Source organism: Vibrio sp. STUT-A11 (assembly GCF_026000435.1).
Taxonomy (GTDB): Bacteria; Pseudomonadota; Gammaproteobacteria; order Enterobacterales; family Vibrionaceae; genus Vibrio.
Map to the genome: position 1 here is coordinate 1,093,749 of NZ_AP026763.1, position 57,671 is coordinate 1,151,419.

Here is a 57,671-nt window from a genome sequence, read left to right on the forward strand (position 1 = left end):
GGATCGAACCGTTAGCGTACGGAAGGGCACAAGTTACCAGCATTTTTCTTGAAGAAAGAGGTCTTGGATCGTTTGCCATACTTAATATTCGCTTTTCTTGATAGGTATAAAGATTTTTGATGGATAATACTACCCCATGAGCTCACTAACTCCAAGGTGTCAAACTGCGGAATGCCTTAGTTTTTTTGGGGTTCTGATTACGCTAGGTCGGTGGTAGCATGGGACTCAAAAGGAGGGCGTATGCATCAGTTCACTTCAAAACAAGATTTTTGTGATTGGTTTAATCAATTTCAACACCCACTGCTGGTGGATAATTGGTCAGATATTAGTGGTGTCGTAACGATAACAGCACAAGGTGGTGTTGATATTACTTTGCCATTTGCAAGTAATGATCTTAAAACGTCGCTACACCAATGGGTTACGCAGCAGCAAAGCTCCGGCGCTGTGCCTGAGTTTGCGTTTCAAATTGAATTGAGCGTTAAGGCTCTGGAAACGCATGTGACCAATAGTGTTAAAGGGGTAAAAAACATTATTGCGGTCAGCTCGGCGAAGGGCGGCGTAGGTAAGTCAACCACTGCTGTTAACTTAGCGTTGGCTATCGCGCAATCTGGTGCAAAAGTTGGTCTGCTGGATGCGGACATCTATGGCCCTTCGGTCCCTATGATGCTTGGCCAGGAAGATGCTAAACCAGAAGTCCGTGATTCAAAATGGATGGAGCCTATTTTGGCTCATGGGATCTATACTCATTCTATTGGTTATCTGGTGGACAAGTCTGAAGCGGCGATTTGGCGTGGTCCTATGGCTTCGAAAGCGTTGTCTCAATTGCTTACCGAGACCGACTGGCCTGAGTTGGACTACTTGGTTATCGACATGCCGCCAGGTACCGGGGATATACAGCTTACGTTGTCACAGCAAATTCCAGTAACAGGAACAGTATTGGTGACGACACCACAAGACCTGGCATTGGCTGATGCACGTAAAGGTGCAGCAATGTTTAACAAAGTGAATGTGCCAGTTGTGGGTGTGGTAGAAAATATGAGTTATCACATCTGTAGCCAATGTGGTGCGACTGAGCATATCTTTGGAATGGGTGGGGCTGAGAAAATGTGTCAGGAGTTTGGTTTAGCGCTGTTAGGTCAAATCCCATTGCATATCTCGATGCGAGAAGACATTGATGCTGGGGTCCCAACGGTGGCGAGAAGACCAGACAGTGAGCATGCTGGCTATTATAAACAGCTAGCAGATCGTGTATGCAGCACGATGTATTGGCAGGGCAAAGCCAAGCCAGATGCAATCAGTTTTACAATGGTGAATTAATTCTTAACTAAGTTTGTTAAGTTTTGTGGTTGAAAGTTGCGCATTTTAACGTTTGCCCGGAGGTTAATCCTTCGGGTCGTTAGAAACTTACAACTAAACTCCAATTCCAGCTAGTAACTAAGAGGTGAACTCCCTATAATCACGCGGTTTACCTTTTTATGTCACTAGAAATCATCATCGGGTGCAAATTAATGTCTGATAATAATCATTGCGTCATCGTAGGTATTGCTGGCGCTTCTGCTTCTGGAAAAAGTCTGATCGCGAGCACCATTTACAATGAGCTTCGCGAAAAAGTAGGCGATCATCAAATCGGTGTCATCACGGAAGATTGCTACTACAACGACCAAAGCCACCTAAGCATGGAAGATCGAGTAAAGACTAACTACGACCACCCGAGTGCGTTAGACCACGATCTGCTGTGTGAGCACCTCGAAAAGTTAGTTCGCGGTGAAGCAGTAGAAGTACCTGAGTACAGCTACACTGAGCACACCAGAACAAGTCACACTACTACATTGACGCCTAAAAAGGTCATTATTCTAGAAGGCATTCTTCTTCTTACTGATCCTCGATTACGTGACCTAATGCATGCGACCGTATTTATGGATACGCCGTTAGATATCTGTCTGCTTCGTCGTGTTAAGCGCGATGTTGAAGAGCGTGGTCGAACAATGGAATCCGTTCTGAAGCAATATCAACAGACAGTGCGTCCGATGTTCATGCAGTTTATCGAACCTTCTAAGCAATATGCGGATATCATTGTTCCTCGTGGTGGTAAAAACCGCATCGCGATTGACGTACTTAAAGCTCATATTGCAAGACTTTTGAAAGCATAAGCCTCTAAACAGCTATATCGCTTTATTTTTGTAAAAAGAAGTGGCACCTTAGGTGTTACTTCTTTTTTTTGTTTTTAAATTAATCAGTTGCACTACAATAAAGGATAAATTAACGCTTTCATGGAACTGTCAGCGATAGAACAAATCAACTATTATGAATTAAAAAACACACGAGCAAGGATAAACAAATGAAGAAACTGCTCTTAATTATTGCAATACCAGTTGTGCTAGTTGTTGGGGCGATTCTCGCTTTAACTATTTTTGTAAACCCTAATCAATTTAAGCCCCTTATCGTTGAACAAGCCCAAAAGCAAACGGGATTGGAGTTAGTGATAGAAGGGGACCTAAGCTGGCAATTTTTCCCGTCCATTGGTCTTGAGCTAGGTCGTACCGAACTAAGAAACCCACAAGGCTTCAGTCAGCCAAATCTGTTCAAAGTGGATACCGTGAGCGTAGATGTGTCGGTTACTCCGTTGTTCAGCAAGCAGTTGGAAATTGGTAATGTCACACTTGATGGCGCCGAGTTTTATCTTGAAACCAAGCAGGATGGCAGCAAAAACATTGATGCACTGACAAAAGCGCAACAGTCGCAACAAACGGATAATGCTGCATCGGAACAGAGCACAGAAACTCAGCAGTCAGGTTCTGATTGGGCGATCAACCTTGCTGGTGTAACGGTCTCTAATGGCTCTTTAGAGATTCAGGATAAGCAAGCCGACAGTTACACTAAGCTGTATGATATTTCTCTCAACCTTTCTGAATTTGCTTTTGACAATTGGACGACAGCAGATTTCGCTATAAAAGGTGAGATGAATGACCAGAAGTTCACCGCGCAAGGTCAGGCGGACTTTAAGCTAGCTAAAGGTCTCGCTAGTTATGAGCTAAAGGAAATCAAGTTTGATGCCACTTACGCCGATCCAAGCAACAATATTGAATCGGCTAATATCACTTTGGATACTTTTGCATTTGATACCGTTAATAACCTTAGCTATGCCCTGAAAGGCAGTGCTGCAGATATGAAGTTGGACATGCAAGGCGCCGCTCAACTCAGTGTCGACAACGCGATCAGCAAAGTACAATTAGACAAGTTATCACTTAAATCGACATTCGAAGGCGATACTCTGCCTCAATCACCAATGAAGGTGGATATGCTGTCTGATTTGTCTTTTGATCTGAACAAGAACCACTTGAGTTTTGTGTTGCAGAAGCTCACAGCAAATGCTATCGAACTAGACGGCAAAGCGGATGTGACGTTGAGCGATATCCCGAAAGTGCGTTTTGCGCTGCATAGTCCAAATATTGATTTGGATGAATTCCTAGGGCTCAACCAACAATCTGGTGACAAATCGGCATCAACTAGCGAAACCAGCCAAACAAGCCCTGAAGTAGAACCTGATTTGTCGGCACTGAAGACACTGGATGTAAAAGGTGACATCACGATAGACAACTTCAAAGCGGCAAATGCAAAAATGGAGGCCGTGAAAGCAAGCTTTGCAGTCAACCGTGGCGTTGCTGAACTGACGTCATTCAGCTCAAAACTTTATCAAGGTTCAATTAACGCGAAAGCACAATTGGATGCTCGTCAAACACCAGCGACATACATTGCGACGAGTACGATTAAAGGGGTTAAAGTACAGCCGTTATTAGTGGATGTTGCAGACAACGATAAGTTGGAAGGTACCGGTAATATTGATATCAACGTCAAAGGTAGCAGTCTGACACCGACGGGTATTAAAACGAACCTAGTAGGTACGGTGGCGATTAACTTTGCCGATGGTGCGGTGCATGGCATCAACGTGGCGCAATTAATCCGGGAAAACTACGCAAAATTCAAAGGTCAGGCGGTTGAAGGCACTAAGGAAGTGAAGAAGACTGACTTCAGTGCGATGACAGCGACGTTGAAGCTAAACAAAGGCGTTGTATCAACGGATGATATGAAAGCACAGTCACCGCTGCTTCGTGTACGTGGTAATGGTAAAGCCAATTACCTAAACGAAACGGTCGACTTCACTATCAGCACTTCTATTGTTGGTACGCTAGAAGGGCAAGGTGGTAAGAATATCGATGAGCTGAAAGACATTACCATTCCAATCAATGTGTCTGGTAAATGGGCAGACCCTAAATTCAAACTGGTATTCGATGATGTGCTGAAACAAAAAGCACAAAAAGAAATTGACCGTGGTGTAGAGAAACTGACGGACAAGATCAAAGACGAAAAGACTAAAGAAGCAGTAGACAGTCTGATCAAAGATCTTTTTAATTAAGTTAAGTAAATGAAGGTCCTAGGCTCCTGAGTTCTGGGGCCTAGGAAAAGATTATTGGATTACGGAACGCTTCGCTCACAGAATACGGAGTACAGATAGTGACTCTGTATTCTGTATTCTGTAATCCGGATTCCAGACCAACAAACACCAATGCTAATAAAGAGATACGGAGCCACGAGAGGGCTCCCCTAGGACCTTTCAGTACTCCGTAATCCGTATTCCAAGCCCACAAACACATAAGCGAACCAAGAAATACAAAAGTCTCCGGTGAGATCATCTAGGACCTAGGACCTTCTTTTACCAATCGACACCTTTCAAGGCTTTTACGCCAGACTCAAAAGCGTGTTTTACGTTTTTCACTTCAGATACGGTGTCGGCCATTTCAATCAAAGTACGATGCGCACCGCGTCCTGTTATGACGACGGACTGCATTTTAGGGCGATTGTTGAGTGCTTCCACAACCTCATCTAAATCTATGTAGCCGTAACTAACCATGTAAGTCAGTTCGTCAAACAGAACGACATCGAGCGATTCATCTTGCAGCATACGCTTACACTCTTGCCAGACCAATTGCGCCGCTTCAGTGTCTGCCGCTTTGTTTTGAGTCTCCCAGGTAAAGCCTGTCGCCATAACTTGAAACTCAACACCTAATTTCTCAAGCAGGTTACGTTCGCCGTTATCCCAAGTGCCTTTAATAAACTGAGCTACTGCGCAATTCAAACCATGCCCTACAGCACGAGCAACAGTGCCAAAGCCAGACGTTGATTTACCCTTGCCATTTCCGGTAATAATAAGGAGCAAGCCTTTTTCTTCCTGGGCGGCCGCGATTTTAGCGTCTACCTGTTCTTTCACTTTCTGTTGGCGAGCCTTGTGACGGGCTTCTTTATTTTCTTCGATAGACATATCAGTACCTCAATTCCTTTTATTACACCCAAGGTTCGGTGTTAACTTGGGTTAGTCGTATTATGTCGCTATGATAGATCAACAAGTGACTCAGAAAAACCACCGATAATTCAGGGAATAAAATGAAGAAAATACTCGTTGTTTGTATGGGAAATATTTGTCGTTCACCGACCGGAGAGGCGGTAATGAGAGCAAAAGCAAACGAGCTTGGTCTTCCGGTAGAAGTTGACTCGGCAGGGACCATTGGTTACCACACAGGAAATTCACCAGACACGCGCGCGATGGTGGCAGGTAAACAGCGAGGCTACTCGTTTAAAGGCATGAAAGCACGTCAGGTTAAAAGTGAAGACTTCGAATACTTTGATATGGTATTGGCGGCAGACAAAGCCAATTTAGCCGATCTTCTGGATATTTGTCCTGTTGAGCTCCGACATAAACTCTCTTTGTTTCTTAGTCACTCTGATTCCAGTTATGACGAAATTCCTGACCCATACTACGGTGGGGACGATGGCTTCGAGTTGGTACTGGATCTAATTGAAGAGGCGTCAGAAGTCATTTTGAAGAAGTTGTGAATGCTGGGCAGCCAGCCAAATAAAAAGGGATGAGTTCGACTCATCCCTTTTGCTATTTATTTTTCAATGCTATTAGCCAGCTAACAAGTCGGTTGCAACTTTGTAGCTAGGGTCTTCTTTAACATTGATTTCTACCAGACTGCCCGCTTTATCGAGAAGTTTACGGCAATCCGGGCTTAAGTGGCGCAGATGAAGTGTCTTGCCAAGCACCGCGTAGCGTTCTGCCAGCGTTTCAATCGCTTCTATTGCCGAGTGGTCAGTCACTCGTGAGTCAGCAAAGTCGACAATAATATCTTTCGGGTCGTCTTGCGCGTTGAACAGTTCAAGGAAGTTCGCAGCAGAACCAAAGAAGATAGGGCCATGGATTTTGTATTCTTTTGAACCTTCTTCATTCAGGCATGTGTCAGCGTAGATGTGTTTAGCATGCTGCCAGGCAAACATCAGGGCAGAAGCGATAACACCGACGCCTACAGCAACAGCCAGATCGGTAAGTACGGTCACAACAGTAACCAATACGATAACGAAGAAGTCCTGTTTTGGTACGCGGCGCGCCAGTTTAAATGTCGCCCATTCGAATGTACCGATGACAACCATAAACATCACACCAACAAGTGCAGCGAGAGGAATCATCTCGATCAACGAAGATGCGAACAGAATAAACATCAACAACGCAACTGCGGCAACGATACCAGATAGACGACCACGACCACCTGAGTTAACGTTGATCATCGATTGACCAATCATCGCACAACCACCCATCGCACCGAATACGGAACAAGTCATGTTAGCCATACCTTGGCCAATACATTCACGGTTAGATTGGCCGCGTGTGTTTGTCATTTCATCCAATACCGTCAGCGTCAACAATGACTCGATCAGACCGATTGCAGCCAAAATAATCGCGTAAGGCAGGATGATTTGCAGAGTTTCGAGCGTGAATGGCACCATTGGAATAGAGAATGTTGGTAGAGAGCCTGCTAGAGTTGCAGCTTCATCACCAGACATGGTACGCAAGAAATCAACAACAGTACGGGTTTCAAGATCTAAACCAACCACAAGCGCGGTAACCGTTACGATAGCGACCAGCGAAGATGGTACAGCCGTAGTGATTTTAGGTAAGAAATGAATGATCGCCATTGTCAGTGCAACCAAACCAAGCATGAGCATCATCTGCTCTTGTGGTAACCAAGTCAAAATGCCGTTGATGTCAGGCGCTTTAAATTGGCCTAGCTGAGCCAGGAAGATAACGATAGCTAAGCCGTTTACGAAGCCGATCATCACTGGGTGCGGAACGATTCGGATAAACTTACCTAACTTGAACAGACCAGCGGCAACCTGAAGAATACCCGCGAGCATAATCGCTGCGAATAGGTATTGGACACCATGGCTGGCAACAAGAGATACCATTACAACGGCCATTGCGCCTGTTGCACCGGAAATCATACCTGGACGACCACCAAAGATAGAAGTGATCAAACCAACGATAAATGCAGCGTAAAGACCAACCATTGGGTCTACACCAGCAACGAATGCGAATGCGACAGCTTCAGGAACCAATGCCAATGCAACAGTTAAACCTGAGAGCACATCATTTTTTACAGAGTGCTTTGAAAATTGCGGAAATTCGAACATGTTTGTATTAAGTTCTCGTTGAGATGAGTTTATCCCGACACATATTCTTATTTGCACAAGCCACTGAGAGGTGGGTTTGTCATCCGCTCACTCAGTGTAAATCGGAGTAGTAAAGGAGTGGCATTAGAATGGTGTCGAAAACTTTAGTCGGCGAATGCTACCGAAAAGTGTGATTAAGTTCAAGAATGACACGTATATTGACCCACAATTGTGATCAATCATTGATATTAAATTGAACAATGAAAGTTGATTCGGCGGAAAATAAAAAAGGCTGCCATTTGGCAGCCTTTTTATTTGCTTTTCAGCTAATTACTAACTCAAACTAGTTGAAGTTTGGTTTAGTCATCGCTGCAGAAGCTCGGTTTTTCGCTACTTGACTACCTGCGCCTTTTGGCTGGTAGCGATCAGCTTTAAATGGTGCCGCAGCAACTTCAATTTCACGCAGCTCTTGAGGGCCCGGTGCTTTTGTCATTGGTGCACTTGCGTTTGGCTTAGCGACTGCTTTGGTCACATCCACGACAATCTCCTGAACTTCAGCAGGAGCTGGTGTTTTCACCTCTTCTACCGTTTCAGTGGTTTCAGCAACAGCTTCAACTACTGGTTCTACAGGTTGTTCTGTTGTTGTCGTTTCTGCTACTGGTTCAGTTACTTCAACAACTGGTGCCTTTTCTTCAACGATTGGTGTCGCAGGTGCTTTCTCAACAACAGCAGGTTCACTAACCATTGGTTCAATAACAGGCGCTTCAACTTTAACCGCTTCTTGAGCTTTAGGCTCTGCAACGACTGGCAGTTCACGACGAACAATCACTTTACCCATTGCCATTTCAGGGCAAGCGAAACCACCTTGCATTGTCGGTACTGCAGCGGCTACTGCTTCTTCCTTAACTCGCTCTTCCTTCTTCGGCGCTGGTTTTGGAACGTAACGCGGCATCACTTTACCCATCGCCATTTCTGGAGATGCAACACCACCTTTACGCAGGCGGAATGGGTTAGGGCGACGATCGCGACCGCGGCGACGACGTTGACCACTTGCACGAAGGTGACGCGGTGAACGACGATTACGACGCTGTTTTGACTCGGCTTGCTTGCCTTCTTGCTGAGTTTCTACTGCCTCTACTACTGGTTTCTCTGCTGGTGCTTCAACAGACTCAGTAGCTTTAACTAGTGTTTCTTCAGCTTGTTCAGCAGCCTGCTGATCTTTAACGCGAACCGATTTGTTTAGTTTACGACGTTGGCGACGTTCTTTAACTTTTTCTGTTTTAGCGTTAGCGTTTGGTTTCGCTTTGCTGCTTTCAGGTTTTGTTTCAGAACGAGCTTCGGCTGCAAGTTGAAGGCCTTTTTCCGCTACTTTTGCATTCGGTTTTTGCTCTTGAGCATTTTCTGCTTGTTGAGCTCTAGGCTTACGCTTCTGGTTACGGTTTTGCTGTTTATTGCCAGTTGCTTGTTGCTGCTGAGTATTATTCTGCTCAGTAGCTTGCTCGTCGCGAGGCTTACGACGGCGACGGTTATCGCGGTTATCTCGATTATCTCGATTGTCGCGGTTATCACGTTGATTACTACGACGGCGATCGTTGCGATCTCGCTTATTACGCTTGTTGTCGCGACTAGGTTTTTTCTCTTCTTGTTGTTTCGGCTCTTCTTTTACTTCTTGAGAACCGCCGAATAAGAAGCTACCAAGCGCTTTGAATAAACGGCTAAACAGACCAGGCGAAGCTTCTTTCTTCACTTCCTCGCTTTCCTTCTTCTTCGCCACTGGTGCTGGTTTAGAAGCTGGAGCAGGTGCAGATTGTGAAGGTGCAGCAAAGCCCTTAAGTACTGGTTCTTCTAGTCGCTTAGGTTTAACGTCTGTTTCTACTGGTTCTTTACCTTCCGCTTCTTTCAACGCTTCCAGTTTCTTAGGAAGTAGGTAAGAAATCAGATCAAACTCTTCGCCTTCACGGACACGAATAACTTCGAAGTGCGGTGTTTCCATATCAGAGTTAGGAACAACCGTAATTTTCACTTCTTGAATGCGTTCGATATGGTTAACCGAGCGACGTTTTTCGTTCAATAGGTAAGAAGCGATTGGTACTGGAACGACAGCCAATACTTGCGCAGTATTGTCTTTCAGTGCTTCCTCTTCGATTAAACGAAGAACAGAAAGTGCCAGAGATTCGTTGTCACGTACAACACCTGTACCACTACAACGTGGACAAATGTGGTGGCTCGCTTCTGCAAGAGAAGGGCTCAAACGTTGACGAGACATCTCCAACAAACCGAAACGAGAGATACGGCCAATTTGTACGCGAGCACGGTCTAAACGAACGGCCTCACGCAGACGGTTTTCGACTTCACGCTGGTGGCGAACAGGTGTCATATCGATAAAGTCGATAACCACCAGACCACCCAGGTCACGTAGGCGTAGCTGACGAGCGATCTCATCGGCTGCTTCTAAGTTAGTATTCAGTGCCGTCTCTTCGATATCACCGCCCTTAGTTGCGCGAGCAGAGTTGATATCGATAGAAGTCAATGCTTCTGTTGGGTCGATAACAATTGAACCACCAGATGGCAGGCGGACTTCACGCTGGAAAGCAGATTCAATCTGGCTTTCGATTTGGTAGTGGCTGAACAGTGGCACTTCGCCGTCGTATTTCTTAACGCGGTTAATAAAATCAGGGCGAACCAATTGAATGTGCGCTTTTGCACGCTCATAAATGGTGTTGCTATCGATGAGGATTTCACCAATATCACGACGTAAATAGTCACGGATTGCACGAACAATAACGTTACTTTCCTGGTGGATCAGGAATGGAGCAGGGTTAGAGTCTGCTGCACCTTTGATCGCTCCCCAATGGTTTAGTAGTACGTTCAAATCCCATTCAAGTTCTTCTGCACTCTTACCAACACCTGCGGTACGCACGATCAGACCCATGCCTTGTGGCAGTTCTAATGTACTTAATGCCGCTTTTAGTTGAGTACGCTCGTCACCTTCGATACGGCGAGAGATACCGCCAGCACGAGGGTTATTAGGCATAAGAACAAGGTAGCTACCTGCTAGAGAAATGAAAGTAGTCAGAGCGGCGCCCTTGCTACCACGTTCCTCTTTTTCCACTTGTACAATTACTTCCTGGCCTTCTGTCAGCACTTCTTTAATGCTTGGACGGCCTTGGTAGGTGTAACCTTCTGGGAAATATTCGCGGGCAATTTCTTTGAGAGGGAGGAAACCGTGACGCTCAGCACCGTAATCAACAAATGCGGCTTCTAAGCTTGGTTCAATACGTGTGATACGTCCTTTGTAGATATTCGCTTTTTTTGATTCATGTCCTGGACTCTCGATATCAAGATCGAAAAGTCGCTGGCCATCAACCAGAGCGACACGCAACTCTTCTTTTTGAGTTGCGTTAATTAACATTCTTTTCATTGAAAATTCTCGTTGTCTTTTCTTTTATATCTTTCTTGTAGACTTGCCACTGTTTTTTCGCTTTTTCACGGTGCCTGATCCCATGACTTATATTTTGCAGCCTCCCGGCTGGAAGGGGATGCTCTGGGGCACTTCAGTTATCACAAATCTCTTCAGGTTTCTGTCGGAAACGAAGACTTGTGACCCGCTATTTGGGCGGTAGGTACTCAACGTGAATATGCGAGGAGTAGGGTGGCAAGTGTGTTGAATTCGAAGTGTCTTACGCCAATTGCAGCACCTGACTTTCAACGTTCTACTCACATTGCTTTAGGAGTAATGAATGGTAGTGAATAAAATGTAACCAAACCTTCCTTAGCAGCTGTGAACTATAGCAGTGCGCGTCGCTATCAGCAATCTGCTTTGGTACAAACGATAGAAAAATTGCCACAAAATTCAAATTTCGTAATTTATAACTGGCTGTTTCCTAAACAATTGAATCGTGTAAAGTGATGAAGACACAGAACAAACCTGAATCTTGATAGAGACTTTTAATAATTTAAACAAAAGCTTGGGCGATTTCAGACCAGTCTGCACTGGCAAGTGTTTCTTTTGCAGAAAGAATAATGTGAAGTCACGAGTATTTGCGTTTACAATAGCGCGCATGAGCGAAATAAGAACTAAAGTCCAGTTTGTCGACATCGATGAAGACATGGCGGGTCAGCGCATAGATAACTTTTTGCGCAACCAATTAAAAGACATTCCGAAAAGTATGATTTATAGAATCGTACGAAAGGGAGAGGTACGCGTTAATAAAAAGCGTATTAAAGCAGAGTACAAACTCAAAGCGGGCGATCTGGTGCGTATTCCTCCCGTTACTATGGAGAAGAAAGAAGACGACGTAGCGCCGAGCACGAAACTTAATCGCGTTGCTGAGCTTGAAGATATGATCATTTTTGAAGATGACCATATGCTTATTCTCAACAAACCTTCAGGGACCGCGGTTCATGGTGGTAGTGGTTTGAAGTTTGGTGCCATTGAAGCACTTCGTGCCTTACGCCCAGACGCTCGATTTTTAGAGCTCGTGCATCGTATTGACCGCGATACTTCAGGCATCCTACTTGTGGCTAAAAAGCGTTCTGCGCTTCGTCATCTGCAAGCACAGTTCCGAGCTAAAACAGTGAAGAAGTTTTACTTCGCACTGGTGATGGGGCAGTGGAAAAGCAGTTGTAAAGTGGTTAACGCACCGCTGCTGAAAAATGAAGTAAACAGTATTGTTCGTGTTAACCCAAACGGTAAGCCATCCGAGACACGCTTTAAGATTTTGGAGAAGTTTGAACAGGCGACCTTGATTCAAGCAAGCCCGATCACCGGGCGTACACACCAAATTCGTGTCCATACCCAGTACACCGGGCACCCGATCGCTTGGGATGACCGTTATGGTGACCGCCGTTTTGATGCTTACACAGGTCAATATGGTTTGGATCGGTTGTTCCTTCATGCGGCGAATATTAAGTTCCAACATCCTTCAAATGATGAATGGATGGAAATTAACGCGAAGATGGAACCTAAATTAGAGAAAGTGCTCGCTGGTTTAAGAAAAGCATAGTTTGTACGTACCCGTTTCATTCCGAGGAGCCAAAGCGACATCAGGAATCTACTCACTTTGAGCTCGTCGCCGACATCAGCACCCACAGCGCTAACTTAATCGGAAAGTAGATCCTGAATCACGCTCCTTCGTCGTTGTCTAGGATGACTGATTGATTTGAACACGTCGTTCGCGCTAAGAGAACGACGTTAAGTACAGCCTTTTGTCCTTATATTAAAGGACATCAAGCCCTTGAACACGCAACATATCAATCAAGTCAATGAGCGGCAGGCCAACGAGCGTATTCGGGTCTTTACCGACCAGCTTATTAAATAAGCAAATCCCCATGCCTTCACTTTTGAAACTGCCTGCACAGTAAAATGGCTCTTCTCTGTCTACATATCGTTCTATTTGTTCACGAGTTAAATCCCGGAAGTGAACTTCGAAAGTATCGTAACCAACCTCGGTATGGTTAGTCGCAGTATTATGTACGGCAAGGCCGGTATAAAAAGTAATCACGTTTCCACTTTGCGCAAGTAACTGTCCGATGGCATTTTCACGATTGAGTGGCTTGCCAACGATCTTATCGTTAATCACACAAACTTGATCGCTACCGACGATTAGGCTTGGTTGATCTGTTGTACAAGACGTCGCTTTATTCGCGGCTAACCGCATCACAAGTTCTACAGGTTTTTCGTCGTCTAACGGTGTTTCATCGCAATCAGGTGACAGGCAAATAAACGGTACTGAGAGTTTTTCCATCAGTTGTCGGCGAAAAGGGGAGGTTGAGGCTAAAACCAGTTGGTAATTTTTCATTTTGAATTACAATTTGCAGGAGCATTTCCAATAGGATAATCGATTAAAAATGATTCTGGCTAATGCTCTGTATGTTAAGCGTAAAAAAGTGCAACTTTTTTGCCTTTTTCTTTGACTAATTTAAATTTGGAAGATAAGATTCGCGCCCTATGCAAAAGGTAAAAATACCGCGAACGGTTGATCCGGCGAAAGCGGCACAGAAACGATTGGATTACGATGGCATCATCCAAGCTAGTCTTTTCAAACGCTTAGTGGAAGCAACTGAAGGCGTAAAACGCGACGCAGAAGTCTCATTGTCATTTGAGATAGATGAACAGCGACTTGTTGTTATCTCTGGTAAAGCTAACATCGAAGTCGAATTAGAATGTCAGCGTTGTAACGAGGTATTCACACATCAGTGTGAAGTTGAATTCCTTTACACTCCTTACTACGGTGAGAAGACAGAAGAGGAAGCACCGGAAATTTATGATTTGGTAGATCTAAATGAGTACGGTGAATTAGACCTTATACAACTGGTTGAAGATGAGTTCATCTTAGCATTACCTCAAATTGCGATGCACGATGAAGCAGATTGTAGCGTTGATTCAAATAACATGGTTTTTGGTGAGCTTCCTGAAGAAGTTGAGGAAGAGAAACCGAATCCATTCGACGTTTTGAAAAGCTTGAAAAAGTAATCGATATTTACTGATACTTTCTCAACTTTGAACCCAATAGTATAGGAGTAGGGTCAATGGCCGTACAAAAGAGCAAGAAGTCACGTTCAATGCGTGGTATGCGTCGTTCACACGATGCACTAACTACAGCTGCACTTTCTGTAGATGCAACTTCAGGTGAAACTCACCTACGTCACAATGTAACTGCTGAAGGTTACTACCGTGGCAAAAAGGTTATCAACAAGTAAGGTTGATCCTTTGCAAACTATTACCGTTGCACTTGATGCAATGGGCGGGGATTTCGGTCCACGCGTAACAGTGCCTGCCGCCGTGCAGGCACTGTCTCATTTCCCAGAGCTAAAAGTGATTCTTATTGGTGATCAATCCCTGATCACGTCTCAATTATCTCAACTCGGTACTTCTACCAGTTCCCGTTTGACTATTCTCCACAGTGAGAAAGTGATTTCTAATTCAGAAAAACCCTCTTTAGCATTACGTAATAGCCACAATAGTTCGATGCGTAAAGCCATTGACCTTGTTTCCGAGCAAAAAGCAGACGCTTGTGTCAGCGGCGGTAATACTGGCGCATTGATGGCACTGTCACGTTTTATACTCAAATTGCTTCCTGGTATTGATCGCCCTGCTTTAGTCTCTGCTTTACCGACCATCAGCGGAAAACGTAACTGGATGCTGGATCTTGGCGCAAATGTCTCTTGTGATGCAGATAGCTTGTTTCAATTTGCCGTGATGGGCAGTGCGTTGGCTGAACAGCATTTGGGTCGTCCCGCTCGTGTGGCGGTTCTCAATATCGGTGCAGAAGAGATAAAAGGGAATGATCTCGTTAAGCGCTGCGCAGAAATGCTTTCTCAAACCGACGCAATTAATTTTGTTGGTTATATTGAAGGTAATCAAATATTGCATGATGTTGCGGATGTCATCGTTTGTGATGGATTCGTCGGTAACGTATGCTTAAAGGCCAGCGAGGGAACAGCACAACTTTTTATCGAAAAAATTAAAACCAGTATAATGGCGTCTACGTTAAAGGGTTGGATTGCTAGAAAGTTGTTTTCTCGGCTATTTAATGAACTAAAAACACTGAACCCCGACCAGTATAACGGCGCAAGTTTGCTAGGATTGCGCGGCATTGTCATTAAAAGCCATGGAAGTGCTGATGTATCTGCAATTGTCAATGCACTTGGAGAGGCAGTACACGAGGTCAAACGACAAGTACCAAGCCGTATTAGCGATCGTTTGGAAGCGGTTTTACTCGAGAGGCATTATTAGTCTTCATGTATAGCAAAATTTTAGGTACTGGCAGCTACCTGCCATCTCAGGTGCGTACTAACGCAGATCTAGAGAAAATGGTAGATACAAGTGACGAGTGGATTGTTGCTCGCACGGGTATTAAAGAGCGTCGAATCGCAGCAGAAGATGAAACTGTTGCTGACATGGCATTCTACGCAGCTGAAAACGCTATCGATATGGCAGGTATAGATAAGAACGACATCGATCTTATCATTGTAGCTACTACCAGCAGTAGCCATACTTTCCCTTCATCTGCGTGTCAGGTGCAGGGAAAGCTTGGCATTAAAGGTTGTCCGGCTTTTGACTTAGCCGCTGCTTGTTCTGGCTTTGTTTATGCTCTATCTGTAGCTGACCAGCACATCAAAACAGGTATGTGTAAAAACGTACTGGTTATTGGTGCAGACGCATTGTCGAAAACATGTGATCCAACTGACCGTTCGACCATTATTCTGTTTGGCGACGGAGCCGGTGCGGTTGTTGTTGGTGCAAGTGAAGAACCTGGCATCATCTCTACCCACATTTACTCGGATGGTCAATTCGGCGAACTATTGAGCTTACCAGTGCCAGTGCGTGGCCAAGATGCTGACAAATGGCTGCACATGGCTGGCAACGAAGTATTCAAAGTTGCTGTAACCCAGCTGTCTAAATTGGTTAAAGACACACTGGAAGCCAACAACATGCACAAGTCTGAGCTAGACTGGCTAGTACCGCACCAAGCGAACTACCGAATTATCTCAGCGACAGCTAAGAAGCTATCAATGTCTCTGGATCAAGTTGTATTGACCTTAGACAAGCATGGCAATACATCGGCAGCGACCGTTCCGACAGCGTTGGATGAAGCGGTGCGCGATGGACGTATCAAGCGTGGACAAACTTTGCTATTAGAGGCATTTGGTGGCGGTTTCACTTGGGGCTCTGCTCTGGTGAAGTTCTAAGTTTCACGAGAATTCAAAATTTAAGGTGCACTTAAGTGCATCTTATTTCTTTTTACATTGCTTAAAGGAAAACAACATGAGCAAGTTTGCTATCGTATTTCCAGGCCAAGGTTCTCAAGCAGTAGGTATGCTGGCTGAGCTTGGCGAACAATATGACGTAGTAAAACAAACATTTGCAGAAGCATCTGACGCACTAGGTTACGATCTATGGGCGCTTGTTCAAAATGGCCCTGCTGAAGACCTCAATCAAACGTTCCGTACACAGCCTGCATTGTTAGCGTCGTCTGTGGCTATTTGGCGTGTATGGCAAGAACTTGGTCTTGAGCAACCTGCAAATCTAGCAGGCCACAGCTTGGGTGAGTATTCAGCACTAGTATGTGCAGGTGTGATTGATTTTAAACAAGCAATCAAACTGGTTGAGCTTCGTGGTCAGTTAATGCAAGAAGCTGTACCTGCAGGCACTGGCGCAATGTACGCAATCATTGGCCTAGATGATGAATCTATCGCAAAAGCCTGTGAAGAAGCAGCGCAAGGCGAAGTGGTATCTCCGGTAAACTTCAACTCTCCTGGTCAAGTTGTTATCGCTGGTAGTAAAGACGCAGTAGAGCGCGCTGGTGCACTATGTAAAGAAGCAGGTGCTAAGCGTGCGCTTCCTCTTCCTGTTTCAGTGCCTTCTCACTGTGCTCTGATGAAACCTGCGGCAGAAAAACTGGCTGTTGCTCTAGAGTCTATAGAGTTTAATGCGCCACAGCTTCCAGTGATCAACAACGTTGATGTGGCTGCTGAAACGGATCCGGCAAAAATTAAAGACGCGCTTGTTCGCCAGCTACATAGCCCAGTTCGTTGGACTGAGAGCGTACAGCTGATGAGTGAGCAAGGCGTAGAAAATCTTCTTGAGCTTGGTCCTGGCAAAGTGTTGACAGGTCTGACAAAACGTATCGTGAAGACACTAAGTGCAGCGGCGGTTAACGACGTAGCGTCGTTAGAAGCGGCTAAATAATTTAGCGTTAAGACACGATAACAAAAGGAAAACACAACATGATGAATCTAGAAGGTAAGATCGCTCTAGTGACTGGCGCAAGCCGTGGCATTGGCCGTGCGATTGCTGAACTTCTTGTTGAACGTGGTGCAACAGTTATTGGTACTGCGACGTCTGAAAGTGGCGCGGCTGCTATTAGCGAATACCTGGGCGAAAACGGCAAAGGTTTGACACTTAACGTTACTGACGTTGAGTCTATCGAAGCGACACTAAAAACCATCAATGATGAGTTTGGTGTGATCGATATTCTAGTAAACAACGCAGGCATCACTCGTGATAACCTACTAATGCGTATGAAAGATGATGAGTGGAATGACATCATCGATACTAACCTGACACCAATTTTCCGTATGTCTAAAGCGGTATTGCGTGGCATGATGAAAAAGCGTGCAGGTCGTATCATCAACGTAGGCTCTGTAGTGGGTACTATGGGTAATGCAGGCCAAGCTAACTACGCAGCTGCAAAAGCAGGTGTGATCGGTTTCACTAAATCGATGGCTCGTGAAGTTGCTTCTCGTGGTGTTACAGTAAACACTGTTGCTCCAGGTTTCATCGAAACTGACATGACTAAGGCATTAAATGACGAGCAACGTGCGGCAACTTTGTCTAACGTTCCTGCAGGTCGTTTGGGTGATCCTCGCGAAATTGCATCAGCAGTAGCTTTCCTTGCTTCACCTGAAGCAGCGTACATTACTGGTGAAACTTTGCATGTAAATGGTGGCATGTACATGGTTTAATACGACAGTTTCGGCAAAATAAGCTATTTTACATTGTGAAGAATAGCTTATAGTTGCACTTTACTGTCATGAACTTGTCATGCTTATGCGCAAGATTTGTGCATGATTTAAGTCAAAAATGTATTGAAATTCGGTTAAATTCGCTAATTTTGTGGTTTGACCAGCAAGGACCCCCTTGCAACTTTCAATAGTTCGAATAAACTACGGAATCATCGCATTAGGCGAAATCTGTAAAGGAAAAGAAAAAATGAGCAACATCGAAGAACGCGTAAAGAAAATCATTGTTGAACAGCTAGGTGTAGACGAAGCAGAAGTTAAAAACGAAGCTTCTTTCGTTGACGATCTAGGTGCTGATTCTCTAGACACTGTAGAACTAGTTATGGCTCTAGAAGAGGAATTCGACACTGAGATTCCTGACGAAGAAGCTGAGAAGATCACTACTGTTCAAGCTGCAATCGACTACGTAAACAGCGCTCAGTAATTATCTCTCCCAGGCGGTCTCCTAGACCGCCTGTGTTCTTTCTAACTTCTTCTATCCTCTCATAGAAATATTCAATTCCCGGAGAATTATATCGTGTCCAAGCGTCGTGTAGTTGTCACTGGCATGGGTATGTTGTCACCGGTAGGCAACACAGTAGAATCATCTTGGAAAGCCCTGCTAGAAGGTCAAAGTGGTATTGTGAATATCGAGCACTTTGATGCTACGAATTTCTCAACTCGTTTTGCAGGTCTTGTGAAAGATTTCGATTGCACAGAGTACATGTCTAAGAAAGATGCTCGTAAAATGGATTTGTTTATCCAGTACGGCGTCGCAGCAGGTATGCAAGCAATTGATGACTCTGGCTTACAAATTACCGAAGAAAACGCGGCTCGAGTTGGTGTTGCCATCGGCTCAGGTATTGGTGGTCTGGAACTGATTGAATCAGGTCACACTGCGTTAGTAGACAAAGGCCCTCGCAAAGTTAGCCCATTTTTTGTTCCTTCGACCATCGTAAACATGGTTGCAGGTAACCTATCTATCATGCGTGGTCTTCGTGGTCCAAACATCGCGATCTCTACGGCATGTACTACTGGTCTACATAACATCGGCCATGCAGCTCGTATGATCGCTTATGGCGATGCTGATGCTATGGTTGCTGGTGGTTCTGAAAAAGCGTCAACACCGTTAGGTATGGCAGGCTTTGGTGCCGCTAAAGCGTTATCTACTCGTAACGATGAACCACAGAAAGCTTCTCGTCCTTGGGACAAAGGCCGTGACGGTTTCGTTCTGGGTGACGGTGCTGGCATCATGGTACTTGAAGAGTACGAACATGCGAAAGCTCGTGGTGCTAAGATCTATGCTGAGCTCGTTGGGTTTGGTATGTCTGGCGACGCTTACCACATGACCTCTCCAAGTGAAGATGGTTCAGGTGGTGCATTGGCGATGGAAGCTGCAATGCGTGATGCTAAAATCGAAGGTACACAAGTGGGTTACGTAAACGCACATGGTACTTCGACACCTGCTGGTGATGTGGCTGAAATCAAGGGCGTGAAACGTGCTCTTGGTGAAGAGGGTGCGAAGCAAGTTCTCGTTTCTTCAACGAAGTCTATGACTGGTCACCTATTAGGTGCTGCTGGCTCTGTAGAAGCAATCATCACGGTACTGTCTTTGGTGGATCAAATTGTTCCGCCAACGATAAACCTTGATGATCCAGAAGAAGGCCTGGATATTGACCTTGTACCGCATACTGCGCGCAAAGTTGAAGGTATGGAATACGCAATCTGTAACTCGTTTGGCTTCGGTGGCACAAACGGTTCTTTGGTATTCAAAAAGTTCGCTGAGTAACTCTTGTTTGCTGAGTAACATTTATTCTCAGAGTAACACTGTCTAACCGTATTTAGATAAGTGGAACTTGTATTCTAACGGCTCGATGCTTAGCATTGAGCCGTTTTGTTTTATTTGATAGCCACAATTTTTAAGGTAGCCGAATGTTTTGGGTAAATGGAATTCCACAAACACATGTCTCATTGAGCGATCGTTCCTTTCAATATGGTGATGGGTGCTTCTCGACAATCCTGACTAAGAAGGGAGAGTTGGTGTATTGGCCTGAGCATGTTGCAAGGATGGAAGCCTGTCTCAAAGCGTTACGCATTCCTTTTCCAAATTGGCAACTCGTTTTTGAATGGACCATTAATGCGGCTTTGTCAGATGATGATGCGGGTGTGAAAATCCATATCAGCCGTGGTACCGGCGGAAGGGGATATAGCCCAAGTGGCATTGAAGGGCCAACCGTGACCATTTCTAATTTTCCTTTCCCCAGTCATTACGCTGCCTGGCAATCAAATGGTGTGAGTCTTGGTGTGTGTGAAACTCGCTTAGGTATTCAGCCGTTACTTGCTGGTCACAAGCATAATAACCGCTTAGAACAGGTGCTTGCGAAATCTGAAATTGACGGGACCGAGTTTGCCGATGCAGTAACGTTAAATGTGCAAAATCATGTCATTGAAACTACAATGGCCAACCTTTTTTGGGTTAAAGATAATAATGTTTATACGCCTGATTTAAGTTTGTCTGGTGTTGCCGGTGTCATGCGTCGCAAGGTGCTTGAATTTTGCTCGGCGAATAGCATCAATGTGAAGGTAGACGCCTTTTATCTTCCCGATGTACTCAATGCCGACGAAGTCTGGATGTGTAACTCATTATTAGGTGTGGCTCCTGTAACGAGCATTACAACACAAAATAAGAAAAACGTATTTCCGATTGGAAAACTGACTCAACGACTGCAAGGGAAGTTAACTCCGTGATTAAAAAACTATTGGCTGTTGTTGTACTGATTGCTTTGATTGGTGCAGCAGGTGTTTTTTACGTTGTTTCACAGGCGAAGCAATACGTGAATAAGCCAATTCTACTTGAGCAACCTCAGCTATTTACGGTAGAAAATGGTACAAGCTTTAACCAAATAATACGTGACTTGGTGAAAGCAGAAGTTATCGAGTCTTCTGATTATACTCGTTTTATTCCGCGTCTTTATCCGGAACTGTTACAAGTTAGGGCAGGGACATATCAACTCCAGCCCAAGATGTCGCTTTATCAAGCGTTAGAGCACCTCAACACAGGCAAAGAATATCAGTTCGCGATTACTTTTGTTGAAGGCAGTCGCTTTTCTGAATGGGTGGACTTGCTAAAAGAAGCGCCTTACGTAAACCATGATTTGACAGCGCTGTCTGAAAAGGAGATGGCGGCTAAGTTGGATATAGAACGTGAAAAGCTAGAAGGGCTCTTCCTGGCAGAAACATACCATTACACTGCTGGTACCACAGAAAGCCAACTACTAAAGCGTGCGCATCAGAAATTAATTAGCATACTTGATGCTCAATGGGCGTCACGTCAGGAAAAACTGCCTCTTGAAGATAAATACCAAGCTTTGATTTTGGCTTCTATCATCGAAAAAGAGACCGCGATTGATTCAGAGCGTGAACGAGTCGCATCAGTGTTTGTTAACCGTTTGAACAAGCGTATGCGTTTGCAAACGGATCCGACAGTGATTTACGGAATGGGTGATGAGTATGACGGCAATATTCGTAAAAAAGATCTGCGCACGCCTACACCATACAATACGTATGTCATTAGTGGGTTGCCACCAACGCCAATTGCCATGGCAGGAGAAGCGTCAATCGTTGCGGCGTTGAACCCTGAAGAGAGCGCCTACTTATACTTTGTCGCAAGCGGGAAGGGCGGACATGTGTTCAGCAAATCCCTTGCCGAGCATAATCGTGCCGTAAGAGCCTATTTAAGAGAACTAAGAAAGAATAAATGATGAAAGCGAATTTTATTGTCATAGAGGGCCTGGAAGGCGCAGGGAAAAGTACTGCGATTCAAACTGTGTTAGATACTCTTAAAACTGCGGGTATCGAAAATATTGTCAATACTCGTGAACCCGGTGGTACACCGCTCGCAGAGAAGATGCGCGCGCTAGTCAAAGAAGAACACGAGGGTGAAGAGCTTCAGGATATGACGGAATTGCTGCTACTTTACGCGGCACGTGTTCAGCTTGTAGAGAACGTCATCAAGCCAGCTCTAGCTAATGGGCAGTGGGTCGTGGGTGACCGTCATGATATGTCTTCTCAGGCTTATCAGGGTGGTGGTCGTCAGATCGATGCGTCACTTATGAAAAACCTTCGTGACACGACTCTTGGTGATTTCAAACCAGCTCTGACGCTTTATATGGATATTGATCCTCGAGTTGGTCTGGAACGTGCTCGTGGTCGCGGTGAGCTTGATCGTATCGAGAAGATGGACATCAGCTTCTTTGAGCGTACACGTGAACGTTACTTGGATATTGCCAATAGTGATCCATCAGTTGTGGTGATCAATGCTGAGCAGTCGATTGAGACAGTGTCTCATGATATTCAAGAGGCGCTGAATGAGTGGTTATCGCATCAATAAGCGCGAACGAGGATTTAAATGACTCATGTTTAATGATTTCCCATGGCTCAATCCTATTTGGGACAACCTAAAAGCGGGTTTAGACTCAGACCGAATTCCCGGCGCTTTGTTAATTCAAAGTGCGCCAGGTTTGGCCGTTGAACAACTCGTTGAGCGCTTTAGCCACGCACTTCTGTGTCAGAACTACAACAGCGAAGCTTGTGGCTTTTGCCATAGCTGTCAGCTCGTTCAATCGCAAAGTCATCCAGACTTGCACTGGGTTAAACCAGAGAAAGAAGGCAAAGCAATAACGGTTGATCAGATCCGTGCTTGTAATCGCCTTGCGCATGAGTCATCACAACTCAACGGTTATCGTTTATTTGTTATTGAACCAGCGGACATGATGAATGAGTCGGCGTCTAATGCGTTGTTAAAGACGCTTGAAGAGCCGGGCGAGAAGTGTTTGTTCTTGCTTGTCACACATAATCAAGAGCGCTTACTCCCGACGATACGTAGCCGCTGTCAGCATTGGGTTGTTACCCCACCGTCGACTGAGCAAGCCATGAAGTGGTTAAGAGAAAACGGAGCATCCGAGCTCCCCGCTTATGCCTTGAAGCTTAATATGGGGTCACCAATAAAAACGCTAGCGGCAAAAAGTAGTGGTGAATTGGATGAGTATTTGACATTCGAACACGACTTCATAGAAGCGATGACATCCGTTGTGGCAGACTTATCACGATGCGCGTCTTACATGGCGAAGAACCCTGACAACGCGATAAACTGGGCCTGGTATTTGCTCACAGATGTTCAAAAGCTTCAATTTGGTGTTTCCGAAGGCGATCTTTTACCGGGAGCTCATCAGCTTCAGCATACAAACTACAACGGTTTATATTCATCAGCTAACAAGCTGATGGAACTCAAGGCTCAACTGCAAGCATTTCCGGGCTTAAACGTTGAGCTATTATCTATGAATTGGTTAATTGAATCACGAGAGGCATTATGTTCGTAGATTCGCATTGTCATTTGGACAAACTGAATTACGACGATCTCCACACTAGCGTGGAAGACGTTATTAACAAAGCCAAACAGGCTAATGTGACAGAGTTACTCTCTGTAGGGGTAACTCTGGACTCGTTTCCTAACATGTTGGAAATGATTACGCCATACGAGAATGTTTACGCTTCTTGCGGCGTTCATCCTCTGGATGTAGAAAGTGCATTTTCTCTGGATACACTTCATCAGCACGCTTCACACAATAAGGTAGTGGCGATTGGTGAAACGGGTTTGGACTATCATTACAAGCCAGAAACTGCGGCGTTACAAAAAGAACGTTTTGAGCAGCATGTTGAACTTGCGGTTGAACTTAATAAGCCACTGATTATCCATACGAGAAACGCTCGCGCTGATACATTAGATATTCTGCGCAACGGTGGGGCAGAGAAGTGTGGTGGAGTTATTCACTGCTTTACGGAAGATCTCGCTTTTGCTGAGGCCGCGTTGGACTTAGGCTTTTACATTTCTATTTCAGGGATCGTAACTTTCCGTCAAGCTACGGAACTCAAAGAAGTGGTGAAGACACTTCCTTTGGACAAGCTACTTATTGAAACCGACTCACCTTATTTAGCACCAGTTCCTCATCGAGGCAAAGAGAATCAGCCTGCTTATGTCGTCGAAGTAGCGGCGTACATCGCGCAGCTTAAAGGGGCTTCTCTTTCAGAGGTTGCACAAAAAACTACCGAAAACTTCAGAAATCTTTTTTTACGATAGACATAAAGATTTTGATAAAAAAGGGGCGTTTGCCCCTTTTTTTATATCAAATTACCATCTTATATATATAAACTCGATGAGTTAACTGATTTTGTTGATTTTGTGGTGTCAAATTAACCGAGATTTATTTTGTGATAAAAAGTAACAATGATGGCTATTTTATTTACTCTTTAAAATTAATGTTGTTAATTAATAAATTCAAATAAATCAGTGTTTTATCTATGATGTAATGCATTGCTTAGTAGCTTTTCGACTGTGATCTGCATATTACTTTGAAACTAATCTCAAGCATCTGCTAGAAACCGGTACCAGTTACGCGATATATTTAGAGCCGGAAAATATATCGCGTCCGCGGTTATATATTCTATAGAGGCTAGCATTCAGGCTGCGGGGGTGTGCCGCTAGCCCTCTAACTATTCTAAAAATTCTATCAGGAGCAAAACTAATGAAAGGTTTCTTTAGTAAACTTTCGCAATCCATTATGCTGCCCATCGCTTTGCTACCAGCTGCGGGTATCATGTTGGGTATCGGGGGTAGTTTTACTAACCCAACAATGATCGAAGCGTACAATATCGATGTGCTTCAAGATGGAAGTCTGTTAAACAGCTTCCTACAAGTTATGACTGCTGCTGGCGGTATTGTATTTGCAAACCTTCCAGTCATGTTTGCTCTAGCGATTGCTGTTGGCTTCGCTCGTGCAGAAAAAGGTGCTGCAGCACTAGCGGCTCTTATCTCTTACTTGGTTATGAACGTTGCTATCGCTAAAACGCTAGTCGTTGCAAACATGATCAACGCAGACGCAAACACTGTTATCCTTATGGGTAGTGAATACGCGGGTGTCTTGGCTGATACGCTAGGTATTGCTAATACGCTAAGTATGGGTGTGTTTGGTGGTTTGATCGCTGGTGCAATCACTGTTGTTCTTCATAACAAATACCACGATGCAAAACTGCCTGATTACCTAGGTTTCTTCGGTGGTGCTCGCTTTGTTCCTATTATCAGTGCTTTCGCAGCGCTGTTCTACGGTATCGTTCTGACTTTCATCTGGCCATTCTTTGGTGCCGCGTTCGGCGCTATCGGTGCGGCACTAGGTGAAATGACAGCATCTGGCCACGGCTACATTGCTTCTTTCATCTTCGGTGTTATCGAGCGTTCTCTAATTCCTGTAGGTCTGCACCACGTATTCTACTTGCCACTTTGGCAGACAGAAATCGGCGCGACAGCAGAAGTTGCTGGTGAAGTGATCAAAGGTACACAAAACGTCTTCTTCGCATCTCTAGCGTCTGGCGATTTCTCTCAGTTTACTTCTACTAACTTCATGACAGGTAAATTCCCATTCATGATGTTTGGTTTGCCAGCTGCAGCATACGCGATGTACACACTAGCGGATGACGAAAACAAGAAAGCAGCAGGTGGTCTACTGTTCTCTGTTGCGCTAACTGCATTCCTAACGGGTATCACAGAGCCAATCGAATTTACATTCCTATTCCTATCTCCAGCGCTTTACTACGCGATCCACGTGCCATTGGCTGGTATTTCGTTCATGCTGATGGATATGCTGAATGTTAAAGTTGGTATGACATTTAGTGGTGGTTTCATTGACTTCTCGCTATTTGGTATTCTTCCAGGTGTAACGGGTGTTGAAAACCACTGGTACTTCATCCCTCTAGTTGGTATCGCATACGCATTTGTTTACTTCTTTGTTTTCCGTTGGTTTATCGTTAAGTTCGATATTAAAACTCCGGGTCGCAAAGGCAGCGCAGTAGCGGTTGTCTCTAAGAAAGACTACCACGCAGCAAAAGGCGGCGCTGGCGACAACCAAAAAGCAAAAGACATGATCGAAGCACTTGGTGGTGCTGAGAACATCGTTGACGTTGATGCTTGTATCACTCGTTTACGTATCACTGTTAAAAATGGTGCTGCAGTTAAAGAAAATGATTACTGGACTCAAGAGCTTGGTGCTCGTGGCCTGGTGAAAGTTGGCGATACTGGTATTCAGGCTATTTACGGTGCTGAAGCTGCTGGTTACAAAGCTCAAATTAACTCGCTACTTGGTAAATAATGAGTATTGGTGACAAATTTCGTAGAACAGGCGCATTCGTAATCGACCTGATGATAGCTAAGATGTTTACTCAGGTTGTCTTGTCTGTTCTCGCATTTCTCGTGTCTGGTTTGTGGAGCGATAAGGTAACGGGCTTTTCATTAAACGATGATATGGCTCTGCCGATTTTATTGGCAACGGTAGTGATTATGCTGTTGACCTATATCGGCATTTACCTGGGGTACTGCGCGGTTTGTTTTAAAATGATAAACAAGTCGCTAGGCAAGTATCTGCTTCAAGTAAAGAACAGTCGCGGGATTGCGCAACTTGATTTGTCATCATATTTATCTCGTGAAAAAGAGAAGATTGTATATTTTCTTGCAACGCTAGGGCTTTATGCCGCGTACTCAGCGATACAGTTTTACATGTATGACAGAGAACCTTTGCATGAGGTCCACGCTCAGCAATCTCAGAAGTAACATTTCTTTCTAGTAAAAGCCCGCGATAAGTCAGCGGGCTTTTTATATTCTAAAAAGCCTAAACTCATCTTCCCTTCATTTTAATTTATTCTCGATTTCAGCACCCTAAGTGTTATTTATCGCCTATGCTTCTGTTAGATTTTTTCGTCAATTTATAAATAAGGTGTTTATTGAACTCAGAATTTGCACTGCGATTATGTTTGCTTATTCCCTTTAGTGATATTTGTCGTATTTATGAGAGAAAATAAGTCATTGTCTATTGTTATGAGTCGCATTTTTTACAGTGATTTATAAATCAATTTGTTGTTTTCGTGATCTTGAAGGGGTTATTGTCCCGGAACTTTGAGGGTTATCAATAATATATTTTGAGCCATAAAATATACTCAATTTGTGGTTACATCTTAATTGGGTGCTAACATTTAGGCTACGGGGGGTGGCCGTTAGTACCCAAATAATACTTATATACTTATCAGGAGCTTGAACATGTTCAAAAACCTTTTTGCTAACCTGCAAAAAGTCGGTAAATCACTGATGCTTCCAGTATCGGTATTGCCGGTTGCAGGTATTCTTCTGGGTGTTGGTGCTGCCCATCTGAGTTTCATTCCAGAGATTGTTTCTAACCTAATGGAACAAGCTGGTGGTTCTGTATTTGGTCAGATGGCCTTGCTATTTGCTGTCGGTGTTGCTCTAGGCTTCACAAATAACGATGGTGTAGCAGGTCTGGCTGCAATCGTTGGTTACGGTATTATGACAGCGACGCTTGGTGTAATGGCTGGCGTCATGGGTGTTGAAAAAATCGATACTGGTGTACTAGGCGGTATCTTAAGTGGTGGTTTGGCTGCCTGGGCATTCAACCGTTTCTTCAAAATCCAGTTGCCTGAATACCTTGGTTTCTTTGCGGGTAAACGTGCTGTGCCAATCATCACTGGCTTTGGTGCGATCATTCTAGGCGTTATCCTTTCTTTCATCTGGCCACCAATTGGTAGTGGTATCAGTGCGTTCTCTCACTGGGCTGCGGATCAAAACCCACAGCTAGCATTTGGTATCTACGGTATTGTTGAGCGTTCACTGATTCCATTTGGTCTACACCATGTATGGAACGTACCTTTCTTCTTCGAAGCAGGTAAATGTGTCAACGCTGCAGGTCAAGCTCAAAACGGTGTGTTAACTTGTTACCTTGTTGCTGATGAAGCGTCACGTGCTGCTGGTAATGGCTTCGGTCAGCTAGCGGGTGGTTACATGTTCAAAATGTTTGGTCTACCAGCGGCAGCGATTGCTATTGCTCATTGTGCTAAGCCTGAAAACCGAGCGAAAGTTTTGGGTATCATGGCGTCAGCTGCATTAACATCATTCCTGACAGGTATCACTGAGCCGATCGAGTTCTCGTTCTTATTCGTTGCTCCGCTACTATACGGAATCCACGCGCTACTCGCTGGTTCTGCATACGTTGTTTCGAACACCCTTGGTTTTGTTCACGGTACTTCTTTCTCTCACGGTCTTATCGACTTCTTAGTGTTGTCTGGTAATGCTCAAAAGATGGTTCTGATGATTGGTGTAGGTCTGGTTTACGCCGTTATCTACTACGTTGTGTTCCGCGCAGTTATTACTGCTCTTGACCTAAAAACACCGGGCCGTGAAGATGAAACTGAAAGTGCAGCGGCAACTTCAGGCTCAGACATGGGTGGTGAACTTGTAGCAGCATTCGGTGGTAAAGCGAACATCACTGGTTTAGATGCATGTATTACGCGTCTACGTGTTGCAGTGGCTGACACTGCAGCTGTCGACCAAGACAAACTAAAACAGCTAGGCGCAGCAGGGGTTGTTGTTGTAGCTGGTGGTGTTCAGGCTATCTTCGGTACTAAGTCTGATAACCTAAAAACAGAAATGGATGAGTGGATTCGTAACCACGGCTAATCTCAGTTGTCCACTGCTTATGTGAAAGGGGGCTTCGGCCTCCTTCTTAATGTCTGCGTACTCTAATTTCAATACGTTAATCATGGCATAGTTATACAAACTTCCTATATCGACACTTCTTCCTATTAAAGCGCTTACCTGTATTCATGTGACGATAAACTCATCTTCACTTTCTTGCGTGTTTCCATACATCCTTCTTACCCTTCATTGACATTATAAAATCCAGTCGTGTTTGAATTATGCACGATGTTTTTTTAAGAATTGATAGTGGTTATGAACAAGAAACTAATAATACTGGCAGCTGGACTGATGTCTGGCACTGCAATGGCTGCTAATGGCACCTCTGATTTAGCTGTTGGTATGGCTGTCGATCAGCAACTGAGCGTTGTTGTCGAGATTGATAAGACTTACCGCGGGATTATTGGTAACGACGGTATGGCTTTTGATTACATTGCCAAACGCGGTACGTTTGATCAAAATGTTCCGGTGACCTGGTATGTCGGCGTCGGTGGTTGGTATGAGTGGGATGATGAATTCGGTGTGCGTGTACCACTAGGTGTTAATTGGGATCTCTCTCAGGGCTGGGATGTATACGCTCAGCTTCATCCAGAGCTCGATCTTTACAAAGGTGTAGATTTACAACTTGGCGGCGCCGTTGGTGTGAAGTACAGCTTTTAATCTCAGTTACAAAGAAAAATGCCGGCTCAGTAGCCGGCATTTTTTATTGTTGGTAACAAGGGTTATTGCTTATTCATTGCTCGTTTGATGCAAATGGCCGCACCACCCCAAGTAATGCCTAAGCCAAGAACCATCATGATGATTGCGCTGGTTGTCATTTTGTTGTCTCCTTGCGGTTTACAGCGTTAATTAATAGCCCGAAGATAAATAGCGCAGCAATTAATGCCCAGCCTAATGTCAAATCGTAACCACCATAGCCGTCGGTAAATAGAGCATAAAGCTTGGTCGCCAAGATTACAGCTAGCATGATTGGTGTGACGAAACGTAAGCAGATTTCAAACCATTGACCAATTGAGAAATCAGAGCGTTGGTTTACATAGCCGCGAACTTCTGCAACGCGGTTTAATAGCCACGCCATCAATACGATTTCGATCAAGCCACCAACCATGATACCTACGTTGTTTGCAAAGTGATCAACCAGATCAAGCAGTAACAATCCACCGTTGGTTGCGAACGCCATGGATACAATGAAACCAGTACCAATCACAACGTTTGCCGCTTTCTTACGAGTCCAGTTTAATTTGTCGATAATTGCTGAGGTTACTGCTTCCATAATTGAAATATGAGAGCTTAAACCAGCGACAACTAAAGCAAAGAAGAACAGTGGGCCAAGAATGTAAGGTGCAGGCAATAGGTTAATTGCCGCAGGTAACGTTACAAACGCAAGACCAACACCCGCAGAAACCACCTCTGTTAACGGTTTACCTTGCTCTTGAGCCATATAGCCCAATACAGAGAAGATCATGATGCCGGAAAGAATAGAGAAACCACAGTTAATCAATACCGTCATAAACGCATTGTTAGTGATGTCTGATTTTTCTGGCAAGTAGCTAGAGTAAGCCAGCATAATGGCAAAGCCGATACTTAGGGTAAAGAAGATCTGGCCATAAGCTGCGGCCCAGACTTTAACATCCCAAATTTTGCTGAAGTCCGGTTCGAACATATAGTTCACACCGTCCAGTGCACCTGGTAAAAACACCATGCGACCGATAAGGAATAGCACCATCAAGAACAGAACTGGCATCATGATCTTTGATGCACGCTCGATTCCTGACTTGACACCACTCGCAATCGCAACATAAGTGATGGCCCAAGCAATCACCATAGACAACGCAATTTTCCATTGGATGCTGCCTAGGTTAGTTGGTGAATTATCACCTAACTTCAGGTACTCACTGAAGAAATACGCGTTTGTATCTGCTCCCCAACCTTGGCTGAACGACAAACCAAAGTAAGAAATAGACCAGCCGATCACGGCAACATAGTAAACGGCGATGACTGCTGCGACACCCACCTGAAACCAACCAAGCCACTCAAATTTTGAATGAATCTTTGCTAGTGTCTTTGGTGCTGAGCCACGGTATTTTTGTCCCATACTGAACTCTAGGATCATGAATGGAATACCTGCAGTGATCATGGCAAAAAGGTAAGGAATAAAAAATGCGCCGCCACCGTTTTCGTAGGCCATGTATGGGAAACGCCAAATGTTACCCAGACCGATAGCTGATCCTACCGCTGCTAAGATGAATCCCGCGCGGGATCCCCATTGTTCTCGCTTCATATTTGACTCCTGTACAACTCCCTAAGGAATGAAGCTCCTTCTGTGAAGCAGGGCAGTTTGTTAAAAGTTAGGGAAACTGTTATCCATCAGTTTTTATGACCTAAATTCTAAATTGTTATTGATTTGCCATTTTTTATTCTACTTCACACTAAGGAATTTAGAGTTTAACTCTTAAATTGATGATGTGTGTTTGATAAAACTGAAATATTTATCTGTTTTCGCTATTCAGACTAACTTCTAATAATTACAAGCGCAACAGATTCTAAATGTTAATAATAGTATTTTGTCTGGTTATAATATGGTTAATTTCGTTTTTTTTGGAATTTATCTTGGATGTTTGACTTAGATCTCAAAACAAATGACTCCCATATGGCTACTGTCTTGGTTATAAGGACTATTTTGATTATTTAGGGGGTATGTCTAGCTTTTGTACACCATCTAGAAGATGTTTCGTCGATGTGTTGTGGTTAAAAGCGAAAACTTATTCCGACATTGGATTGAAATTGGTTCATGCAATCCGTGTCAGTGTCGATCATACCTAGCCAACACTCATTAAAATACTTGCAACGAAATAGCTGATTTTATTATTCATGCCCTATCTCCTTATTATGCCTACGCTAATTGTGATGGCTTAGTCAAAACCGCGCGAACAAATTAAGCAAATCTTGAACATATTTCACGCTGGTGTTATTAATTTGTTACAGTTCAAGGAGGTGTTTATGGAACACGATCTCAAATCCGCACTAATCATCGTTGCCGCTGTCTTCGCAGTTCTTTTGTCATACGGAATTATTGCGATTACTTCGGCCTAATATAAGTTTGCTTTGTTAGAAGGCTTAAGCCGATGATACGTAACAGCGGTATAATTACTGATAGCCATACTGAGCTCGATATCAATGTTTACGAACATTTCAGGCATGGCAAAACTGCTCTTGTAACGCAAGGTGGAGGGCAGCGAGGAATTTTTACCGCTGGAGTGCTCGATGCATTCTTACTTTCCAATTTTGATCCCTTCGATGAATTCTATGGTACTTCCGCTGGCGCACTTAACTTGTGTCCCTATTTATGTCGTCAACATGGTATGGGTAAGGCTTTTATTACTGAACTGACCACCTCTCCCAAGTTTTTTAATCTTTTCCGTTATATTCGTAAGCAGCAATATTTGGGGCTGGAGTGGGCATTAGAAAGAATTCAGGACTTTCCCTACAAACTGGACCTCGATATGGGACGCAAGGCATTAGGAACAAGAGGAGCTTTTGCTGCTGTCACTAATGTCGAAACACTCTCCGATCAGTACCTTCCCATGCTGGGCGATTGCTGGTTTCAAACTATGTTAGCAACGTGCGCTATTCCCAAGTTATACCTTGGCCCCGTTGATGTAGGCGGGCATAAGTTTGTTGATGGTGGTGTTTCTGCTTCTATCCCTGTCCAGGAAGCATGGAGACAGAATGCGCGTAATATTATTGTTATCCGCACGGAGCCATACTCTGAGACCGATGCAAGAGTACAAAGTGAAATAGGGGATACGCCTGTCCAGTGGTATCGCGAGTCGATAAACTCCGTCCAGCAATCTTGGCAACAAAAAGTGAGTCAGTGGAAGTCGGACTGGGCATCCTTTTTCCAGCAGAAGATTAATACTGCTCATCAATCGAAACTGACCGGTGAAATGCTGTTAAATGGCGGACGATGGCTGTTTGGAGCGGATAACTTGTATCGCTTGAGCCATCTTATCGGAGAGAATTTTGACTCTGGTTTAGCTGATATGCTGATGATCCATTATCAAACCTTTGAGCTTACTCAGGCATTCCTCTCTACGCCACCTGATGATACTTTCATTCTACAAATCGCACCAAGAGAAGCCCTTCAGGCCTCTTCTTTGTTAAGTGATCCCGAAGCATTAGAACATGACTATCAGTTAGGCTTGCAGGCTGGCTATAACTTCGTTCAGCTTTATGACCAACTGAATATTGATCTTGACTTAGATGGGCGTGAAAGCGCGTAGAGTTGTGACTTGCTCCTTATGGGCATTAAAAAGGGCTCTGATTAGAGCCCTTCGACTTTTGTGTTATCAAATTATGCAGGCATAATACGCATGCAGTTGGTTGAACCAACGACATCCATTACGTCACCTTGAGTGATAATGACCAAATCTCCTTCGTCTAAAAAGCCTTGTTGTTTTAAACAGTTAATAGCATCTTGTGCGGTTGGTAACCCTGCATCGCCTTTGGAGTCAAAATAGACGGGCGTTACACCTCTATACAATGCGGCGCTGTTCAATGTTGACTCATTTCTGGATAAGGCAAAAATAGGTAACCCTGAGCTCAGACGAGACATCATTAAAGCGGTTCTGCCAGACTCGGTTAAGGAGATCATTGCCTTAATACCTTTCATATGGTTGGCAGAATACATGGTGGCCATCGCAATGGTTTCTTCTGCGGTATCAAAGGATCGTTCAAGGCGATATGTCGAAAGACTGGCTTCAGACATCTTCTCTGCACCCATGCAGACTTCAGCCATTGACTTAACGGTTTCAACTGGGTATTCACCCGCCGCGGTTTCTCCCGATAGCATAACCGCATCGGTACCATCTAACACCGCGTTTGCCACATCCATGACTTCGGCACGGGTTGGCATTGGGCTTGTGATCATCGATTCCATCATCTGGGTTGCAGTGATAACGATACGGTTTAAGCTGCGGGCACGACGAATAAGCTTCTTCTGTACTCCAATAAGTTCAGGATCACCAATCTCTACCCCTAAGTCTCCGCGAGCGACCATGACAACATCAGAGGCCATAATGATATCGTCAATTGACTCATTGCTCTCTACGGTTTCGGCGCGCTCTACTTTAGCGACCAACTTCGCTTCCAAACCCGCATCCCGGGCTAAGCGTCGTGCATAATGCATATCTTCGCCATTGCGTGGGAAAGAAATCGCTAAATAATCGACTTTGATTTCTGCGGCTGTAAGAATGTCCGCCTTATCTTTCTCCGTTAGGGCATCAGCGGATAATCCGCCACCTTTTTTATTGATGCCTTTGTTGTTTGAGAGGGCACCACCAACCGTGACACGAGTGTGAACTTTATTGCCTTCTACGCTGGTGACTTGTAATTGAACGCGACCATCGTCGAGTAATAGAATATCGTTCGGTGCAACGTCTTGTGGTAATTCTTTGTAGTCTAAACCGACAGTTTCTTGGTTGCCTTCACCTTTTGGTAAGTCGCTATCTAAGGTAAATTTGTCACCGACTTTGAGCATCACTTTGCCATCTTTGAATGTCGACACACGGATTTTCGGCCCCTGTAAGTCGCCTAAGATAGCCACTTGGCGTCCTAGTTTTGCGGCAATAGCACGAACTTTGTTAGCACGTTGAATATGATCTTCGCTGCTACCATGTGAAAAGTTCATCCGCACGACGTTAGCGCCAGCTTTGATTATCTCCTCAAGTACGTTGTCTTTATCAGTTGAAGGCCCAAGTGTGGTAACGATCTTTGTTCTTCTCAATTTGGATGTCATAGATTCTCCGAAGAATGCTAGTGTGGGACAAGGTAACTCGAATTGTATTTAAGTATATGCACAGAATGCTTTGGGTAAGATGAACACGAGCAAAAAGTTCTCCATCTTTATAAAAAACCAACTGCATAGATTCGCTTGATGTTTTTAGTGATCGCCAATCGCATGGAGTGGATAACTAATTTGGTCAAAAAATTAAGTTATTTTTTACACAATTTAACAGGTGTAAATTTTCCGTTATTTGACTAAATACACAAACAAACAGGTTTCTGCGTGATGCTTGTCACGGGGATCTATTAATTCACTTCACAATTAGTTCGCAAAGTAAAAAAATTGCCGTGTTATAGAATTTTGGAGTGCACAATGTACATGGCTCAACCGGGCCATATTGATCATATCAAACAGATCAATGCTGGTCGGGTATACAAACTAATTGACTTAAAGGGTCCAATATCTCGAATTGATTTGTCCAAGCAAAGTGAGCTTGCACCTGCAAGTATTACTAAAATTACTCGAGAATTAATTGAAGCACACTTGATTCATGAAACAACCGTTCAAGAGGCCACCAGTCGTGGTCGTCCCGCTGTCGGTTTACAGGTTAATAATGAAGGTTGGCAGTTCCTGTCGATGCGTTTAGGCCGTGGTTATTTAACTATCGCGCTCCATGAGCTCGGCGGCGATGTCTTAATTGATACAAAAATCGAAATTCATGAGCTGGACCAAGACGATGTGCTTGAGCGCTTGCTTTACGAAATTGATGAATTTTTTCAAACCTATGCTGATCAGTTAGATCGAGTGACCAGTATTGCCATTACGCTGCCAGGTCTTGTGAACTCAGAGCAAGGCATTGTGTTGCAAATGCCGCATTACAATGTCGAAAATCTAGCTCTGGGGCCTGAAATATATAAGGCAACAGGTTTACCCGTATTTATTGCTAACGATACGCGAGCCTGGGCACTGGCGGAAAAATTGTTTGGTCATTCTAAAGAGAATGAAAACTCAGTTCTGATTTCGATTCACCATGGGCTAGGTGCCGGTATTATTCTCGATGGTCGCGTTTTGCAAGGTCGTCACGGCAATATTGGTGAATTAGGCCATATCCAGATCGATCCAAATGGTAAACGCTGCCATTGTGGCAATATTGGATGTCTGGAAACTGTTGCCAGCTCACAGGCTATCCGTGAGGAAGTCGTCAGACGTATTGCTGATGGAGAGGCATCGAGCCTTGCCGAGCAAGAAGAGATGAGCATCGAGAGCATATGCGAAGCAGCCGCGAATGGTGATCCTCTTGCGGTGGATGTAATCGAAAAACTAGGCGGTTACCTGGGGGCTGCAATTGCGATTGTTATTAACCTTTTTAACCCGGAAAAGGTTTTGATCGGTGGTGTCATCAACCAAGCGAAAGACATTCTTTACCCAGCAATTCGTCGCTGTATCGAAGAGCAGAGTTTGCCAGTTTATCACCAAGATCTGGAACTGGTAGAGTCTCGTTTCTACAAGCAAGCGACAATGCCGGGTGCAGCCCTTGTAAAACAAGCGCTGTATGACGGGCAACTGTTGATGAAAGTGGTAGAGGGATAACCCTTTATACATTTTATATCTGACATATAGGAAGGGATGAAGCATGAGTTTTCATCCCTTTTTGTTATTTGTCTTTTTATTTTTTGCCTATTGCGAAACACGAGTGATACCAACCTAAGTAAGAAAGTGGTCATACTTAATTATAGAGAACCAGAAAACAGGCATCGAACACAAACACGCATCAACCCATCCATGGGGCTTCGATTTGTCATCCATGGCAAATAGAGTTTGTTTATCGAACCCTGTTCCCTGACCAGTTAATTTTCCAGATTGGTATGAACTAGTGAAAGTCGCGTGATTTGCTTTGTAGCTCCGCTAAGTGATGAGTGCAGTCAACCAGTTTTCCAGCAATCACGTGGGTGACTTCTCCCTCTCTCTCTAAAATTCCCTTTACCATCATGACTTTTGATGTGAGATAAGCTTGCTTTTGGGCTCGGGCAGTGGCGCTCCAAACTACGACATTAATATTCCCGGTATCGTCTTCTAAAGTGATAAAGGTAACCCCTGCAGCGGTGCCGGGAGATTGACGTCCGGTCACTAGCCCGACAACGGTCACCAGTGATTTATGTTCTTTCTCGACTAACTGCTGCATGCGAGTAAAGCGAGGCAGTTTACCTGCTTGATCCAATAAAGTAATCGGATGACGATTGAGAGAAAGCCCGGTACTGGCATAATCTTCAATCAGGTTTTCATACTCAGAAGGTTGTGTTTGATAGCCAGCAACAGGCTCTTGTACATCATGAAACAGAGGCAAGTCCGATAGGGAGTCCATGGCCGCCCAACGTGCACTGTAGCGATTGCCCGATAATATCTGCAACGCATTCGCGGAGGCCAACAGCTCGATATCTCGGCGACTTCTCAACACCTGCTTTACCTCCTGAATTGAGCGATAGCCATTTTGAGGGCGACGCTTACGGAGTTGGTTCGCGCTCTCTTCACTGAGCCCTTTGACTAAACGAAAGCCAAGTTGCACGGCTAACCGACCGTTAGGGCGCTGGAGCAGGTGGTGCTGATAGTGTGAAAGATTGACGCAGACAGGTAAGACTTCAATGCCATGGCGGCGGGCATCCTGCACCAATTGGGAAGGGCTGTAGAAACCCATGGGCTGACTATTCAATAGCGCCGTATAAAACTCAGCAGGGTAATAGAATTTCAGCCAAGACGAACAATACGCCAGCACCGCAAATGAAGCGGAATGACTTTCCGGGAAGCCGTATTCACCAAAACCACAAATTTGCTCGAAGATACGTTCAGCAAACGCTAAATCGTAGCCTCGCTCACGCATACCATCGATAAGCTTAGGTCTGAATTTTGCGAGATCGCCATTCTTTTTCCAGGCAGCCATCGCCCGGCGTAGTTGGTCGGCTTCACCGCCACTAAAGCCCGCTGCAACCATTGCGAGCTTGATGACCTGTTCCTGAAAAATCGGCACGCCCATGGTTCGCTCTAAGACACTTTTCACGGCTTCTGAAGGGTAGCTGACGGGTTCTTCACCATTGCGTCTTTTCAGAAAGGGATGAACCATATCACCCTGAATGGGTCCCGGACGCACAATCGCTATTTGAATCACCAAGTCGTAATAACAGGTAGGTTTTAAGCGAGGAAGCATGCTCATTTGCGCTCTGGATTCGATTTGAAATACCCCGACGGTGTCTGCTTTTTGGATCATACGATACACATTGGGATCATCCTGAAGGCGGGTGATCTCGGCAATGGAAAGTGATCGCTGGTGGTGCTTTTCGACCAGTTGAAAGCACTTTCTAATCGCATTCAGCATACCTAATGCGAGCACATCGACTTTGAGTAGCTTTAAGCTTTCTAAATCGTCTTTGTCCCACTGAATGATGGTGCGATCTTCCATCGCGGCGTTTTCCACCGGAACTAGCTCGTATAACGGTCCGGAAGAAATCACAAAGCCACCGACGTGTTGAGACAGGTGGCGAGGAAAACCGATGATCTCGTTCACCAGTTGAATAAATTGTTGCCCCTTGAGTGACTCTGGATGCAATCCGAGCTCGACAATCTGCGCTTGCCAGCCTTGGCTACGATCACGGCGATTTACGTTTTTAATGAAAAAGTCGAGCTGGGTTTCTTCTATCCCCAATGCTTTACCGACTTCTCTGACTGCGCTTTTGAAGCGATAGCTGATCACGGTTGCTGCCAGAGCCGCTCGCTCGCGACCGTATTTTTTATAGATGTATTGAATGACTTCTTCGCGGCGTTCATGCTCAAAGTCGACGTCAATATCAGGCGGCTCATCTCGCTCTTTACTGATAAAGCGTTCGAACAGTACCGCGATTTGCCTTGGATCCACGGAGGTGATTTCCAGGCAATAGCACACGACAGAGTTTGCCGCAGAGCCGCGCCCCTGATAGAGAATGCCTTGTTTTTTGGCAAACATCACAATGTCGTGAATAGTTAAAAAGTAATAGTGGTATTTCAGCGCTTTAATTAATGCGAGTTCGTTTTCGATCGTTTGCTGGATAGCTTCTGGAACACCTTCAGGAAAACGCCTTTTCTTGCCACGTTCAACTAACATACGCAGGTAAGAATCTGGCGTGTAGCCGTCAGGGATTAACTCGGCAGGGTATTCGTATTTCAGGTCGCTCAGCTTAAATTCACACAAATCGGCGATGTGTTTGCTCTGTACGAGCCACTCTGGTTTGTAGATACGGGAGAGTTTGTTAAGTGGTCGCAAAGCACGCTCAGTATTGGAAAGCCGCTCAAAACCGAGCTGCTCAACGCTGCAACCGTGTTTCACTGCGGTGAGTACATGTTGTAACGGCAGGCGTTCGACCGAATGCATCAGCACACCACCACACGCGGTAATCGGTAATTGCAGCTCATGGGCGAGCTTTTCACAATGGTTGCTATATGCCGAATCATCACTACCAAGGTGACGCTGGATAGCAACCCACAAGCGATTTGTATGATGTTGGTTTAACCAGCGTCCCCAGTAATGATCGCTATTTTTGTGGGTTGGGAACCATAAAACAAAGCAGTGACGAATCGACATCAAATCCCATTCAGAGAGTTGATAGCGGCCTTTTTCACTGCGTCGCCGTGCATTGGTGATGATGCGGCACAATTCTGCATAAGCTTTACGGCATGGGCATAATAAGACCACTTGGCATTCATCATTGAGCCAAAACATGCTGCCAACGATTTGTTTGATATCGAGTTTATGTTGCTGGATCGTGGTATGCGCTTTTACTACACCTGCGACGGAACATTCATCGGTGATCGCAATGGCCTGATAACGGAAGAAAGCAGCTTGCAGCACCAGCTCTTCTGCATGAGAAGCACCGGTAAGAAAAGAGAAATTAGACTGACAAAACAGTTCTGCGTAATTCATAACGACTTAACAAAAAAAACCATGAAGAAACCAATGTTTGTGTTGATCGCGAAACACCCATAACCAGCGACCTTGTCTGGTGTGCGCAATGTAGTAATCACGCATGATCTCATCGCCATCCCACCATCCTGAGACAATTCGCTCAGGCCCATGAACCAGAGAAATCTGTTCTTGAAGTGGCACCGGTGTAGGTAACTGCATAGCCGGACGCAGCAATTGAGGAATGGGTGAAAGCGCAACATTGGGCTCATCGGCCGGGCGATACTGGCAGGCTTTCTCTGGCCTTGGGTCACAAGCAATCTCTGGCTTAAGTACGGAGTGTTTCCCCAGTTTAGCCTGCAATAAAGAGAGCAGTTCCAACGTGTTCATCTGGCCTTTCTGCCCGGCAAAGAGATCGCAAGCACTGCTGACGGGCTCGCCCTGGCGAATAACCTGTAACGTCAGGCCAATCACAGGGCCCTTGAGCGTGAGAGATTCAAGACTCAGGCTAGCGAGTTGCTGCCAGCGATGGCACAAGTAGTCCCCTTGTGCGGAAGTGAGTTGAAGGTGCTGCTCTTGTTTATCTCGCTGGTGGAGTGTCAAACGGAGTTCGAAGGCCACTTTATCTCTTAACTTCAAAAAGGTTTCGAGTTGACGAAGTAACTTCACGAGTGGCCTTTCGACCCATTGAACATTTTCGAGCTCAAATAACAGTTCCAGATAGACCTGGAATGATTCCGTAGGATGATAAAAGTCGACAGGGTGTTTAAATTGTCCGGTCAGTCGACCGACATAGTTCACGAGATCAATATCAAAACGTCGTGCGATGTCCTGCAATGGCAGCTCAAGCAGGTGTTGTAATGTACTCACGCCGACACGGTGTAACTTATCCACCGTCGCCGAGGATAAATCCGTCAGTGTGAGTGGCAAAGAGGAGAGTAATTGCTGAATACGCGCTTTGTCTTCAATCAACTGATTACTTCCAGACAGAGCCATGAGTTTGGCAGATAATGGAGAAAACCCACAGCCAAACTGAACACTCAGTTTGAGTATGGCGAGGTGGGTTGAGACTTTGTGCCAGTAGTTATCCAGCCCCTCATAGAGACTGAGCATGGGCGTTGCGCGTAGCAGGATCCCCTGATTTGGCATCAGCACCACATCTGATGTGATCAGGTACAGCCATTGGGCAACCTCCTGCAATTTCTTCCGCTCAGTTTTTGGATGGTAAGGGTGTACTTGTAAGTCACGGCATAAAGACGCAGCACTGCCCAGCCCCATATTGAGCTTGATGTCTTGTTGCTCTGCAATATCGTTGTATTGAATGATTCGGCAGCGCTGGTTTTCGACAATCACCACTGGCTGCTCTTGAGTGTCACCAAATAGGGTGTCTAATTGTAAGCGAGGGAAGTGCAAGTAAATCCACAGAGACATGTTACCCCCCTTGATTGAACAGTGGGAAATTCACGACTGTCGACGAAATAGGTGACTTAGTCGGCACAACAAGTTGTGGGTAATGATGCTGGAAGTTAATCTCGATCTGGCCTTTGCTCCAGCCACCTTTGCGTTTTAACACCTCAACGCTGACGCCTTGCTCACTCCCCTGTACTTTGAGGCTGAGTGACACCGGCAATGATAGACGGTTTGCCCGGACTGGTTTCAACATAAACAGAGGGCAAGAACCTTGCTCACTGGCGACTTGCAGACGTTTAACCTGATGGATTTCGAGCTCTTCTTGCCATAGTAATACATTGGTACACACGCCACTTTTCAGGCATTGCTCCGCTGTCCAGAGCGCATCACGCTGGTGCTCGGGTGTGATGACCCAGACCTGATTAATGTCCAGGCCGATACTGTGGAGAAAGAGTGAATTCATCAGAGCTGGCGGCTGAATAAACGCAGTTACGCCTTTGGCTAGCGACGATTTCAAATAAGGCGCCAATAAACGCAACTCACCGACACTGCCTACAGACTCCATCTCGACTACCCCATGCGGTGGAAAGCCTCCGCCCAGCAGAGTGTCCAGTTCTGGAAAACCGGAGCTATTGAGGAACTGATGCGAGTCCGCTTTGGTTAAATTTGCCTGCCAAACAAGATGTTGGCTTTTTAAGTGCTGAATAATATCTTGCATAACTAAATACCTGTATGTATATACAGTATATTTCTGTGGTGAAAAGTAGCAAGATTTTTGTGACGAGAAAAATAAAAAAGGCAGCGTTTGCTGCCTTTTCAATCGGTTATCTCTGAAGTGAGAACTGAATTACTTACGCTTTGGTTGTGCGTCAATACACTGACCATTCACGTCAGTCACACTTGGGTCCATTAGGTGCAGATACAACGGCATCAGATCCTGTGGTGTTTTCAGCAGGTTGGCATCTTCACCCGGGTACGCTTTTTCACGCATGCGAGTACGTGTTGCTCCCGGGTTAATGGCATTAACACGCATTGGTGTATCACTTAGCTCATCAGCCAGAACTTGCATCATGCCTTCTACGGCGAATTTCGAGATTGCGTATGGGCCCCAGAAAGCTCGGCCAGAGTGACCAACGGTCGAAGAGGTAAAGACAATACGACCTGCTTCAGCTTTTTTCATCACAGGGAGCAGCGCCTGAGTCATCAGAACTTCGGCTTTCACGTTGATTTGCATGATGTCATCGAAGTCTTCTTCATTGATCTGTTCGAATGGGCACAGTGTGCTCAAAACACCTGCGTTATGTAACAGACCATCAAGGCGTCCGAACTGGCCTTCGATCGTCTCTGCCATATCAATGTAGTTCTGCTTTGTTGCCCCTTTTAAATCAAGAGGAATAATCGCGGCTTGTGGGTAACCAGCTGCTTCGATTTCATCGTAAATGGATTCAAGGTTTTGCACGTTTCTGCCCAATAAAATCACCGTTGCACCGTGCTTTGCGTATGAAAGTGCGGCTTGACGGCCAATACCATTACCTGCGCCGGTAACAAGAATGACTTTATCTTTTAAGGCATCTGCTGAAACGGAGTAGTCCACGGTGTTTAATCCTTATTATTGTAAGTGGGTCCATGATAGTTAATTGGCGCTAATTACGCCGGTTTCTCAATGGAAAATCTTGGTAATCGTGACAAGATGGTTACAATACACCAATTCATATGTTATACCAATTCCAGTACGTCCGTTAGGTATGCTATCAATCAGAACAACTGGTTACAAACCATGTTGCCTTCTCTCTGATTTTTCGGTGTAGCATAGCGACATATTTACTGGAGTGAGATAAAGGAGCGCTCATTGGAATTTATATTAGATTACGGTCTATTTTTGGCCAAGATTGTCACCGTCGTTGCTGCGATCGTTGTCCTGATTGTGCTGGTTAAATCGGCTGGTGGAAAGTCAGGAGCGCCAAAAGGTGAACTCGAGATCACCAACCTTTCTGAACAGCATAAACAGTCTGTTGAGCAATTAGAGCATCATTTACACGATGAGGCTTTCATCAAAGCTCGTGATAAAGCCATCAAAAAAGAAGAAAAAGAGAAGAACAAATCTCGCGAGAAAGAGATCAAACAAGCCAGTAAAGAAGGTGAGCTAGATAGCAAGCGCGAACCGCACCTGTTTGTTCTCGACTTCAAAGGCAGTATTGATGCCAAAGAAGTGAACTCATTACGTGAAGAAGTCACCGCGATTTTGGCGGTGGCTCGTGAAGGGGATGAAGTCTTACTGCGTTTAGAGTCTGGTGGTGGCATGGTGCATGGCTACGGTTTAGCGTCATCTCAGCTTGATCGCATTAAAGCGGCAGGTTTGCCATTAACCATCGCCGTGGATAAAGTCGCGGCAAGTGGTGGTTATATGATGGCGTGTGTGGCTGACAAAATTGTCTCTGCGCCGTTTGCGATTGTCGGCTCCATTGGCGTGATCGCACAAATTCCAAACTTTAATAAGTTATTGAAGAAACATGATATTGAGTACGAACAACTTACCGCAGGTGAGTACAAGCGTACCCTGACCATGTTTGGTGAAAACACCGACAAAGCACGTGACAAGTTCAAGCAAGAGCTAGAAGAAACTCACGTACTGTTCAAAGACTTCATTCGTGAGCGTCGCCCAAGCCTAGAGCTAGAAAAAGTAGCAACTGGTGAACACTGGTTTGGTACTCAGGCAAAAGAGCGTGGTCTGGTTGACGAAATTAGTACGTCTGACGATCTCGTTGTGGCGGCATGCAAAGACAAAACCGTACTAGCGGTTCACTATGTACCGAAGAAAAAACTGGCTGATAAGCTAGCGGGTGTTGCTGGTAAAGTGGCAGACAGCCTCATATTAAAATTGGCTGAACGAGGCCAAAAACCAATCGTGTAATCACGAGTCATTGCTAATAGTGATAGCCAAATTGAACATGGCGAGGGTGGAAAGCCCTCGCCATTTTTATTTGATTTTTTAAATTTACTTATAAATCAAGTTGCTCATGCGGTGTGGTGCATTGAATGACATTTTTCCTCGCCCGAAAGGGCAATTTCCCGTATAATGCGCGCCTCGAAAACCGAGCAAATTGCTAAAAGAAATAATAGGTGGAGAAGAACATGTCCTCTCAAACTCCGGTTGTAACCGTAGATGGACCGAGTGGTGCAGGTAAAGGCACTTTGTGTATGTTGCTAGCGGAAAAGTTGGGCTTCCAACTTTTAGATTCTGGCGCGATTTATCGAGTACTTGCACTCGCTGCTATTCACCATGGTGTTGATACTGAGTCTGAGGATGCACTTGTCCCACTGGCTACACACCTAGATGTGCAATTTATCGCTGAAGGTGACCTGGTTAAGGTTATCTTAGAAGGCGAAAATGTCTCCGGTGAGCTTCGTAAAGAAGAAACGGGGATGGCGGCATCTAAAGTGGCTGCACTGCCACGCGTTCGTGAAGCATTATTGCGTCGTCAGCGTGCATTTGAAACGGCTCCGGGTCTGGTTGCTGATGGCCGTGATATGGGAACCATTGTATTCCCACAAGCACAAGCGAAAATCTTCCTTGATGCGAGCGCAGAAGAACGTGCAAATAGACGCCTTAAACAGTTGCAAGATAAAGGGTTAGATGTTAGATTTGCTGACCTTTTAAGCGAGATCCAAGAGCGTGACGACCGCGATCGTAACCGCCCAGTGGCGCCACTACGCCCTGCAGAGGATGCGCTTGTGCTAGATTCTACGTCGATGACTATCGACGAAGTAGTAGAAAAGGCACTACAATATATCGAATCGAAGCTAGCTGAGTAATGATGCTCATCTAGGCTAAGAGCGTTGGTCGCAAGGATGATGACTGGCGAATTTAATAACCCCATGCGGTAGGATACCCGTGGACGTTTAATTTATTGAAGATTAAATAAATGACTGAATCTTTTGCTCAACTCTTTGAAGAGTTTCTAAACGAAACAGAATTCCAACAAGGCAGCATCGTTAAAGGTACTGTAGTAGCTATCGAGAACGGTTTCGTTCTTGTTGACGCTGGTCTTAAGTCTGAATCTGCTATCCCTGCTGAACAGTTCAAGAACGCTGCTGGCGAACTTGAAGTTGAAGTTGGCGCTGAAGTAGACGTAGCTCTAGACGCTGTTGAAGATGGTTTCGGTGAAACTCAACTTTCTCGTGAGAAAGCTAAGCGTCACGAAGCTTGGATCGTACTTGAGAAAGCTTACGAAGAAGCTGAAACTGTTGTTGGTATCATCAACGGTAAAGTTAAAGGCGGTTTCACTGTTGAACTAAACGGTATCCGTGCTTTCCTTCCTGGCTCTCTAGTAGACGTACGTCCAATCCGCGACACTGCTCACCTAGAAAACAAAGAGCTAGAGTTCAAAGTTATCAAACTTGACCAAAAACGTAACAACGTAGTTGTTTCACGTCGTGCTGTTATCGAATCTGAAAACAGTGTTGAGCGTGACGAGCTTCTAGAAACTCTACAAGAAGGTTCTGAAGTTAAAGGTATCGTTAAGAACCTTACTGACTACGGTGCGTTCGTTGACCTAGGTGGCGTTGACGGTCTTCTACATATCACAGATATGGCTTGGAAGCGCGTTAAGCACCCATCTGAAATCGTTAACGTTGGTGACGAGATCCAAGTTAAAGTTCTTAAGTTCGACCGTGAGCGTACTCGCGTATCACTAGGTCTTAAGCAACTAGGCGAAGATCCATGGGTAGCAATCGCTAAGCGTTACCCAGAAGGTCACAAACTAACTGGTCGCGTAACTAACCTAACTGACTACGGCTGCTTCGTTGAAATCGAAGAAGGCGTTGAAGGTCTAGTTCACGTTTCAGAAATGGATTGGACTAACAAGAACATCCACCCATCTAAAGTTGTTAATGTTGGCGACGAAGTTGAGGTTATGGTTCTTGAAATCGACGAAGAGCGTCGTCGTATCTCTCTAGGTCTGAAACAGTGTAAAGCTAACCCATGGCAGTCATTCGCTGAAGCACAAGCTAAAGGCGACAAAGTTACTGGTAAGATCAAGTCTATCACTGACTTCGGTATCTTTATCGGTCTAGAAGGCGGCATCGATGGTCTAGTTCACCTATCTGACATTTCTTGGAATGTTGCTGGCGAAGAAGCTGTACGTGAGTACAAGAAAGGCGACGAGATCTCTGCAGTTGTTCTAGCAGTAGACGCAGAGCGTGAGCGTATCTCTCTAGGCGTTAAGCAAATGGAAAATGACCCATTCAATGCTTACGTTGCAGACAACAAGAAAGGTACTCTAGTTAACGCTACTGTAACTGCTGTTGACGCTAAAGGTGCTACTGTTGAAATCGCAGAAGGCGTTGAAGGTTACATCCGTGCTTCTGAAGTATCTCGCGATCGCGTAGAAGATGCTTCTCTAATCCTAAGCGCTGGTGATGTTGTTGAAGCTAAGTTCACAGGTGTAGACCGTAAGAACCGCGTAATCAACCTATCTATCAAAGCTAAAGACGAAGCTGAAGAGCAAGAAGCAATGGCATCTATCAACAAGCAAGATGACAATGCATTCGGTAACGCAATGGCTGACGCTTTCAAAGCAGCTAAAGGCGAATAATATACTCGCTTAAGCAAAAAAGGAGCCGCAAGGCTCCTTTTTTATGTTTATTGCAATAAAAGTAGTAATACTAATATCGGTAAACTATCTTAATAAAAGACATTTCTTCAATGCATACTTTGCGTAAAAATTGTCTAGAATTACGAGCAAGTGTTTGTTGGAATTAGTATTACTTACTATAATGAGTAAGAAAGATACTCAAAGAGGGCAACTATGACTAAGTCTGAACTGATTGAAAGACTCTGCGCTGAGCAAACGCATTTATCAGCGAAAGAGGTAGAGGATGCTGTAAAAGATATTCTAGAACACATGGCCTCTACATTAGAGAGTGGTGACCGTATCGAGATCCGCGGCTTTGGTAGTTTCTCTCTCCATTACCGTGAGCCTCGCGTAGGTCGCAACCCTAAAACGGGCGATAAGGTGGAGCTAGACGGTAAGTTCGTCCCTCACTTTAAACCGGGTAAAGAACTTCGTGAACGCGTGAACCTTGGTTAATCTCTCTGATTAGTTTAAAAAAGCGGCATACTTTTTTGTATGCCGCTTTTTTGTAATATACCCAGGTCATTTACCTATCTACCTTGCCTACGCGGCTTTCCGATGCATTAAGTTGAGAAATTTACTGTTCTAGATTGGTATTAACTTCAATTGTGTGTCTACAAACCGGGTTTCTAGAGGTTACTTGGGTATAGATTATTGCTAATATACGTGGTCTGAAGAAACATTTTACTGCATAATCTTGACCGACTTACTCCTCTAAAGGTGATGTAATATGAAAATTATAAAAATCGCTGCTATTTTTGCTCTCTTTTTAATTGCATTAGCGTTAGGCTCACAAAACCAAGAAGTTGTGGCTTTTAATTATCTTTTAGCAAAAGGAGAGTTCCATTTATCAACGCTACTCGGCGTGGTATTTGTTGTTGGCTTTGCTTTGGCATGGGTAATCTTCGCTAGCATCCAACTAAAGACTCAACTTCAAGTTCGACGTCTGAAAAAGAAACTGAAAAAGTACGAGCCAGCTAATGCAGAAACGACTGCTAAGCCTGCTATCGACAAACAGGCATAAGGGTAAGGCTTCACTTTAATGCTTGAACTACTCTTCTTGTTATTGCCTATAGCTGCTGCGTATGGCTGGTATATGGGGCATCGCAGCGCTCAACAAGACAAGCAGAAGCAATCACATCAAATTTCTCGTCAATACATGACGGGTCTAAACTTACTGCTTTCTGATCAATCAGATAAAGCCGTAGACCACTTTATTGAATTGCTCCAGGTTGATAACGAAACCATAGATACCCACCTTGCGCTGGGTAATCTTTTTCGTTCTCGTGGAGAAGTCGACCGCGCAATTCGTATTCACCAAAATCTTATTTCCCGTTCGGGGCTGACTCTAGACCAGAAAAATCTCGCCCTTCAGCAACTTGCTAAAGATTACATGGTTTCTGGTTTTTTAGACCGTGCGGAAAAGATATTTGAACAGTTAGTCGAAGAGCCGGAACATCGAGAAGGAGCACTTCAGCAGCTTGTGACCATTTACCAGCAAACGCGTGAATGGGAAAAAGCGATTCACTATGCCAACCAATTGGCAAAAGTGAGTAATAAGCGCTCTCGAATGCGAGCGAATATTGCTCATTACTGGTGTGAAATTGCCATGTTAGATCAATCTGATGGCAACAAGGGTAAAGCGGTTCAGCATTTTAAAAAAGCACTCTCTGAAGACCCAAAATGTGTGCGTGCTAGTATTGCTCTGGGGCGCATGTATTTAGAGTCGGAAGATTACAAACAAACCATTAAATATTTAACTTCAATCCTGGAGCAAGACAAAGACTTTATTAGCGATGTTTTGCCTACGATTGCAGAGTGCTACCACCACTTAGGGCAAGAAGATGAGCTGGTGGAATTCCTTCGGGCTTGTATCGATAAGAAAGCTGGAGTGTCAGCAGAATTAATGCTGGCACAGTTGGTTGCGCATCACGAAAGCGTGGGCGCAGCACAGGAGCTGTTGACCAAGCAGCTACTGAAAAATCCGACCATGAAAGGTTTCTACCGTTTGATTGATTACCATATTGCAGAGGCGGAAGATGGTCGTGCAAAAGACAGTCTTTCAACCTTACAAGCCATGGTTGGTGAACAGCTAAAAGTGAAACCTCATTATCGATGCAGAAAATGTGGTTTTTCTACTCATTCCCTGTATTGGCATTGTCCATCCTGTAAGGGATGGGGGACGATCAAACCAATCCGTGGATTGGATGGTGAATAATTTTAGTGCAGCTGGCAGGTTTTCTGTCCGCTGCATTTTTTTAGAAAAAAGAAAATTTTAGGAGATGAAATGATCGACCAAAAAGTTATTGTCGCACTGGATTATGATAACCAAGCTGATGCGCTTGCGTTTGTAGATCGCATTGATCCTGCGTCATGCCGTTTAAAAGTCGGCAAAGAGATGTTTACACTATTTGGTCCTGATTTCGTACGTGAGCTACACAAACGTGGTTTCTCTGTATTTTTGGATTTAAAATTTCACGATATCCCAAATACTTGTTCGAAAGCCGTGCGTGCGGCAGCGGAACTGGGTGTTTGGATGGTGAATGTTCATGCAAGCGGCGGTGAACGTATGATGGCAGCGTCTCGTGAGATTCTGGAACCATATGGTAAAGATCGTCCGTTGCTGATTGGTGTAACGGTACTAACCAGCATGGAACAGAGTGATTTGGCAGGGATTGGTTTGAATGTCGCGCCTCAAGAGCAAGTGATCCGCCTTGCAACACTAACGAAAAACTCTGGTCTTGATGGCGTAGTATGTTCTGCGCAAGAAGCTTCAATGTTGAAAGGCGAGCTGGGCAAAGAGTTTAAGCTGGTGACACCTGGTATTCGTCCTGCTGGTTCTGAGCAAGGTGACCAGCGTCGTATCATGACACCAGTAGACGCGATTCAAGCTGGCTCTGACTACCTTGTCATTGGTCGTCCTATTACTCAGGCTAGTGATCCTGCTACGGTATTGAAGTCAATTAACGATAGCTTGGCGAACATGTAACAACGTAACTCATTGTTTTGTTGTCCATAAGGTGAAGTAGCAATACTTCACCTTTTTATTATTAAAGTTGGTACTTTTTAGGTTTAATACTCTACGGCCAATCGACTTTGAACCAGGGCATAACACTATATCGGTCACAATTTAATAACATAAAGCGCTGTGATAAACAGAAAATGCAAGCGTGTGTTATTGATGGGTTGCGTTACAAATAGGTTACGAATACTATGACGGAGATGCATTTACTGCGTTGTAAGGTCTAGGATGACCTGGTGAATCTCTTTGAAACTAATGCAGAAGTTGGCAGGACGTCGCTTCGTATTATACTTTTTTACTTTCCTGTCTGCGTAGGGCTATTCTCGCAGATCTTGTGAGCTTCACTCACGGTCTTCCTTGTATCTACCTTAGATCGCAAATCATAACAAGGAAGAAAAATGACCAAGAAACTGCCATTTTCAGTATTAGCAATACTAACGGCGACCAGTTTTCAGCTGAATGCCGCTGAATTGCCAGCCGATATTGAATGGACTTCAAACAACAATGAGCCTCTGTTCGCTTCAGAAGAAGCGGTTCACGGTGGCACTTATCGCACTTATATTGAAAGCTTCCCACAGACATTACGCAGTGTTGGCCCTGATGCAAACTCAGGCTTACGTCAATACCTAATGGATGGTACGCCAAAAATGGCGCAACGCCATCCAAATACGGGCAAATGGATTCCGCAACTGGCTAAGTCATGGGCGTTTGGGGAAGACAATAAAACGGTTTATTTTAAGCTAGATGAAACCGCAAAATGGTCGGATGGTGAGAAGATTACTGCCGATGACTACGTCTTTATGATGCAGTACTACACATCAAAAGACATCATTGATCCTTGGTATAACGACTTCTTCACTAACAGTATCGTAAGTGTCGAAAAAATTGATGACTACACCATCCAAGTGAACCTTGCTGTTGCTCAGAGTCATGACTCCCTGATGGTGATGATCAACATGCCGAGTAATGGTTTCCAGCCTCGTCCGAAACATTTCTTTGAAGGTGAAAAAGACGAAAACAATGATGGTATGCCGGATAACTTTGTACGTAAGTTTAACTTCAAAGCGGAACCGACGGCAGCAGTCTACTACTTAGACAAAGTGAAAAAAGGCAAAAGTGTTACCTTTAAGCACGTTGGTGAAGATTGGTGGGGTTACAACAACCGTTACTACAAAAACCGTTACAACGTAGATAAAGTCCGTATTACTGTCATTCGCGATCCTGACATCGCGCTTAAGCACTTTGAAAAAGGTAATCTGGATTACTTCGAAATGGTGTTGCCGAACTATTGGCACGATAAGACCAACACCGATGTTTATAAAAACGGTTATATCGAGAAATATTGGGGCTTCAACCAAGCACCACAAGGTGCTGGTGGTGTTTGGATGAACACGGCAATGCCGATGCTTGATAACCTTGAGGTGCGTAAAGGCATCATGGTAGCAACCGATTTTGACGGTATGATCGAGAATATCATGCGTGGTGACTACTCTCGTAAGCCACACGGCCTTGGTTTTGGCCATGGTGAGTACGATGATCCGAATAATACGCCACCGAAGTTTGATGTGGCTTCAGCCGTTAAACATTTTGAGAAAGCCGGGTTTGATACCGTTGGGGCGGATGGCATTCGTGTGAACGACAAGGGCCAGCGCTTGAGCTTTGCGATTACCTATGGTTACAACTCTTGGACTCCGCGAATTGCTTATCTCAAAGAGCAAGCTAAGTTAGCGGGTTTGGAGTTTACCCTTAACTTAGTAGATGGTTCATCAGCGTTTAAATATATCCTGGAGAAGAAACATCAATTGGCCTTCTTGAATATGGGCTCAGGCGAAATTCCAGCATACTGGGAATACCTACACTCAGATAATGCGAACAAACCTCAGACTAACGCACACACCAATTTCAGCAGCCCAGAGCTGGATAAGTTGATTGAAGCGTATGACTCAGAGTTTGATCAGCAAAAACGTTACGAACTGTCACACCAGATTCAAGAGTATGTCACTGAAGCAAACATCATCGTTCCTGGGTATATGGTGCCTTACTCACGTGTTGCTCATTGGCGCTGGGTGAAAATTCCAAAAGATGGCATGACAAAAGCGACCGAATGGATCCTGCATCCAATGGATATTGGTAACTTCTGGATTGATTCTGACGTGAAAAAAGAGACGGAAGATGCGATGGACGACGGCAAAACGTTCCCTGAAGTGAGTGTCGTTGATGATCGTTACAAGTTGTAGTTTTAGCTTCAATAAATGACGATAAGCCCTGTCTCGAAGAGGTAGGGTTTTTTTATTTTATCTATTTGATATATTAATAGTTAAATAAAAAATGAATCTATCTTTCATATTTATTCCCTTTAGTAATTCCATCTCCACTTTATTATGTGTTTTCAAGTCCATTTAATGTTTCACCTGTATTGAAAATGCATGAATATTGGCGAGATTGTGGAGTTGGTTAGTATATTTCTATGCCACATATTTAAATTTGTTTTGTTACTAACACTTTGAAAACAACCTAGAGTAATAAGGAAAAAGAAAGTCTTTAATCTGCCTCATAAATTATATTCTGTTACTAAACTTTACATTTCAATAGATTAGTACTAATTTTTAAAGATGAAATTTTGGGTTTACTTGTATGAAGTACTTAGTTACCGGAGCTGCCGGCTTTATTGGTAGTGCAACAGTGAAAAAGCTCAACGCTCAGGGACATGACGTCGTCGGCATTGATAATCTCAATGAGTACTACGATGTAGAGCTAAAACATGCAAGGTTAAGTTTTATCAGGAACCCGTTATTTCGATTTTTACAAATTGATATTTCAAATAGGGCGGAAATGGAAGCTTTATTTGAAAAAGAAAACTTTGATCGGGTCATTCACCTTGCTGCACAGGCTGGGGTTAGATACTCAATTGAAAACCCTCACTGCTACGTTGAGTCTAATGTGGTGGGCTACCTAAATATATTAGAAGGCTGCCGTCAGAATAGTGTTCAACATTTAGTGTACGCCTCTTCTAGTTCCGTTTATGGATTGAATAGCAAAGTCCCTTTCTCGACGTCTGATAGTGTCGACCATCCGGTCTCTCTTTATGCTGCGACGAAAAAATCGAATGAGTTAATGGCGCATTGCTATTCTCATCTGTATCAAATTCCTACTACGGGGTTACGATTTTTTACTGTCTATGGCTCTTGGGGACGTCCCGATATGGCGCCATTTATCTTTACCAAGAAGATACTTGATGGGCAAACGATAGACATTAACAATAATGGTGATATGTGGAGAGACTTTACACATATTATCGACATCGTTGAAGGTATCGTTCGTATAGCGGATGTCATTCCTGCACCAAATGCTCAATGGAAAGTAGAGACAGGCTCGCTAGCGAGTAGCTCTGCGCCGTTTGCAGTTTACAACCTCGGCCACGGTTCGCCTATCAACCTGATGGATTTTATTCAGGGAATAGAACATGAACTTGGTATTGAAGCGAAAAAGAACTTTCGGGATATGCAGCCGGGTGATGTTTATCAAACCTACGCAGATACCGAAGATCTTTACGCGGTAACGGGGTATAAACCAGTGATATCGATTCGAGAAGGTATTGCTGAGTTTGTTTCGTGGTACCGAGAGTTTTATAACAAGTAAAAATAATAATTTGATGCTATCGGGCTTAGCCCTATAGAACATTTAGACAAGGTTAGAGTGCATGCTGCCGAGTATATCAGTTGTTATTCCTGCTAAAAATGAACAAGGGAATATCGGTAAGTTAGTGAAAGAAATTCATGATAGTTTGAAGGCTTATCCAGAAGTAGAAATTGTGATTACTGACGACGGAAGCACAGATAACACAGTGCAGGAAGCCCTTGATGCGGCGCAGGAGTGTGGTTGCGACCTGCAAGTTGTTAGTCACGAGCAAAGTTGCGGACAAAGCACCGCTGTTTTGACGGCGGTTAAACACGCGAAAGGTGAGTGGATTATTACCTCCGACGCGGATGGTCAGAATGACCCTTCAGATATGCCAAGTATGCTAGAACTTGCGGCTAAAGTGACTAATCCGCATTTTTGTATTGCGGGTTACCGGGCGAAGCGCTTGGATACGGCTTGGGTTCGTTTTCAGTCAAAAGTCGCCAATAAAGTTCGTCATGCTTTATTGGGTGATGGTGTACCCGATTCAGGCTGTGGTCTGAAGGTTATCCCTAAAGCGACTTATTTACGTTTACCTTACTTCGATCATATGCATCGCTTTTTGCCTGCATTGATCAAGTCGCTTGATGGTGAAATTGTGGTTCATCAAGTCGCACACCGAGACCGAGAAGCTGGAACCTCAAACTATAACGCCTGGAATAGAGCGTGGGTTGGTATCGTTGATTTGTTTGGTGTGATTTGGTTGCAAAGACGCACTAAAAATCCACTGGTTAAAGCGGTGAGTATTGCAGGTACAGAACAAGAAGAATGAAGTGGTTGAAACTTTTTTTACTCATTGCAATCGGGGTTTTGATTGCGAATCAACTTGATAACCCCGTTTTGGTGCACTTAACGGATAAAAACTGGCTAGTTGGTTACATCCAACAAAATGGTATGACGGGAGAGGTGGTGGTATTTACTTTCAGCGTTATATTTTTATCTTTAAGTGGTCCAAAGCAAGCAATCGCACTGGTATTTGGGTATTTATATAATGTTAACCTAGGCGTGGCTTTGACATTATTAGCTTGTGTTGTTGGTGCCACTTTTAATTATTATTGCGCTAGGTTTATCTTCGCCAACTGGTTATATCGTCATTTTCCTAAGAAAATGATTAAATTCAATTCATTTGCTAGTCGAAAGCCTTTTTATAAAATATTGCTGTTGCGTTTGTTTCCTATTGGAAATAATGTCGTAACTAACGTCTTATCAGGGAGTGTTCGCGTCCCTTTTTTTGCTTTTCTATCTGCAAGTGTACTTGGTTATCTCCCGCAAGTTATTATCTTTGCTCTGATGGGAGCTGGTATTCAGTCATCCAGTAATACAATGATATATCTCAGTATTTTCTTTGGCATTGTTAGTGCGTTGCTGACTGGTTTTCTGTATAGAGATCATATTAAAAGCCGTGTTGAACTATTAAATATGGAAGAGGAACTATGAATCCCGTTGTCGCGAAGTCTAGGCAAATTTGGCAAAATGAAGACTATTACCAAACGCTCTGCTTCTTGTTAATCCTCGCTATTATCATCATTTTTTCTGGCATTGGTCTACGTGATCCTTGGCCAGCAGATGAACCTCGCTTTGTCGAAGTGGCTCGTGAAATGGTTCAATCTGGTAATTGGTTTTTCCCAACACGCGGTGGGGAGCTTTACCCGGATAAACCGCCGGTATTTATGTGGTCAATGGCGGCATTTTACTGGCTGACGGGAAGCATCAAAGCGACCTTCATGTTGCCTAACGCGATGGTTAGCTTGGTTGCATTAATTTGTTGTTATGACATTTCGGCAAAACTGTGGAATGTGAAAACTGCTCGAAATGTCGGTTTTTTATTACTGCTGGCTCCGCAATTTATTATCCAGGCTAAAGCGGCTCAGATTGATGCTATGGTCGCGGCTTGGATTACCATTGCGATGTATGGGTTGTTGCGACATTTCTTTGTAAAGACCAGTTGGGGATGGTACGGCGTTGCGTGGATTTTCATGGGGCTGGGCATTATAACGAAAGGCGTTGGTTTCCTGCCTGCCTTATTCTTAGTACCCGTTTTGTTGCTTCATTTTACGGGCAAACATCGATTCGATGATGCGGTCTCCTGGAAACTGCTGCTTGGTCCAGTGTTTATGTTAGCGACCATTGCATGCTGGCTGTTACCTATGATTTCGATTGTTGAGATAAGCCACAACCCGGATTTTGCAGCATATAAAGATAATATCTTGTTTAAGCAAACGGGAGAGCGCTACGCAAATTCTTGGGGACATATTAAGCCTTGGCACTATTTCATCGTCAGTGTCATTCCGGTTATGTGGTTCCCGCTTTACTTTATCTTCTTTAACAAGAACTTCTGGAAGCAGTTACGTTTGTCGCCTGCGCTTATCAGTGTGCTGTCGTGGATTGTACTGGTTATCGTATTCTTTAGTATCAGCCCAGGGAAACGAGGCGTGTACATCTTGCCAGCACTACCAATGATGGCGATGTTAGCTGGCTATGCCTTTAGCCATCAGTCATGGCCTTCATGGACAAGCAAAGTGCTAAAAGCTCTGACACTTGTTCTTGGCGTGGTTCTTTTTGTGGGTGCAGTGATGGTGGCACTGGAGGTCAAATCCATCACCAAACATTTAGATGACTATGAGTCCGCACTGCCCTTCGCGGCGTTCTTTTTAGTCGCAGCGATAATATGGGTAATCGCGTTCTTCAAATCTCGAACTGTTCCTGCTATTGGCGCATTTTGGGTGGCTCTGTCGCTAACATGGATATGGTACAGTTTTGCGGGCTACATGCTGATAAACCCAATTCGTACACCAGCAAAAGAAATAATGGCGCAAGCTCATAAGGCGATTGGTGAGGATGGGGAGTTGGGGCTGACTCAGTTTAAAGAGCAGTTCTTGTTATTTTCGCCAGTATCTTTGACACATTTCAGTTACTTGTCAGATAGTAAAGAACAAGAACGTAATGCATGGCTATGGATAAATGAAAAGCCAAATCGTTACATTCTTACCCATGATGGCCATGAGAAGCTTTGTTTTGACATCAACAAAGCGAAGCCACTCGGTAATGCACATCGTAAAGACTGGATGTTATTGGATGGATCAAGTGCGCTCGAGAGTTGTGAGCCGCCTAAAACCATCAAACGTTATGAGTTACATGTCGTCGAGCCTTACTCATGATAGATAGCCGGTATTTATAATAAGGGGAGCAATACGTTCCCTTTTTTTGGCTTCAACTAAACTCTTACAGTTGTTGCGCGATGTTATCTGTAAGGTTTTCCAGTCCTGCCGAAAGTGCTCCAACCAGAGCATCGTAACCTTCATCCTGTAAAGGCATTAGGATTTTGACAGGAGAACGATGTTGCACTTTGCCTTTAGCATCAATCAACATCCATTCGCCTTCAAGCTCTGCATTCCCTTGGTAATTACCATTGAACTTATGCAAACTCAGCTGCAGTTTGTTCTCGCCACTTTGATCAATGAGGCTATGCACTTTCACTGGCCAGTAGTGACTTTGCTTATGGCGCAGATCGGCGATGATTCGTTGCGTAATTTGCTCTGAAATACTCTGCGCCCACTGATTCTGTTTCGCCTGAATAATTTGTGACTCTGACGTGCGATAGACAATACCACTGTCATTAAGATAACTGGCTAGCTCAACAGGGCGAACAACGAGAAGAGGACGCTCAGTCACTGCTGCGCTACTCGTTACCTGAAACTCTGCTTGCGGTAACAGATACATTGAGCCTGTCGTTTCTGGTGCGCTACTACAGCCAGCTAAAAGCGCAGAAATTAAAAGAAATACACGTTTCATTATTTTTGCCCTCTCACAGGTACCGGATCACTGGTTTCGTCTTCTCCAAACACGAGTGAGTTTGGTTTTTCGTTTAGTTGTTTTAGGACAGGTTTAAACTCGGTCATTACGCTTTCGAGCTCTTTGAGCGTCAATTCCATTTCGCTGTACATGGTCGAGTTAGGGCCGTAACCATCAAGTGTTTTTTGTAGCTGTTGCAGGCTCTGACGAATATCCGCTGGGATTTTCTGGGTATCGTTCTGACTTAACAGCTTATCGATACTGTTTGCCACACGCTCCGCTGAAGCTAAAGTCCGTTCTGATGTCTGCAGTGTTTCATTTAACGAGTTTAGCGTGTCTTCCATTGGCAACTTGTTGAGTTTATCCAGGAAGTCATTCACTTGTTTCTGAACCTGAGCAAATCCACCACGCATGGTTGGGAATACCTCTAAGCCCAAAAACTCGTCTGGTACGTATTTCTCTGCATCTGGATAGAAATCGGTGTCAATGTACAGGGCACCAGTGATCAAGCTACCCGTTTTCAATGTACCACGCAGGCCTTTGGCAAACTCCAGTTTTAATGTTTCGGTGTAGTCAGACATTGAATCAGTGTGGAAGTGCTCGAATAAGCGACCTAGTTCGATACGTACCAGTACCGGAATTCTTTTCACTGAAAAACTTTCTTCTTGAGTGGGGAAGCGCAACGGCACTCGCATGACTGTACCAATTCGTAGACCTCGGTACTCGACAGGTGCTTTCGCTTTTAGGCCCCGGACGGATTCATCAAACAACATCACAAACTCAATGTACTCGTCGTACATGCCCTCACGAAGCTGTTTAGCGTCATCGTATAA

Annotated in this window: 51 protein-coding genes (2 of these 51 cut by a window edge); 37 read left to right on the plus strand and 14 right to left on the minus strand. The window is 44.5% G+C overall.

What is annotated here, in order from left to right:
- A protein-coding gene (gene metG, locus OO774_RS05190; protein WP_264905277.1) for a methionine--tRNA ligase crosses the window boundary here: on the minus strand, positions 1 to 79 show its start. It extends 1,997 nt beyond the left edge of the window; 79 of the gene's 2,076 nt are visible here — the first part of the coding sequence; it begins with the start codon at positions 77 to 79; its stop codon lies beyond the left edge, outside the window.
- Positions 80 to 240: 161 nt separating this feature from the next.
- Here metG and apbC point away from each other — a divergent pair, with 161 nt between their 5' ends.
- The 3 genes from apbC (at position 241) to OO774_RS05205 (ending at position 4,414) form a co-directional block, all read left to right on the plus strand.
- Positions 241 to 1,317 carry an iron-sulfur cluster carrier protein ApbC gene (apbC, locus tag OO774_RS05195; protein WP_264905279.1) on the plus strand — a complete coding sequence of 359 codons (1,077 nt, stop codon included), beginning with the start codon at positions 241 to 243 and terminating at the stop codon, positions 1,315 to 1,317.
- Between the two features lie 191 nt (positions 1,318 to 1,508).
- The gene (gene udk, locus OO774_RS05200; protein WP_014232504.1) at positions 1,509 to 2,150 is read left to right on the plus strand and encodes a uridine kinase; all 642 of its coding nucleotides are present in this window, start codon (positions 1,509 to 1,511) and stop codon (positions 2,148 to 2,150) included.
- 188 nt (positions 2,151 to 2,338) lie between these two features.
- Positions 2,339 to 4,414 carry an AsmA family protein gene (locus OO774_RS05205; protein WP_264905281.1) on the plus strand — a complete coding sequence of 692 codons (2,076 nt, stop codon included), beginning with the start codon at positions 2,339 to 2,341 and terminating at the stop codon, positions 4,412 to 4,414.
- A 297-nt stretch (positions 4,415 to 4,711) separates the two neighbouring features.
- Here OO774_RS05205 and cobO read toward each other — a convergent pair whose 3' ends face one another.
- Positions 4,712 to 5,317 (minus strand): cob(I)yrinic acid a,c-diamide adenosyltransferase, encoded by a 606-nt coding sequence (gene cobO / locus OO774_RS05210; RefSeq protein WP_014232502.1) that lies wholly within the window; start codon positions 5,315 to 5,317, stop codon positions 4,712 to 4,714.
- 122 nt (positions 5,318 to 5,439) lie between these two features.
- On the opposite strand from cobO, the gene OO774_RS05215 reads away from it, so the two are divergent.
- A complete protein-coding gene (locus OO774_RS05215; RefSeq protein ID WP_264905283.1) occupies positions 5,440 to 5,889 on the plus strand; it encodes a low molecular weight protein-tyrosine-phosphatase in 450 nt (149 codons plus the stop codon).
- A 72-nt stretch (positions 5,890 to 5,961) separates the two neighbouring features.
- Here the strand turns inward: OO774_RS05215 and OO774_RS05220 are convergent, their stop codons facing one another.
- Positions 5,962 to 7,521, minus strand: a complete 1,560-nt coding sequence (locus OO774_RS05220; RefSeq protein WP_264905285.1) for a SulP family inorganic anion transporter — start codon at positions 7,519 to 7,521, stop codon at positions 5,962 to 5,964.
- A gap of 322 nt (positions 7,522 to 7,843) precedes the next feature.
- Positions 7,844 to 10,921: a ribonuclease E gene (rne, locus tag OO774_RS05225; RefSeq protein ID WP_264905287.1), complete on the minus strand. Its 3,078-nt coding sequence runs from the start codon at positions 10,919 to 10,921 to the stop codon at positions 7,844 to 7,846.
- A 640-nt stretch (positions 10,922 to 11,561) separates the two neighbouring features.
- On the opposite strand from rne, the gene rluC reads away from it, so the two are divergent.
- Positions 11,562 to 12,506, plus strand: coding sequence for a 23S rRNA pseudouridine(955/2504/2580) synthase RluC (gene rluC, locus OO774_RS05230; RefSeq protein WP_176291947.1), 945 nt, complete (start codon positions 11,562 to 11,564; stop codon positions 12,504 to 12,506).
- A 213-nt stretch (positions 12,507 to 12,719) separates the two neighbouring features.
- Here the strand turns inward: rluC and OO774_RS05235 are convergent, their stop codons facing one another.
- Positions 12,720 to 13,301, minus strand: a complete 582-nt coding sequence (locus tag OO774_RS05235; protein ID WP_264905290.1) for a nucleoside triphosphate pyrophosphatase — start codon at positions 13,299 to 13,301, stop codon at positions 12,720 to 12,722.
- 149 nt (positions 13,302 to 13,450) lie between these two features.
- Here OO774_RS05235 and yceD point away from each other — a divergent pair, with 149 nt between their 5' ends.
- The 17 genes from yceD to OO774_RS05320 all read left to right on the plus strand — a co-directional run bounded on the left by yceD (position 13,451) and on the right by OO774_RS05320 (position 29,254).
- Positions 13,451 to 13,975: a 23S rRNA accumulation protein YceD gene (gene yceD, locus OO774_RS05240; protein WP_264905292.1), complete on the plus strand. Its 525-nt coding sequence runs from the start codon at positions 13,451 to 13,453 to the stop codon at positions 13,973 to 13,975.
- Positions 13,976 to 14,031: 56 nt separating this feature from the next.
- The gene (gene rpmF / locus OO774_RS05245) at positions 14,032 to 14,202 is read left to right on the plus strand and encodes a 50S ribosomal protein L32 (RefSeq protein WP_004414666.1); all 171 of its coding nucleotides are present in this window, start codon (positions 14,032 to 14,034) and stop codon (positions 14,200 to 14,202) included.
- Positions 14,203 to 14,212: 10 nt separating this feature from the next.
- Entirely contained in the window at positions 14,213 to 15,238 is a 1,026-nt protein-coding gene (gene plsX, locus OO774_RS05250) for a phosphate acyltransferase PlsX (RefSeq protein WP_264905294.1), read from the plus strand.
- 5 nt (positions 15,239 to 15,243) lie between these two features.
- Positions 15,244 to 16,194 carry a beta-ketoacyl-ACP synthase III gene (locus tag OO774_RS05255; RefSeq protein WP_264905295.1) on the plus strand — a complete coding sequence of 317 codons (951 nt, stop codon included), beginning with the start codon at positions 15,244 to 15,246 and terminating at the stop codon, positions 16,192 to 16,194.
- Positions 16,195 to 16,270: 76 nt separating this feature from the next.
- Complete coding sequence (gene fabD / locus OO774_RS05260) at positions 16,271 to 17,194, plus strand: ACP S-malonyltransferase (protein ID WP_264905297.1); 924 nt, start codon at positions 16,271 to 16,273, stop codon at positions 17,192 to 17,194.
- A gap of 41 nt (positions 17,195 to 17,235) precedes the next feature.
- On the plus strand, positions 17,236 to 17,970 hold the full coding sequence (gene fabG, locus OO774_RS05265; RefSeq protein ID WP_065297672.1) for a 3-oxoacyl-ACP reductase FabG: 735 nt from the start codon (positions 17,236 to 17,238) through the stop codon (positions 17,968 to 17,970).
- Positions 17,971 to 18,217: 247 nt separating this feature from the next.
- Complete coding sequence (acpP, locus tag OO774_RS05270; protein ID WP_004406112.1) at positions 18,218 to 18,451, plus strand: acyl carrier protein; 234 nt, start codon at positions 18,218 to 18,220, stop codon at positions 18,449 to 18,451.
- A 93-nt stretch (positions 18,452 to 18,544) separates the two neighbouring features.
- Positions 18,545 to 19,795: a beta-ketoacyl-ACP synthase II gene (gene fabF, locus OO774_RS05275; protein WP_264905299.1), complete on the plus strand. Its 1,251-nt coding sequence runs from the start codon at positions 18,545 to 18,547 to the stop codon at positions 19,793 to 19,795.
- A 143-nt stretch (positions 19,796 to 19,938) separates the two neighbouring features.
- A complete protein-coding gene (pabC, locus tag OO774_RS05280) occupies positions 19,939 to 20,754 on the plus strand; it encodes an aminodeoxychorismate lyase (RefSeq protein WP_264905301.1) in 816 nt (271 codons plus the stop codon).
- Positions 20,751 to 21,767, plus strand: a complete 1,017-nt coding sequence (gene mltG, locus OO774_RS05285) for an endolytic transglycosylase MltG (RefSeq protein WP_264905303.1) — start codon at positions 20,751 to 20,753, stop codon at positions 21,765 to 21,767. Before pabC ends, mltG begins: the two co-directional genes overlap by 4 nt.
- Complete coding sequence (tmk, locus tag OO774_RS05290) at positions 21,764 to 22,396, plus strand: dTMP kinase (RefSeq protein WP_264905304.1); 633 nt, start codon at positions 21,764 to 21,766, stop codon at positions 22,394 to 22,396. The genes mltG and tmk overlap by 4 nt, the downstream gene beginning before the upstream one ends.
- Positions 22,397 to 22,421: 25 nt before the next feature.
- Entirely contained in the window at positions 22,422 to 23,384 is a 963-nt protein-coding gene (locus OO774_RS05295; RefSeq protein WP_264905306.1) for a DNA polymerase III subunit delta', read from the plus strand.
- Positions 23,375 to 24,142 (plus strand): YchF/TatD family DNA exonuclease, encoded by a 768-nt coding sequence (locus tag OO774_RS05300; RefSeq protein ID WP_065297079.1) that lies wholly within the window; start codon positions 23,375 to 23,377, stop codon positions 24,140 to 24,142. The genes OO774_RS05295 and OO774_RS05300 overlap by 10 nt, the downstream gene beginning before the upstream one ends.
- Before the next feature lie 445 nt (positions 24,143 to 24,587).
- Positions 24,588 to 26,204, plus strand: a complete 1,617-nt coding sequence (locus OO774_RS05305) for a PTS transporter subunit EIIC (RefSeq protein ID WP_264905308.1) — start codon at positions 24,588 to 24,590, stop codon at positions 26,202 to 26,204.
- Positions 26,204 to 26,662, plus strand: a complete 459-nt coding sequence (locus OO774_RS05310; RefSeq protein ID WP_264905310.1) for a hypothetical protein — start codon at positions 26,204 to 26,206, stop codon at positions 26,660 to 26,662. Before OO774_RS05305 ends, OO774_RS05310 begins: the two co-directional genes overlap by 1 nt.
- Before the next feature lie 483 nt (positions 26,663 to 27,145).
- Positions 27,146 to 28,576: a PTS glucose transporter subunit IIBC gene (gene ptsG / locus OO774_RS05315; RefSeq protein WP_264905312.1), complete on the plus strand. Its 1,431-nt coding sequence runs from the start codon at positions 27,146 to 27,148 to the stop codon at positions 28,574 to 28,576.
- A gap of 273 nt (positions 28,577 to 28,849) precedes the next feature.
- Positions 28,850 to 29,254: a hypothetical protein gene (locus OO774_RS05320; RefSeq protein ID WP_264905314.1), complete on the plus strand. Its 405-nt coding sequence runs from the start codon at positions 28,850 to 28,852 to the stop codon at positions 29,252 to 29,254.
- Between the two features lie 62 nt (positions 29,255 to 29,316).
- Here OO774_RS05320 and OO774_RS05325 read toward each other — a convergent pair whose 3' ends face one another.
- Entirely contained in the window at positions 29,317 to 29,412 is a 96-nt protein-coding gene (locus OO774_RS05325; RefSeq protein ID WP_264905316.1) for a MetS family NSS transporter small subunit, read from the minus strand.
- Positions 29,409 to 30,875 (minus strand): sodium-dependent transporter, encoded by a 1,467-nt coding sequence (locus tag OO774_RS05330; RefSeq protein WP_264905318.1) that lies wholly within the window; start codon positions 30,873 to 30,875, stop codon positions 29,409 to 29,411. The genes OO774_RS05325 and OO774_RS05330 overlap by 4 nt, the downstream gene beginning before the upstream one ends.
- 719 nt (positions 30,876 to 31,594) lie before the next feature.
- Here OO774_RS05330 and OO774_RS05335 point away from each other — a divergent pair.
- The gene (locus tag OO774_RS05335) at positions 31,595 to 31,687 is read left to right on the plus strand and encodes a YnhF family membrane protein (protein WP_020335625.1); all 93 of its coding nucleotides are present in this window, start codon (positions 31,595 to 31,597) and stop codon (positions 31,685 to 31,687) included.
- A gap of 32 nt (positions 31,688 to 31,719) precedes the next feature.
- Entirely contained in the window at positions 31,720 to 32,877 is a 1,158-nt protein-coding gene (locus tag OO774_RS05340) for a patatin-like phospholipase family protein (protein ID WP_264905321.1), read from the plus strand.
- Between the two features lie 71 nt (positions 32,878 to 32,948).
- Here the strand turns inward: OO774_RS05340 and pyk are convergent, their stop codons facing one another.
- Positions 32,949 to 34,391, minus strand: coding sequence for a pyruvate kinase (pyk, locus tag OO774_RS05345; RefSeq protein WP_264905323.1), 1,443 nt, complete (start codon positions 34,389 to 34,391; stop codon positions 32,949 to 32,951).
- Between the two features lie 360 nt (positions 34,392 to 34,751).
- Between pyk and OO774_RS05350 the strand changes: the two genes are divergently transcribed.
- A complete protein-coding gene (locus OO774_RS05350; protein ID WP_264905325.1) occupies positions 34,752 to 35,969 on the plus strand; it encodes an ROK family protein in 1,218 nt (405 codons plus the stop codon).
- Between the two features lie 280 nt (positions 35,970 to 36,249).
- On the opposite strand, the gene OO774_RS05355 is transcribed toward OO774_RS05350, so the two are convergent.
- From OO774_RS05355 to OO774_RS05370, 4 genes are all read right to left on the minus strand, one after another.
- Positions 36,250 to 39,324: an error-prone DNA polymerase gene (locus tag OO774_RS05355; RefSeq protein ID WP_264905327.1), complete on the minus strand. Its 3,075-nt coding sequence runs from the start codon at positions 39,322 to 39,324 to the stop codon at positions 36,250 to 36,252.
- Positions 39,325 to 39,330: 6 nt separating this feature from the next.
- On the minus strand, positions 39,331 to 40,734 hold the full coding sequence (locus OO774_RS05360) for a DNA polymerase Y family protein (protein ID WP_264905329.1): 1,404 nt from the start codon (positions 40,732 to 40,734) through the stop codon (positions 39,331 to 39,333).
- Between the two features lies 1 nt (position 40,735).
- Positions 40,736 to 41,431, minus strand: coding sequence for a translesion DNA synthesis-associated protein ImuA (imuA, locus tag OO774_RS05365; RefSeq protein ID WP_264905331.1), 696 nt, complete (start codon positions 41,429 to 41,431; stop codon positions 40,736 to 40,738).
- A 129-nt stretch (positions 41,432 to 41,560) separates the two neighbouring features.
- Positions 41,561 to 42,307 (minus strand): YciK family oxidoreductase, encoded by a 747-nt coding sequence (locus OO774_RS05370; protein WP_264905333.1) that lies wholly within the window; start codon positions 42,305 to 42,307, stop codon positions 41,561 to 41,563.
- 255 nt (positions 42,308 to 42,562) lie between these two features.
- Here OO774_RS05370 and sohB point away from each other — a divergent pair, with 255 nt between their 5' ends.
- The 12 genes from sohB (at position 42,563) to OO774_RS05430 (ending at position 56,204) form a co-directional block, all read left to right on the plus strand.
- Positions 42,563 to 43,624: a protease SohB gene (gene sohB, locus OO774_RS05375; RefSeq protein ID WP_264905336.1), complete on the plus strand. Its 1,062-nt coding sequence runs from the start codon at positions 42,563 to 42,565 to the stop codon at positions 43,622 to 43,624.
- A 221-nt stretch (positions 43,625 to 43,845) separates the two neighbouring features.
- On the plus strand, positions 43,846 to 44,526 hold the full coding sequence (cmk, locus tag OO774_RS05380) for a (d)CMP kinase (RefSeq protein ID WP_264905337.1): 681 nt from the start codon (positions 43,846 to 43,848) through the stop codon (positions 44,524 to 44,526).
- A gap of 110 nt (positions 44,527 to 44,636) precedes the next feature.
- Positions 44,637 to 46,307 (plus strand): 30S ribosomal protein S1, encoded by a 1,671-nt coding sequence (gene rpsA / locus OO774_RS05385; protein WP_014232467.1) that lies wholly within the window; start codon positions 44,637 to 44,639, stop codon positions 46,305 to 46,307.
- Between the two features lie 213 nt (positions 46,308 to 46,520).
- Positions 46,521 to 46,802: an integration host factor subunit beta gene (gene ihfB, locus OO774_RS05390; protein WP_264905340.1), complete on the plus strand. Its 282-nt coding sequence runs from the start codon at positions 46,521 to 46,523 to the stop codon at positions 46,800 to 46,802.
- A 274-nt stretch (positions 46,803 to 47,076) separates the two neighbouring features.
- Entirely contained in the window at positions 47,077 to 47,370 is a 294-nt protein-coding gene (locus tag OO774_RS05395) for a lipopolysaccharide assembly protein LapA domain-containing protein (protein ID WP_264905342.1), read from the plus strand.
- An 18-nt stretch (positions 47,371 to 47,388) separates the two neighbouring features.
- Positions 47,389 to 48,564, plus strand: coding sequence for a lipopolysaccharide assembly protein LapB (gene lapB / locus OO774_RS05400; protein WP_264905344.1), 1,176 nt, complete (start codon positions 47,389 to 47,391; stop codon positions 48,562 to 48,564).
- A 69-nt stretch (positions 48,565 to 48,633) separates the two neighbouring features.
- A complete protein-coding gene (pyrF, locus tag OO774_RS05405; protein WP_264905346.1) occupies positions 48,634 to 49,335 on the plus strand; it encodes an orotidine-5'-phosphate decarboxylase in 702 nt (233 codons plus the stop codon).
- A 431-nt stretch (positions 49,336 to 49,766) separates the two neighbouring features.
- Entirely contained in the window at positions 49,767 to 51,605 is a 1,839-nt protein-coding gene (locus OO774_RS05410) for an extracellular solute-binding protein (protein ID WP_264905347.1), read from the plus strand.
- 397 nt (positions 51,606 to 52,002) lie between these two features.
- Positions 52,003 to 53,007, plus strand: a complete 1,005-nt coding sequence (locus OO774_RS05415) for an NAD-dependent epimerase (RefSeq protein WP_264905349.1) — start codon at positions 52,003 to 52,005, stop codon at positions 53,005 to 53,007.
- Between the two features lie 61 nt (positions 53,008 to 53,068).
- Entirely contained in the window at positions 53,069 to 53,818 is a 750-nt protein-coding gene (locus OO774_RS05420) for a glycosyltransferase family 2 protein (RefSeq protein WP_264905351.1), read from the plus strand.
- Positions 53,815 to 54,483, plus strand: a complete 669-nt coding sequence (locus OO774_RS05425; RefSeq protein WP_264905352.1) for a VTT domain-containing protein — start codon at positions 53,815 to 53,817, stop codon at positions 54,481 to 54,483. The genes OO774_RS05420 and OO774_RS05425 overlap by 4 nt, the downstream gene beginning before the upstream one ends.
- Positions 54,480 to 56,204: a glycosyltransferase family 39 protein gene (locus tag OO774_RS05430; protein WP_264905354.1), complete on the plus strand. Its 1,725-nt coding sequence runs from the start codon at positions 54,480 to 54,482 to the stop codon at positions 56,202 to 56,204. Before OO774_RS05425 ends, OO774_RS05430 begins: the two co-directional genes overlap by 4 nt.
- A gap of 64 nt (positions 56,205 to 56,268) precedes the next feature.
- Here the strand turns inward: OO774_RS05430 and OO774_RS05435 are convergent, their stop codons facing one another.
- Positions 56,269 to 56,838 (minus strand): ABC-type transport auxiliary lipoprotein family protein, encoded by a 570-nt coding sequence (locus OO774_RS05435; protein WP_264905356.1) that lies wholly within the window; start codon positions 56,836 to 56,838, stop codon positions 56,269 to 56,271.
- Positions 56,838 to 57,671: the 3' portion of an intermembrane transport protein PqiB gene (gene pqiB / locus OO774_RS05440; protein WP_264905358.1), read on the minus strand. 813 nt of this gene lie beyond the right edge of the window; only the last 834 of its 1,647 coding nucleotides appear in the window; the start codon falls outside the window, past its right edge — the gene reads right to left on this strand; the stop codon is at positions 56,838 to 56,840. Before pqiB ends, OO774_RS05435 begins: the two co-directional genes overlap by 1 nt.

Excerpts from the sequence above, each read along its gene's own strand:
- apbC (WP_264905279.1), top strand. The coding sequence starts at position 241 with ATGCATCAGTTCACTTCAAAACAAGATTTTTGTGATTGGTTTAATCAA.
- udk (WP_014232504.1), top strand. The coding sequence starts at position 1,509 with ATGTCTGATAATAATCATTGCGTCATCGTAGGTATTGCTGGCGCTTCT.
- OO774_RS05205 (WP_264905281.1), top strand. The coding sequence starts at position 2,339 with ATGAAGAAACTGCTCTTAATTATTGCAATACCAGTTGTGCTAGTTGTT.
- cobO (WP_014232502.1), bottom strand. The coding sequence starts at position 5,317 with ATGTCTATCGAAGAAAATAAAGAAGCCCGTCACAAGGCTCGCCAACAG.
- OO774_RS05215 (WP_264905283.1), top strand. The coding sequence starts at position 5,440 with ATGAAGAAAATACTCGTTGTTTGTATGGGAAATATTTGTCGTTCACCG.
- OO774_RS05220 (WP_264905285.1), bottom strand. The coding sequence starts at position 7,521 with ATGTTCGAATTTCCGCAATTTTCAAAGCACTCTGTAAAAAATGATGTG.
- rne (WP_264905287.1), bottom strand. The coding sequence starts at position 10,921 with ATGAAAAGAATGTTAATTAACGCAACTCAAAAAGAAGAGTTGCGTGTC.
- rluC (WP_176291947.1), top strand. The coding sequence starts at position 11,562 with ATGAGCGAAATAAGAACTAAAGTCCAGTTTGTCGACATCGATGAAGAC.
- OO774_RS05235 (WP_264905290.1), bottom strand. The coding sequence starts at position 13,301 with ATGAAAAATTACCAACTGGTTTTAGCCTCAACCTCCCCTTTTCGCCGA.
- yceD (WP_264905292.1), top strand. The coding sequence starts at position 13,451 with ATGCAAAAGGTAAAAATACCGCGAACGGTTGATCCGGCGAAAGCGGCA.
- rpmF (WP_004414666.1), top strand. The coding sequence starts at position 14,032 with ATGGCCGTACAAAAGAGCAAGAAGTCACGTTCAATGCGTGGTATGCGT.
- OO774_RS05255 (WP_264905295.1), top strand. The coding sequence starts at position 15,244 with ATGTATAGCAAAATTTTAGGTACTGGCAGCTACCTGCCATCTCAGGTG.
- fabD (WP_264905297.1), top strand. The coding sequence starts at position 16,271 with ATGAGCAAGTTTGCTATCGTATTTCCAGGCCAAGGTTCTCAAGCAGTA.
- fabG (WP_065297672.1), top strand. The coding sequence starts at position 17,236 with ATGAATCTAGAAGGTAAGATCGCTCTAGTGACTGGCGCAAGCCGTGGC.
- acpP (WP_004406112.1), top strand. The coding sequence starts at position 18,218 with ATGAGCAACATCGAAGAACGCGTAAAGAAAATCATTGTTGAACAGCTA.
- pabC (WP_264905301.1), top strand. The coding sequence starts at position 19,939 with ATGTTTTGGGTAAATGGAATTCCACAAACACATGTCTCATTGAGCGAT.
- tmk (WP_264905304.1), top strand. The coding sequence starts at position 21,764 with ATGATGAAAGCGAATTTTATTGTCATAGAGGGCCTGGAAGGCGCAGGG.
- OO774_RS05295 (WP_264905306.1), top strand. The coding sequence starts at position 22,422 with ATGTTTAATGATTTCCCATGGCTCAATCCTATTTGGGACAACCTAAAA.
- OO774_RS05300 (WP_065297079.1), top strand. The coding sequence starts at position 23,375 with ATGTTCGTAGATTCGCATTGTCATTTGGACAAACTGAATTACGACGAT.
- OO774_RS05305 (WP_264905308.1), top strand. The coding sequence starts at position 24,588 with ATGAAAGGTTTCTTTAGTAAACTTTCGCAATCCATTATGCTGCCCATC.
- OO774_RS05310 (WP_264905310.1), top strand. The coding sequence starts at position 26,204 with ATGAGTATTGGTGACAAATTTCGTAGAACAGGCGCATTCGTAATCGAC.
- ptsG (WP_264905312.1), top strand. The coding sequence starts at position 27,146 with ATGTTCAAAAACCTTTTTGCTAACCTGCAAAAAGTCGGTAAATCACTG.
- OO774_RS05320 (WP_264905314.1), top strand. The coding sequence starts at position 28,850 with ATGAACAAGAAACTAATAATACTGGCAGCTGGACTGATGTCTGGCACT.
- OO774_RS05325 (WP_264905316.1), bottom strand. The coding sequence starts at position 29,412 with ATGACAACCAGCGCAATCATCATGATGGTTCTTGGCTTAGGCATTACT.
- OO774_RS05330 (WP_264905318.1), bottom strand. The coding sequence starts at position 30,875 with ATGAAGCGAGAACAATGGGGATCCCGCGCGGGATTCATCTTAGCAGCG.
- OO774_RS05335 (WP_020335625.1), top strand. The coding sequence starts at position 31,595 with ATGGAACACGATCTCAAATCCGCACTAATCATCGTTGCCGCTGTCTTC.
- OO774_RS05340 (WP_264905321.1), top strand. The coding sequence starts at position 31,720 with ATGATACGTAACAGCGGTATAATTACTGATAGCCATACTGAGCTCGAT.
- pyk (WP_264905323.1), bottom strand. The coding sequence starts at position 34,391 with ATGACATCCAAATTGAGAAGAACAAAGATCGTTACCACACTTGGGCCT.
- OO774_RS05350 (WP_264905325.1), top strand. The coding sequence starts at position 34,752 with ATGTACATGGCTCAACCGGGCCATATTGATCATATCAAACAGATCAAT.
- OO774_RS05355 (WP_264905327.1), bottom strand. The coding sequence starts at position 39,324 with ATGAATTACGCAGAACTGTTTTGTCAGTCTAATTTCTCTTTTCTTACC.
- OO774_RS05360 (WP_264905329.1), bottom strand. The coding sequence starts at position 40,734 with ATGTCTCTGTGGATTTACTTGCACTTCCCTCGCTTACAATTAGACACC.
- imuA (WP_264905331.1), bottom strand. The coding sequence starts at position 41,431 with ATGCAAGATATTATTCAGCACTTAAAAAGCCAACATCTTGTTTGGCAG.
- cmk (WP_264905337.1), top strand. The coding sequence starts at position 43,846 with ATGTCCTCTCAAACTCCGGTTGTAACCGTAGATGGACCGAGTGGTGCA.
- rpsA (WP_014232467.1), top strand. The coding sequence starts at position 44,637 with ATGACTGAATCTTTTGCTCAACTCTTTGAAGAGTTTCTAAACGAAACA.
- ihfB (WP_264905340.1), top strand. The coding sequence starts at position 46,521 with ATGACTAAGTCTGAACTGATTGAAAGACTCTGCGCTGAGCAAACGCAT.
- OO774_RS05395 (WP_264905342.1), top strand. The coding sequence starts at position 47,077 with ATGAAAATTATAAAAATCGCTGCTATTTTTGCTCTCTTTTTAATTGCA.
- lapB (WP_264905344.1), top strand. The coding sequence starts at position 47,389 with ATGCTTGAACTACTCTTCTTGTTATTGCCTATAGCTGCTGCGTATGGC.
- pyrF (WP_264905346.1), top strand. The coding sequence starts at position 48,634 with ATGATCGACCAAAAAGTTATTGTCGCACTGGATTATGATAACCAAGCT.
- OO774_RS05410 (WP_264905347.1), top strand. The coding sequence starts at position 49,767 with ATGACCAAGAAACTGCCATTTTCAGTATTAGCAATACTAACGGCGACC.
- OO774_RS05415 (WP_264905349.1), top strand. The coding sequence starts at position 52,003 with ATGAAGTACTTAGTTACCGGAGCTGCCGGCTTTATTGGTAGTGCAACA.
- OO774_RS05420 (WP_264905351.1), top strand. The coding sequence starts at position 53,069 with ATGCTGCCGAGTATATCAGTTGTTATTCCTGCTAAAAATGAACAAGGG.
- OO774_RS05425 (WP_264905352.1), top strand. The coding sequence starts at position 53,815 with ATGAAGTGGTTGAAACTTTTTTTACTCATTGCAATCGGGGTTTTGATT.
- OO774_RS05430 (WP_264905354.1), top strand. The coding sequence starts at position 54,480 with ATGAATCCCGTTGTCGCGAAGTCTAGGCAAATTTGGCAAAATGAAGAC.
- OO774_RS05435 (WP_264905356.1), bottom strand. The coding sequence starts at position 56,838 with ATGAAACGTGTATTTCTTTTAATTTCTGCGCTTTTAGCTGGCTGTAGT.